The 57671-nt window shown below is 65.4% G+C and carries 45 protein-coding genes and 3 tRNA genes (2 of these 48 cut by a window edge); 23 read left to right on the top strand and 25 right to left on the bottom strand.

Going from position 1 to position 57671, the window contains the following annotated elements; all coding sequences use genetic code 11:
• Window positions 1-142, top strand: the end of a protein-coding gene (locus FAZ69_RS18010) for an APC family permease (RefSeq protein WP_136896436.1). Its footprint begins 1826 nt before the window's first position; the window shows 142 of its 1968 coding nt (coding positions 1827-1968); the start codon falls outside the window, past its left edge; the stop codon is at window positions 140-142.
• 30 nt (window positions 143-172) lie between these two features.
• Here FAZ69_RS18010 and FAZ69_RS18005 read toward each other — a convergent pair whose 3' ends face one another.
• The 5 genes from FAZ69_RS18005 to FAZ69_RS17985 all read right to left on the bottom strand — a co-directional run bounded on the left by FAZ69_RS18005 (window position 173) and on the right by FAZ69_RS17985 (window position 7330).
• Entirely contained in the window at window positions 173-1276 is a 1104-nt protein-coding gene (locus FAZ69_RS18005; protein WP_136896435.1) for an RAD23 family protein, read from the bottom strand.
• 322 nt (window positions 1277-1598) lie between these two features.
• Entirely contained in the window at window positions 1599-2777 is a 1179-nt protein-coding gene (locus tag FAZ69_RS18000; RefSeq protein WP_136896434.1) for an acetyl-CoA C-acyltransferase, read from the bottom strand.
• 42 nt (window positions 2778-2819) lie between these two features.
• Window positions 2820-3446: a bifunctional nicotinamidase/pyrazinamidase gene (pncA, locus tag FAZ69_RS17995; RefSeq protein ID WP_136896433.1), complete on the bottom strand. Its 627-nt coding sequence runs from the start codon at window positions 3444-3446 to the stop codon at window positions 2820-2822.
• Window positions 3447-3489: 43 nt separating this feature from the next.
• Window positions 3490-5580 carry a 3-hydroxyacyl-CoA dehydrogenase NAD-binding domain-containing protein gene (locus tag FAZ69_RS17990; RefSeq protein ID WP_136896432.1) on the bottom strand — a complete coding sequence of 697 codons (2091 nt, stop codon included), beginning with the start codon at window positions 5578-5580 and terminating at the stop codon, window positions 3490-3492.
• A 94-nt stretch (window positions 5581-5674) separates the two neighbouring features.
• The gene (locus FAZ69_RS17985) at window positions 5675-7330 is read right to left on the bottom strand and encodes a 3-(methylthio)propionyl-CoA ligase (protein WP_136896431.1); all 1656 of its coding nucleotides are present in this window, start codon (window positions 7328-7330) and stop codon (window positions 5675-5677) included.
• An 84-nt stretch (window positions 7331-7414) separates the two neighbouring features.
• Between FAZ69_RS17985 and FAZ69_RS17980 the strand changes: the two genes are divergently transcribed.
• From FAZ69_RS17980 to FAZ69_RS17960, 5 genes are all read left to right on the top strand, one after another.
• Entirely contained in the window at window positions 7415-8971 is a 1557-nt protein-coding gene (locus FAZ69_RS17980) for a protein adenylyltransferase SelO (RefSeq protein WP_136896430.1), read from the top strand.
• A gap of 136 nt (window positions 8972-9107) precedes the next feature.
• Window positions 9108-9536, top strand: a complete 429-nt coding sequence (msrB, locus tag FAZ69_RS17975; protein ID WP_136896429.1) for a peptide-methionine (R)-S-oxide reductase MsrB — start codon at window positions 9108-9110, stop codon at window positions 9534-9536.
• Between the two features lie 81 nt (window positions 9537-9617).
• On the top strand, window positions 9618-10148 hold the full coding sequence (locus FAZ69_RS17970; RefSeq protein WP_136896428.1) for a septation protein A: 531 nt from the start codon (window positions 9618-9620) through the stop codon (window positions 10146-10148).
• 3 nt (window positions 10149-10151) lie between these two features.
• Entirely contained in the window at window positions 10152-10466 is a 315-nt protein-coding gene (locus tag FAZ69_RS17965; RefSeq protein ID WP_136896427.1) for a BolA family protein, read from the top strand.
• Between the two features lie 69 nt (window positions 10467-10535).
• A complete protein-coding gene (locus FAZ69_RS17960; RefSeq protein ID WP_136896426.1) occupies window positions 10536-11315 on the top strand; it encodes a peptidylprolyl isomerase in 780 nt (259 codons plus the stop codon).
• An 82-nt stretch (window positions 11316-11397) separates the two neighbouring features.
• Here FAZ69_RS17960 and FAZ69_RS17955 read toward each other — a convergent pair whose 3' ends face one another.
• Together FAZ69_RS17955 and purL are read right to left on the bottom strand one after the other, a co-directional pair.
• Window positions 11398-11955, bottom strand: coding sequence for a GNAT family N-acetyltransferase (locus tag FAZ69_RS17955; RefSeq protein ID WP_136896547.1), 558 nt, complete (start codon window positions 11953-11955; stop codon window positions 11398-11400).
• A complete protein-coding gene (gene purL / locus FAZ69_RS17950) occupies window positions 11952-16043 on the bottom strand; it encodes a phosphoribosylformylglycinamidine synthase (RefSeq protein WP_136896425.1) in 4092 nt (1363 codons plus the stop codon). The genes FAZ69_RS17955 and purL overlap by 4 nt, the downstream gene beginning before the upstream one ends.
• A gap of 377 nt (window positions 16044-16420) precedes the next feature.
• Between purL and FAZ69_RS17945 the strand changes: the two genes are divergently transcribed.
• The 3 genes from FAZ69_RS17945 to pgi all read left to right on the top strand — a co-directional run bounded on the left by FAZ69_RS17945 (window position 16421) and on the right by pgi (window position 21336).
• Window positions 16421-17722, top strand: coding sequence for an FAD-dependent oxidoreductase (locus FAZ69_RS17945; protein WP_136896424.1), 1302 nt, complete (start codon window positions 16421-16423; stop codon window positions 17720-17722).
• Window positions 17723-17863: 141 nt separating this feature from the next.
• Window positions 17864-19456, top strand: coding sequence for an NAD(P)H-hydrate dehydratase (locus tag FAZ69_RS17940; RefSeq protein ID WP_136896423.1), 1593 nt, complete (start codon window positions 17864-17866; stop codon window positions 19454-19456).
• 257 nt (window positions 19457-19713) lie between these two features.
• Window positions 19714-21336, top strand: coding sequence for a glucose-6-phosphate isomerase (gene pgi, locus FAZ69_RS17935; protein WP_136896422.1), 1623 nt, complete (start codon window positions 19714-19716; stop codon window positions 21334-21336).
• Between the two features lie 109 nt (window positions 21337-21445).
• Here pgi and FAZ69_RS17930 read toward each other — a convergent pair whose 3' ends face one another.
• Entirely contained in the window at window positions 21446-22132 is a 687-nt protein-coding gene (locus FAZ69_RS17930; RefSeq protein ID WP_136896421.1) for an ABC transporter ATP-binding protein, read from the bottom strand.
• Window positions 22133-22241: 109 nt separating this feature from the next.
• Here FAZ69_RS17930 and FAZ69_RS17925 point away from each other — a divergent pair, with 109 nt between their 5' ends.
• Together FAZ69_RS17925 and FAZ69_RS17920 are read left to right on the top strand one after the other, a co-directional pair.
• Window positions 22242-22838 (top strand): arylesterase, encoded by a 597-nt coding sequence (locus FAZ69_RS17925; RefSeq protein ID WP_240702321.1) that lies wholly within the window; start codon window positions 22242-22244, stop codon window positions 22836-22838.
• 124 nt (window positions 22839-22962) lie between these two features.
• Entirely contained in the window at window positions 22963-23301 is a 339-nt protein-coding gene (locus tag FAZ69_RS17920) for a hypothetical protein (RefSeq protein WP_136896420.1), read from the top strand.
• A 128-nt stretch (window positions 23302-23429) separates the two neighbouring features.
• Here the strand turns inward: FAZ69_RS17920 and FAZ69_RS17915 are convergent, their stop codons facing one another.
• The 8 genes from FAZ69_RS17915 to tig form a co-directional block, all read right to left on the bottom strand.
• Window positions 23430-25361: a SurA N-terminal domain-containing protein gene (locus FAZ69_RS17915; protein ID WP_136896419.1), complete on the bottom strand. Its 1932-nt coding sequence runs from the start codon at window positions 25359-25361 to the stop codon at window positions 23430-23432.
• A gap of 88 nt (window positions 25362-25449) precedes the next feature.
• Window positions 25450-25526: transfer RNA gene (locus FAZ69_RS17910), tRNA-Asp, on the bottom strand.
• 114 nt (window positions 25527-25640) lie between these two features.
• A tRNA-Val gene (locus FAZ69_RS17905) sits at window positions 25641-25716 on the bottom strand.
• Between the two features lie 104 nt (window positions 25717-25820).
• A complete protein-coding gene (locus FAZ69_RS17900) occupies window positions 25821-26093 on the bottom strand; it encodes an HU family DNA-binding protein (RefSeq protein WP_007585907.1) in 273 nt (90 codons plus the stop codon).
• Window positions 26094-26315: 222 nt separating this feature from the next.
• Window positions 26316-28736, bottom strand: a complete 2421-nt coding sequence (gene lon, locus FAZ69_RS17895) for an endopeptidase La (RefSeq protein ID WP_136896418.1) — start codon at window positions 28734-28736, stop codon at window positions 26316-26318.
• A gap of 184 nt (window positions 28737-28920) precedes the next feature.
• Entirely contained in the window at window positions 28921-30192 is a 1272-nt protein-coding gene (clpX, locus tag FAZ69_RS17890) for an ATP-dependent Clp protease ATP-binding subunit ClpX (RefSeq protein WP_136896417.1), read from the bottom strand.
• Between the two features lie 192 nt (window positions 30193-30384).
• Window positions 30385-31038 (bottom strand): ATP-dependent Clp endopeptidase proteolytic subunit ClpP, encoded by a 654-nt coding sequence (gene clpP / locus FAZ69_RS17885; RefSeq protein ID WP_136896416.1) that lies wholly within the window; start codon window positions 31036-31038, stop codon window positions 30385-30387.
• Between the two features lie 142 nt (window positions 31039-31180).
• Window positions 31181-32533 carry a trigger factor gene (tig, locus tag FAZ69_RS17880; RefSeq protein WP_136896415.1) on the bottom strand — a complete coding sequence of 451 codons (1353 nt, stop codon included), beginning with the start codon at window positions 32531-32533 and terminating at the stop codon, window positions 31181-31183.
• Between the two features lie 558 nt (window positions 32534-33091).
• On the opposite strand from tig, the gene FAZ69_RS17875 reads away from it, so the two are divergent.
• Window positions 33092-34234, top strand: coding sequence for a glycerate kinase (locus tag FAZ69_RS17875; protein ID WP_136896414.1), 1143 nt, complete (start codon window positions 33092-33094; stop codon window positions 34232-34234).
• A gap of 81 nt (window positions 34235-34315) precedes the next feature.
• On the top strand, window positions 34316-34768 hold the full coding sequence (locus FAZ69_RS17870) for a MarR family winged helix-turn-helix transcriptional regulator (protein ID WP_136896545.1): 453 nt from the start codon (window positions 34316-34318) through the stop codon (window positions 34766-34768).
• Between the two features lie 82 nt (window positions 34769-34850).
• Here the strand turns inward: FAZ69_RS17870 and FAZ69_RS17865 are convergent, their stop codons facing one another.
• From FAZ69_RS17865 to FAZ69_RS17855, 3 genes are all read right to left on the bottom strand, one after another.
• Entirely contained in the window at window positions 34851-35822 is a 972-nt protein-coding gene (locus FAZ69_RS17865) for a 2-dehydropantoate 2-reductase (protein WP_136896413.1), read from the bottom strand.
• Window positions 35823-35855: 33 nt separating this feature from the next.
• Entirely contained in the window at window positions 35856-36611 is a 756-nt protein-coding gene (locus FAZ69_RS17860) for a class II aldolase/adducin family protein (RefSeq protein WP_136896412.1), read from the bottom strand.
• Window positions 36612-36865: 254 nt separating this feature from the next.
• A tRNA-Leu gene (locus FAZ69_RS17855) sits at window positions 36866-36952 on the bottom strand.
• A gap of 244 nt (window positions 36953-37196) precedes the next feature.
• On the opposite strand from FAZ69_RS17855, the gene hpnD reads away from it, so the two are divergent.
• Complete coding sequence (hpnD, locus tag FAZ69_RS17850) at window positions 37197-38030, top strand: presqualene diphosphate synthase HpnD (protein ID WP_136896411.1); 834 nt, start codon at window positions 37197-37199, stop codon at window positions 38028-38030.
• A 76-nt stretch (window positions 38031-38106) separates the two neighbouring features.
• Here the strand turns inward: hpnD and FAZ69_RS17845 are convergent, their stop codons facing one another.
• From FAZ69_RS17845 to FAZ69_RS17835, 3 genes are all read right to left on the bottom strand, one after another.
• A complete protein-coding gene (locus tag FAZ69_RS17845) occupies window positions 38107-39333 on the bottom strand; it encodes a DUF1501 domain-containing protein (RefSeq protein ID WP_136896410.1) in 1227 nt (408 codons plus the stop codon).
• A gap of 22 nt (window positions 39334-39355) precedes the next feature.
• A complete protein-coding gene (locus FAZ69_RS17840) occupies window positions 39356-41071 on the bottom strand; it encodes a DUF1800 domain-containing protein (RefSeq protein WP_240702310.1) in 1716 nt (571 codons plus the stop codon).
• Between the two features lie 194 nt (window positions 41072-41265).
• Complete coding sequence (locus tag FAZ69_RS17835; RefSeq protein ID WP_439654777.1) at window positions 41266-41625, bottom strand: hypothetical protein; 360 nt, start codon at window positions 41623-41625, stop codon at window positions 41266-41268.
• A gap of 216 nt (window positions 41626-41841) precedes the next feature.
• Between FAZ69_RS17835 and ompR the strand changes: the two genes are divergently transcribed.
• The 3 genes from ompR (at window position 41842) to FAZ69_RS17820 (ending at window position 44617) form a co-directional block, all read left to right on the top strand.
• Window positions 41842-42576, top strand: a complete 735-nt coding sequence (gene ompR / locus FAZ69_RS17830) for an osmolarity response regulator transcription factor OmpR (protein ID WP_374193471.1) — start codon at window positions 41842-41844, stop codon at window positions 42574-42576.
• Window positions 42577-42613: 37 nt separating this feature from the next.
• Entirely contained in the window at window positions 42614-43963 is a 1350-nt protein-coding gene (locus FAZ69_RS17825; protein ID WP_136896408.1) for an ATP-binding protein, read from the top strand.
• Window positions 43964-44068: 105 nt separating this feature from the next.
• Window positions 44069-44617: a peroxiredoxin gene (locus FAZ69_RS17820; RefSeq protein ID WP_136896407.1), complete on the top strand. Its 549-nt coding sequence runs from the start codon at window positions 44069-44071 to the stop codon at window positions 44615-44617.
• A 9-nt stretch (window positions 44618-44626) separates the two neighbouring features.
• Here FAZ69_RS17820 and ispF read toward each other — a convergent pair whose 3' ends face one another.
• Entirely contained in the window at window positions 44627-45115 is a 489-nt protein-coding gene (gene ispF / locus FAZ69_RS17815) for a 2-C-methyl-D-erythritol 2,4-cyclodiphosphate synthase (protein ID WP_136896406.1), read from the bottom strand.
• A gap of 48 nt (window positions 45116-45163) precedes the next feature.
• On the bottom strand, window positions 45164-45883 hold the full coding sequence (ispD, locus tag FAZ69_RS17810) for a 2-C-methyl-D-erythritol 4-phosphate cytidylyltransferase (RefSeq protein WP_240702308.1): 720 nt from the start codon (window positions 45881-45883) through the stop codon (window positions 45164-45166).
• Between the two features lie 188 nt (window positions 45884-46071).
• Between ispD and mfd the strand changes: the two genes are divergently transcribed.
• From mfd to FAZ69_RS17795, 3 genes are all read left to right on the top strand, one after another.
• Window positions 46072-49557 (top strand): transcription-repair coupling factor, encoded by a 3486-nt coding sequence (gene mfd / locus FAZ69_RS17805; RefSeq protein WP_136896405.1) that lies wholly within the window; start codon window positions 46072-46074, stop codon window positions 49555-49557.
• A gap of 209 nt (window positions 49558-49766) precedes the next feature.
• A complete protein-coding gene (argE, locus tag FAZ69_RS17800; RefSeq protein WP_136896404.1) occupies window positions 49767-51026 on the top strand; it encodes an acetylornithine deacetylase in 1260 nt (419 codons plus the stop codon).
• Between the two features lie 64 nt (window positions 51027-51090).
• On the top strand, window positions 51091-52104 hold the full coding sequence (locus FAZ69_RS17795) for a threonine/serine dehydratase family protein (RefSeq protein WP_136896403.1): 1014 nt from the start codon (window positions 51091-51093) through the stop codon (window positions 52102-52104).
• Between the two features lie 490 nt (window positions 52105-52594).
• On the opposite strand, the gene FAZ69_RS17790 is transcribed toward FAZ69_RS17795, so the two are convergent.
• Window positions 52595-55066 (bottom strand): penicillin-binding protein 1A, encoded by a 2472-nt coding sequence (locus FAZ69_RS17790; RefSeq protein ID WP_136896402.1) that lies wholly within the window; start codon window positions 55064-55066, stop codon window positions 52595-52597.
• A 392-nt stretch (window positions 55067-55458) separates the two neighbouring features.
• Between FAZ69_RS17790 and FAZ69_RS17785 the strand changes: the two genes are divergently transcribed.
• The 3 genes from FAZ69_RS17785 to FAZ69_RS17775 all read left to right on the top strand — a co-directional run.
• Window positions 55459-55986, top strand: coding sequence for a plasmid mobilization protein (locus tag FAZ69_RS17785; protein ID WP_136896401.1), 528 nt, complete (start codon window positions 55459-55461; stop codon window positions 55984-55986).
• 401 nt (window positions 55987-56387) lie between these two features.
• Entirely contained in the window at window positions 56388-57065 is a 678-nt protein-coding gene (locus FAZ69_RS17780; RefSeq protein ID WP_136896400.1) for a PspA/IM30 family protein, read from the top strand.
• A gap of 183 nt (window positions 57066-57248) precedes the next feature.
• On the top strand, window positions 57249-57671 hold the 5' end (the start) of the coding sequence (locus tag FAZ69_RS17775) for a tetratricopeptide repeat protein (RefSeq protein ID WP_136896399.1). It continues 729 nt past the right edge of the window; 423 of the gene's 1152 nt are visible here — the first part of the coding sequence; it begins with the start codon at window positions 57249-57251; its stop codon lies off the right edge, out of view.

Genomic DNA, 57671 nt, shown 5'->3' with positions numbered 1-57671 from the left:
CGTCTGTTTCGCGAGCAAGCTGATTTTCAAGCGGGTCAACTTCCTCACGGCGTGGCTGCACAACCAGACGCCCGTCGAGATTCAGACGCGCCTGCACTTGCAGGGCAAGCAGATGGTGCTGCTGCCGATGAATGTCGGATGAGTCAGGGCTTGTTCACGCGGACGACAGGCCCTAGTGAGCCATGCGCTCGCGCACCCGGGCGAGCGCCGAGGTTGCGTCCGGGTCGGCGTTCCCGGCTTGCTCGTCTACGCGCTGATATCCGGCCAGCGCAGCATCCAGGCGTCCCGCGAACTCGTCGCAGGCGGCCACGTTGAACGCAAGCGCGCGGCTGGCCGGATTCGCCGCAGCAAACGACGACCACAGCGGGCACGCCTTGTCGAAACGCCCGGTGCGGGCAAATGCCAATGCGCGGTCGAACGGCTCGACGGAGCGCGGGTCGAGCCCGTCCTTGCTGTCCTTGTATTTGACGGCGACTTGCACTTCGTAGGGGGCGACGTCCTCGCGCGCCTGCCGGAACGCATCGCTCATCGCTTCGGCGGCCAGCGTTCGATCCGCTGCCTCGTCGCCGGCGTCATCGCACCAGGACGACGTCGCCACACCGATCTTCGTCGCGCCATAGACGACCTTCCCTCGCCTCACATCGGTCAGGCGCGGCGACAGCTCGAAGCGCGCCGTCTTCGTCGTGCAGCGGACCTCCTTGGTGTAGCAGCCGGACGTGTTGCTCGTCGGGCAGAACATGCGTGTAGCCGTCGCGAGCGTCGTGGCGATCGGCAGCGCGTTTGCCGAGCCGGTGTAGACGGCGTCGGCGGGAGTCAAATTGCTGTATGACGAGGCCGGGTCGGGACTTCTTGCCGCCGGCTTCGGAAGCAGGCTGCCTATCGATGCAGAAAGAAGACTCGCGGCGGAGGTCGGGACACTGCCGGCCGGCGAAACCGGAGAAGGGACGTTGCCTGGTACCGGAGGCGAAGCCGGAACGCTGCTTGGCGTCGAAATCGGAGCGAGGCCTGCCAGCGGCTTCGGATCGAGGCCTGCCCATGATTTCGGATCCAGATTCGCCAACGACTTCGGATCGGCATTGGCAAGCGACGCTGGATCGAGGTTCGCCAGCAACTTCGGGTCGAGATTCGGAAGCGCCGCTGGATCGACGTTAGCCGGCAATGTCGAATTGACGTTCGCCACCGATCGCGTCAGCAAGTCCACCGTCGAATCGTCCATCGTGCGCCATTCGTAGACGGTGAAATAGGGCCGCCCTTCGTACCGGGCGGAGCTCAGCATGCGCTCGAAATCGTTCGCCGCCTCGAGGCCTCGGTTGCCGTCGAACGGCAACACAGCGACGCGGCGATATTGGGCCGCGCTGGTCCTGGCGGGAAACTCGGCGGGCGCGACGGCTGGCGGCGGGGTCGCGCATCCGGCGAGGAAGGCCGATGCCAGCCCCGCCGCACAAACGAGCCGCTTCAGGCAATCAAAGGAAAGGAGCGATCCGGCTGGAAACAGAGGCGGCTGGAGTCTCATAACGGGCTGCGATGGCGCGCGAAGTTTCGAACGGGCGCCATCGTAACGTGCCCCAGCCTGAACCGGTCTCTAAATTGCCCGGCGCCTACACGATCTCGAACAGCCCTGCCGCGCCTTGCCCGCCGCCGATGCACATCGTCACGACCGCGTACTTCACGCCGCGCCGGCGCCCTTCGATCAGCGCGTGCCCGGTAAGCCGCGCGCCCGACACGCCATAGGGATGCCCGACCGCGATCGCACCGCCGTTCACGTTGAGGCGTTCGTTCGGTATCCCGAGCGTGTCGCGGCAGTAGAGCACCTGCACCGCGAACGCTTCGTTGAGCTCCCACAGGCCGATGTCGTCGACCTTGAGACCGGCCTGCTTCAAGAGCTTCGGCACCGCGAAGACTGGGCCGATGCCCATTTCGTCCGGCTCGCAGCCCGCCACGGCGAAGCCGCGGAACACGCCGAGCGGCCGCAGGCCTTCGCGCTCGGCCACTGCCGCATTCATCACGACGCACGCCGACGCGCCGTCCGAAAACTGGCTCGCGTTGCCCGCCGTGATGACGCCGCCCGGCAGCGCGGTGCGGATCTTCGCGACGCCCTCGAGCGTCGTATCGGCGCGGATGCCTTCGTCGGCCGCGATCGTCACCTGCCCGGTGTAGAGACGCCCCGTCGCCTTGTCGGCGAGCCCGGCCGTCACCGTCATCGGCGCGATCTCGTCGGCGAACTTGCCGGCGGCCTGCGCGGCCGCCGCACGCTGCTGCGACTGCACGCCGTATTCGTCCTGCCGCTCTTTCGAGATGCCGTAGCGCTTCGCGACGTTCTCGGCGGTCTGCAGCATCGACCAGTAGATCTCGGGCTTGTGCTCCCGCAGCCAGCCCTCGGTCATCATGTGGCGGTTCATCTCGTTCTGCACGCACGAGATCGATTCGACGCCGCCTGCGACATACACGTCCCCTTCACCCGCGATCACGCGCTGCGCGGCAAGCGCGATCGTCTGCAGGCCCGACGAGCAGAAGCGGTTGACCGTCATGCCGGGCACGCCGACCGGCAGCCCGGCGCGCAGCGCGATCTGGCGGGCGATGTTGCCGCCCGTCGCGCCTTCGGGATTCGCACAGCCCATCACGACGTCCTCGACACGCGCGGGATCGATCCCGGCGCGCGCGACCGCGGCTTGCACGACATGGCCGCCCAGGGTCGCGCCATGCGTCATGTTGAACGCGCCGCGCCACGATTTGGCAAGGCCCGTGCGGGCGGTCGATACGATTACTGCGTCGGTCATTTGTCTCTCCGAATTCGAATATTGATCCGCGTTGATTTGTTTTTACGCGAGCACGTCCGCGGCGCTGACCCGCGCAACGCCGGCCGCGCGCATGTCCTGCCACGCTTTGTCGAGCGAGCCGTCGAGATCGATCGCGCGGCACGCGTCGTCGATCACGGCGACTTCGAAACCGGCGCCACGCGCGTCGAGCGCCGTCCAGGCAACGCAATAATCGGTGGCAAGCCCGCAGCAAAACACGCGAGTCACGCCGAGGTCGCGCAGATAGCCCGCGAGCCCCGTGCGCGTCGTGCCGTCGGCTTCGAGAAACGCCGAGTAGCTGTCGATCTCGCGGTGATGCCCCTTGCGGATCACGAGGCGCGCGTGGGGAATGTCGAGGTCGCGATGCAAGGCCGCGCCGGGCGTGCCCTGGACGCAATGCACGGGCCACAGCACCTGCCGCCCGTAGGGCAGCGCGATCGTCTCGAACGGCTGGTGCGGCGGATGATGCGCGGCGAACGAGATGTGATCGGCGGGATGCCAGTCCTGCGTCAGGACCACGTGCTCGAAAGCCTGCGCGAGCCGGTTGATGATCGGCACGACCTGATCGCCGTCGGCCACGGCCAACGCGCCGCCCGGCATGAAATCGTTCTGCACGTCGACGACGAGCAGAACCTCGTCTGCGCTTTTCATCGTGTCACCTCGCTAAACGCCGTGCGCCGGACGGCCGGACCCCTCAACCGTTGAACCCGCGGCCCGCTTTCGCGAGCTCGGTAACGAGCGGCGCGATCTCCCACGCGTCACCGTTCTGCTGCGACGCATAGCGAGCCATCGCGCGCTCGACGTTGTAGAGGCCGACGGTGTCCGCATGGAGCATCGGGCCGCCGCGCCAGAGCGGGAAGCCATAGCCGGTCAGATAGACCATGTCGATGTCCGAGGCCTTCGATGCGATTCCTTCCGCGAGAATCTTCGCGCCTTCGTTGACGAGCGCGAACACGAGCCGCTCGACGATCTCGTCGTCGCCGATCTCGCGGCGCGCGCAGCCGATCTCGCCGGAGTACGCGACGATCATCTCGTCGACGAGCGCCGACGGCCGCGCGGTGCGATCGCCCGGCCGGTAGTCGTACCAGCCGCCACCGGTCTTCTGGCCAAAGCGGCCGGTCTCGCAGAGGCGGTCGGCGATCCTCGAATAGTGCATGCCGGGCTGCTCCGCGTAGCGCCGCTTGCGGATCGCCCAGCCGATGTCGTTGCCCGCGAGATCGCTCATCCGGAATGGCCCCATCGCAAAGCCGAAGCGCTCGATCGCGCCGTCGATCTGCGCGGGCAGCGCGCCCTCTTCGAGCATGAAGAGCGCCTGGCGGATGTATTGCTCGATCATCCGGTTGCCGATGAAGCCGTCGCAGACGCCCGAGACCACCGCCGTCTTCTTGATCCGCTTGGCGACCTGCATGACCGTGGCGAGGACATCCTTCGCGGTGTGCTCGCCGCGCACGACTTCGAGCAGCTTCATCACGTTCGCGGGGCTGAAGAAGTGCATGCCGACGACGTCCCCGGGACGCGTCGTGAACGCCGCGATCTTGTTCAAGTCGAGCGTCGACGTGTTCGACGCCAGGATTGCTCCGGGCTTGGCGATCTCGTCGAGACGGCGGAACACCTGCTCCTTCACGCCAAGTTCCTCGAACACCGCTTCGACGATCAGGTCGGCGCCGGCGAGATCGTCATAGGAGAGCGTCGGCGTGATGAGCGCCATGCGCGTCTCGAGCGCTTCCTGGGTGAGCTTGCCTTTCTTGACGGTCGTCTCGTAGTTCTTGCGGATCGTCGCGAGGCCGCGCTCGAGCGCCTCCGGCTTCGTCTCCAGCAGCATGACCGGCAGGCCCGCGTTGACGAAATTCATCGCGATGCCGCCGCCCATCGTGCCGGCGCCGATCACGGCGACCTGCTTGATCGCGCGCACGGGCGTGTCGGAGGGGACGTCGGGAATCTTGCTCGCGGCCCGCTCTCCGAAGAACGCATGGCGCAGCGCGCGGCTCTCCGGCGTCTGCACGAGCGCGAGGAAGCACTCGCGTTCGAACGCGAGGCCGTGATCGAAGCCCTTGAGCACGCCCGCTTCGATCGCATCGATGCACTTGCCCGGCGCGGGGAAGGGCTTCGCGACGGCCGCGACGCTGTTGCGCGAGAACTGGATGAAGCCGGCGGCGTTTTCATGCTGGATCTTGCGGTCGCGCAAACGAGGGTGCGTGCCGCCCGCATCCTTCTCCGCCACGCGGCGTGCGAACGCCAGCGCGGCTTCGAGCACGTCGCCTTCGGCCATCTCGTCGAAGAGCCCGCTGTCCGTCAGCTTCTCCGACATCACCGTCGCACCCGACACGATCATGTTCAGCGCAGCCTCCAGCCCGATCGCGCGCGGCAGACGCTGCGTGCCGCCCGCGCCGGGCAGCAAGCCGAGCTTCACTTCGGGCAGCGCGATCTGCGCGCCGGGCACGCCGACGCGGTAGTGCGCGCCGAGCGCGAGCTCCAGGCCGCCGCCCATCGCCACGCTGTGGATCGCCGCGACGACCGGCTTCGCGCTCGCTTCGACCGCGCGGATGACGGTAGCGAGCGTCGGCTCCTGAAGCGCTTTCGGCGTGTTGAATTCGGTGATGTCGGCGCCGCCCGAGAACGCTGTGCCGGAGCCCGTCAACACGATGGCGGAAATCGCCGGATCGCGCTCGGCGCGCGCGAGGCCGTCCATGATGCCGATGCGCGTCGAAAGGCCGAGCCCGTTGACGGGGGGATTGTTCAGCGTGATGACGGCAACGCCGTCACGTGTCGTGTAGTCCACTGCCATCTGTCTGCCTCCAGCTTTGCATGAGACCGGATACGCGGATCATTGTCCGCGCACCGGCGAGTGGAAGCTAGGATACACACAATAGAACGATCGTTCAATTTTTCTGGACCGCGCCCGGGATCGCCGTCCGCAGCACGTGCTCGCGGAACATCTCGCGCAGCTTGAGCTTCTGCAGCTTGCCGGTCGCCGTATGCGGCAGTTGCTCGACGAACACGACGTCGTCGGGAATCCACCACTTCGCGACCTTTCCTTCATAGAACGCAAGCAGTTCATCACGCGTGATGTTCTCGCCCGCGCGCGGGACGACGACGAGCAGCGGCCGCTCCGTCCATTTCGGATGCGCGATCGCGATGCATGCCGCCTCCGCCACGGCCGGATGCGCGATCGCGACGTTCTCGATTTCGATCGAGCTGATCCATTCGCCGCCCGACTTGATGACGTCCTTGCTGCGGTCAGTGATGTGGAGGAAGCCATCGCGGTCGATGGTCGCGACATCGCCCGTCGGGAACCAGCCGTCGACGAGCGGCGAGGCGTCGCTGCGGAAATACCGGTCGATGACCCACGGCCCGCGCACGTGCAGGTCGCCGAACGCGACGCCGTCGCGCGGCAGCTCGCGCCCGTCGTCGCCGACGATCTTCATGTCGACGCCGAAAATCACCGCGCCCTGCTTCTCCAGCAAGCGGCGCCGCTCCGCGAGCGGACGCTGCGACTGCTCCCAATTGAGCCGCATCAGCGTGCCGAGCGGCGACATCTCGGTCATCCCCCAGGCGTGGATCACGCGCACGCCATAGACGTCCTCGAATTCGCGCAGCACCGCCGGCGGACACGCGGAGCCGCCGATCACCGTGCGCGCGAGCGACGAGAAGCGCTTGCCGGTCTCGCGCACGTACTGGAGCAGGCCCATCCAGACGGTCGGCACGCCCGCCGAGAACGTAACGCGCTCGGCTTCCATCAGCTCGTAGAGCGACTTGCCGTCGAGATCCTTGCCAGGCAGAACGAGCTTCGCGCCGGCGAGCGGCGCCGCGTGCGGAATGCCCCAGGCATTCACATGGAACATCGGCACGACGGGCAGCACGGCATCGCGCGCCGAGCAGCCCATCGCGTCGGGCAGCGCCGCGCCGTAGGCGTGCAGCACCGTCGAGCGGTGCGAGTACAGCGCGCCCTTCGGGTGGCCCGTGGTGCCCGACGTGTAGCAGAGGTTGGATGCCGAGCGCTCGTCGAGCGCGGGCCAGTCGAAGACGCCGTTTTCAGCGGCGAGCAGCGTTTCGTAACTCAGGGCGGGCGTCGCGAGCGCCGGCATGTGCGCCTCGTCGGCCAGCGCGATCCAGCCCTTCACCTTCGGGCAATGCGGCGCCACCGCATCGACGAGCGCGGCGAACGTCGTGTCGAACAGCACGTAGCTGTCGTCGGCGTGATTGATGATGAACGCGACCTGTTCGGCAAAGAGACGCGGATTGATCGTGTGGCAGACCGCGCCGAACCCGGTGACGCCGTAATACGCCTCGAGGTGGCGATAGCCGTTCCAGGCGAGCGTGCCGATGCGCCCGCCCAGCGCGACGCCGAGCCGGATCAGCGCCTGCGCGAGCTGCTTCGCGCGCTGCTCGCAATCGCGGTACGTGTAGCGGTGGATGTCGCCCTCGATGCGCCGCGACACGATCTCGGTATCGCCCGCGTACCTCGCGGCATGCGCGAGCAGCGACGACACGTTGAGCGGCACGTCCATCATCTGACCCAGCAACGGCGTTGTCATTTCCGTTCGTCTCCTCGTCATGGGTAGGCCCAGCGCGCCTGCGGGCGCGGCCTTACAATATCGGCTAATTCCGAGGCGCTCAACATGTCGTTTTCCCCAAGCAATACCGGGCTGTCGGAGCGGATGTCGTCGGTCGCGGACGCGATCGGCAGCACGCGCGACGGCTCGTTCGCCCAGCTCGGCACCGCCTTCCTGACCCGCCTGCCGGCGGCCCCGCTCACCGAACCCTACGTGGTCGGCTTTTCCGCCGAGGCCGCGCGCATGCTCGGCTTCGATCCGTCGCTCGCGCACGAGCCCGGCTTCGCCGAGTTCTTCTGCGGCAACACCACGCGCGAATGGCCCGCGCAGGCGCTGCCGTATGCGTCGGTCTACTCGGGGCACCAGTTCGGCGTCTGGGCAGGCCAGCTCGGCGACGGGCGCGCGCTCGGGCTCGGCGAAATCGAGCACGGCGGCGAGCGCTACGAGCTGCAGTTGAAAGGCAGCGGACGCACACCCTATTCGCGCATGGGCGACGGACGCGCGGTGCTGCGCTCGTCGATTCGCGAGTTCCTCTGCTCCGAAGCGATGCACCACCTCGGCATTCCGACGACCCGCGCCCTCTGCGTGATCGGCTCGGACCAGTCCGTGCCGCGCGAGGAGATCGAGACGGCAGCCGTCGTCACGCGCGTGTCGCCGAGCTTCGTGCGCTTCGGCCACTTCGAGCATTTCTATTCGAACGACCGCATCGAGGCGCTGCAAGCGCTCGCCGACCATGTGATCGACCGCTTCTTCCCGCACTGCCGCGAGGCCGACGATCCCTACCTCGCGCTCTTGAACGAAAGCGTGCTGCGCACCGCCGACCTCGTCGCGCAATGGCAGGCAGTCGGCTTCTGCCACGGCGTGATGAACACGGACAACATGTCGATCCTCGGCCTCACGATCGACTATGGCCCGTTCGGCTTCGTCGACGGCTTCGACGCCAACCACATCTGCAATCACTCGGACACGTCGGGCCGCTACGCCTACCGGATGCAGCCGCAAATCGCCTACTGGAACTGCTTCTGCCTCGCGCAAGCGCTGCTGCCTTTGTTCGGCGCGCGCTACGAGGAAGCGGTGCGCGGCGAGCGCTCGGTCGAGGACGCACAGCGCGTGCTCGAAGACTTCAAGACGCGCTTTGCGCCGGCGCTCGAAAAGCGCTTGCGCGACAAGCTCGGCCTTGCCGACGAGCGCCCCGGCGACGACGCGCTCGCGAACACGCTGCTCGAGATCATGCACGCGAACCGCGCGGACTTCACGCTGACGTTCCGCAATCTGTCGCGCCTGTCGAAACACGACGCGAGCGGCGATGCGCCGGTGCGCGACCTGTTCCTCGACCGCGCCGCCTTCGATCGGTGGGCGAACGGCTATCGCGCGCGACTGTCCGAAGAAACGCGCGACGACGCCGCGCGGCGCGAAGCGATGAACCGTGTGAATCCGAAGTACGTGCTGCGCAATCACCTCGCCGAAACGGCGATCCGCCGCGCGAAGGAAAAGGACTTTGCGGAACTGGAGCGGCTGGCGGCAGTGCTGCGCCATCCGTTCGACGAGCAGCCTGAGCACGAAGCGTATGCCGCGCTGCCGCCCGACTGGGCGGGCACGCTCGAGGTCAGCTGTTCGTCATGAGCCTTGAACGAAACACTGCATTTGCATCCAAAAGAGGGCCGAGCACGTATCAGACCCGCGATCCCGACTTTGCGCCGACCGGACGCACCCGCTCCACGAGCCTCTCGGCGCACTATTCAATGGAGACACTGCAACCATGAACCGCCCCATCGACGACGATCAGGCCAAACCCACGCATGCCGTGCAGAAAACCGATGCAGACTGGCGCGACCAGCTCTCCGACGTCGAATACATGGTGACCCGCCGCGCCGCGACCGAGCCGCCGTTTACCGGCCGTTACTGGGACCACTGGGAACGCGGCATCTACGACTGCGTCTGCTGCGGCACGCCGCTCTTCGAGTCGGACACCAAGTTCGACGCCGGCTGCGGCTGGCCAAGCTACTTCAAGCCGATCAACGGCGAAGTGATCGAGGAGCTCACCGACCGCTCGCACGGCATGCTGCGCATCGAAGTGCGCTGCAAGCACTGCGGCGCGCACCTGGGCCATGTCTTCGAGGACGGTCCCGCGCCGACCGGCCTGCGCTACTGCATCAATTCGGCTGCGCTACAATTCGACCCCGAGTAACGTAGCGCGCCCGCGCTCCAAGTCATCCGCAGCGCCCGCCCGAGAGCAGGCAGGCGCTGCCCAACGACGTCCCGACAATCAATGAAATTTCTGTTCGATCTGTTCCCGATCATCCTGTTTTTCGTCGCGTTCAAGCTGTGGGGAATCTTCACGGCCACGGCCGTGGCGATCGTCGCGACGCTCCTGCAGGTGGCGTGGGTCGCATTCCGGCACCGCAAGGTCGACACGATGCTCTGGGTGAGCCTCGGCGTCATCGTCGTGTTCGGCGGCGCGACGCTCGTGCTGCACAACCAGAAGTTCATCCAGTGGAAGCCGACCGCGCTCTACTGGCTCTTCGCGATCGGGCTGGTCGTCGCGCGCTACGCGTTCCGGAAGAACCTGATCGAGAAGATGATGGGCAAGCAGCTCACGCTGCCGGGCGAGATCTGGGACAAGCTGAACGCCGCGTGGGCGCTCTTCTTTGTCGCGCTCGGCATCGCGAACCTGTACGTCGTCGCCAACTTCACAGAATCGCAGTGGGTCAACTTCAAGCTGTTCGGCACGACGGGCGCGATGGTCGTGTTCATCGTCGCGCAGAGCCTGTGGCTCGCGAAATACCTGAAGGAAGAATGACCGATGAGCGACTTCCTGAACGCGTCGCCGGCCGAGCGCATCGCGCTGATCGAAACGCGGCTGACGGCTGCCCTGGCGCCGGTTTCGCTCGCCGTGCGCGACGACAGCGCGCAGCACGCGGGCCATGCCGGCGCGGCGGCCGGCGGCCATTATTCGGTGACGATCGTCGCCGCCGCATTTGCCGGCAAAGCCCGCGTGGCGCGGCACCGCTTGGTGTATGATGCGCTGGCCGATGCGATGCAGCGTGGCATCCATGCGCTCGCCATCACGGCCTACACGCCCGAAGAATTTGCAACACCGCCTTCGACGTCGCCGTAATCGCCATTGCGTTTCGATTCGATGTCGTTCGCTCAGTTGCTCCCACAGTTGCCTCAGTAGGAACTTCCGATGACCTTGAAGAAATCCCGTCTTTGGGTACTACTCGCCGCCTGCGCGGCCGCGCCTGCTTTCGCTCAGAACATCGCCGTCGTCAACGGCACGCCGATCCCCAAATCACGCGCCGACGCGCTCGTCAGCCAACTCGTGAAACAAGGCCAGCAAGATTCGCCGCAACTGCAGCAGGCAGTGCGCGAAGAGCTGGTCAACCGCGAAATCCTGATGCAGGAAGCGATTCGCGAAGGCGTTCCGTCGCAACCGGATGTGAAGGCGCAAGTCGCTGTCGCGCAGCAGACGGTCGTGCTGCGCGCGCTGATCGAGAAGTTCGTGAAGGACAACCAGCCGACCGACGCGGAAGTCAAAGCCCGCTATGACGATCTCGCCAAGCAGGCTGGCGGCCGCGAGTACCACCTGCATCACATCCTCGTCGACAACGAGCAGCAGGCGAAGGACCTGATCGCGAAGATCAAGGCTGGCACGAGCTTCGAGGATCTCGCGAAGCAATACTCGAAGGACCCGGGCTCGGGCAAGAACGGCGGCGACCTCGATTGGGCAAATCCGAAGTCGTACGTGCCGGAGTTCGCCGCGGCGGCGGAAAAGCTGCAAAAAGGCCAGATGACCGATGCGCCGGTGCACACGCAATTCGGCTGGCACATTATCCGCGTCGACGACATCCGCGACATCGCCCCGCCGCCGCTCGATACGGTGAAGGCGCAGATCGCCCAGCAGATTCAGCAGGAAAAGCTGCAGGCGTTCGAGGAAAGTTTGCGCAAGCAAGCGAAGGTGCAGTAACGCGCTTCGCCGTGCAGGTCAAAAAAATGCCACCTTCGGGTGGCATTTTTTTATTGGGCGCTCGCAAATCGAGTCAGGAACCTCAATCCGGATAGAACGCCGGATGATAGCGAGCTTCGCCCCCTGGCAGTGAGGCATTGACGCCTTCGCCGCCGATCAGGCTCATCGCCATGAAGTACTCCGCAGGCACGCCGGGAAAGACGATGGCGGACTCGTGGCGAAAGCCGAAGCGCGTGTAGTACGCGGGGTCACCCAGCACAACGCAACCCTCGGCGCCTTGCTCGCGCACCGCCGCGAGACCCGCGGCGATCAGTGCGCCGCCGATGCCCTGCCCCTGATATGCCGGAAGCACCGCGACCGGCGCGAGCCCAACCCATTTGCCGGCATCGTACGAGCCGATCTGCACCGGCGAAAACGCGATGTAGCCGACGATCTCCCCGGCCAATTCGGCCACGAGCGAGACCGTCAGTGCGCCATCGTCGCGCAAGGTGTCGACCAGCAGGTGCTCGCTCTGGTCGCTATGCGGATGGCTTTCGAAGGCGGCGCGCACCACGCCGGAAATCGCCGCGCGCTCCGCGGCGTCCTGGACACGCTCGACGCGTATCCGCAACGCGGCGTCGCGGCGCGGCGCCTCGGTCATCCGATCCACCGGCGCGCGTTCTGGAACACGCGCATCCAGGGGCTCGCCTCGCCCCAGCCTTCGGGGTGCCAGCTCATCTGCAGCGTGCGATGCACGCGCTCCATGTGCGGCATCAGCACGGTGAAGCGGCCATCAGGCGTCGTCACCGACGTGATGCCCGACGGCGACCCGTTCGGATTGAACGGATAGCGCTCCGTGGCCTCCCCGCGGTGGTCGATAAAGCGCATCGCGACATCGACGCGCGCCGCATCGCCCTGCTGCGAAAAGTCTGCAAAGCCTTCGCCATGAGCGATCGCGACCGGAATGCGCGAGCCCTCCATGCCGGCGAAGAAGAGCGACGGCGACTGCTGGACTTCGACGAACGAGAAGCGCGCCTCGAACTGCTCGGACTTGTTGCGCGTGAACTTCGGCCACGCTTCGGCGCCGGGGATGATCGACGCGAGGCTGCTCATCATCTGACAGCCGTTGCAAATACCGAGCGCGAACGTGTCCTTGCGATCGAAGAACGCAGCGAACATGTCGGCGAGCATCGGGTTGAAGCGGATCGTCTTCGCCCAGCCTTCGCCCGCGCCCAGCACGTCGCCGTACGAGAAGCCGCCGCACGCCACGGCGCCCGCGAAATCGGCGAGCGTCGCGCGGCCCGACAGCAGGTCGCTCATGTGGACGTCGTGCGCATCGAAGCCTGCGCGGTCGAACGCGTAGGCGGTCTCGAGATGCGAGTTCACGCCTTGCTCGCGCAGGATCGCGACACGCGGACGCGCCGTGCCTTTGCTGACGCCCCGAAGGAAGTCCCCTTGGGGGACGAAAGGCGCGGCGACATCGTCGTTCAAGTCGAACGTCAGATGCGGAGTTATGCCGGGGTCGGCCGCGTCGAGCAGCGCGTCGTATTCGGCGTCAGCGCAGGCGGGGTTGTCGCGCAGGCGCGCGATACGCCAGCTCACTTCGCCCCACGCGCGGTGCAACTCGGTGCGCGGCACTTCGTAGATTTTCTTCGCGTCGCGGTAGATCTCGATCGCATCGCGCTCGCTCGGCTTGCCGATCACATGCGAGCAGGCGCCAAGGCCATGCTCGCGCAGCACGCCGAGCACGGCGTCGCGATCGGCCGCGCGCACTTGCACCACCGCGCCAAGCTCTTCGGTGAAGAGCGCGCGGATTGTCAGGTCCTCGCGGCGGCCGCTCGTCTGCTTCGCCCAGTCCTTCGCGTCGCCATAGTCGAACTCGTGGTGCGAATCGAGCGTCAGCATGTCGACGTTCAGCGACACGCCGACGCGCCCTGCAAACGCCATTTCGCAGACCGTCGCCCACAGGCCGCCATCCGAGCGATCGTGATAGGCAAGCAGCTTGCCGTCGGCATTGAGCGCCTGGATTGCCGCGAAGAAACGCTTGAGATCTTCCGGATCGTCGACATCGGGCACGCTGTCGCCGACCTGCTGCGTGACCTGCGCGAGAATGCTGCCGCCCAAACGATGCTTGCCGCGGCCGAGGTCGATCGCGACCAGCACGGTGTCGCCCGCCTCGCTCGCTCGCTGCAGTTGCGGCGTCAGATGACGGCGCACGTCCTCGACCGGCGCGAACGCCGAGATGATCAGCGAGACCGGCGCGACAACCTCCTTAGCGACGCCGCGATCATCCCACTTCGTCTTCATCGACAGCGAATCCTTGCCGACCGGAATGCTGATGCCGAGCGCCGGGCACAGCTCCATGCCGATCGCCTTGACGGTGTCGAAGAGCGCGGCGTCCTCGCCCGCGGCGCCGCAGGCGGCCATCCAGTTCGCCGAGAGCTTGAGCTTGTCGAGCGACGCGATCGGCGCCGACGCGATGTTCGTCACCGCCTCGCCGACCGCCATGCGGCCAGACGCCGGCGCGTCGATCACGGCGAGCGGCGTGCGCTCGGCCATCGTCATCGCTTCGCCGCTAAAGCCCGCGTAGTCGGCGGCCGTGATCGCGCAATCGGCGACCGGCACCTGCCACGGGCCGACCATCTGGTCGCGCGCCGTCGTGCCGCCCACCGAGCGGTCGCCGATCGTGATCAGGAACGACTTGCTCGCGACCGTCGGGTGCTTGAGCACCGACACCGCGATCTCCGACAGCGCAACGCCCGTCACGTCCACCGGCATGCGCTCGGCCACGACGCGCTTCACGTCGCGATGCATGCGCGGCGGCTTGCCGAGCAGGACTTCCATCGGCATGTCGACCGGCTCGGTCGTGCCGCCGCCGTCCGCATCGATCAGCTGCAGGTGCTGCGCGTCAGTCGCAACGCCCACGACCGCCACCGGGCAGCGCTCGCGCTCGCAAATCGCTTCGAACATCGGCAGATCGGCTGGCGCGATCGCGAGCACGTAACGCTCTTGCGCCTCGTTCGACCAGATCTCGCGCGGCGACAAGCCGCTCTCCTCGAGCTGAACCTTGCGCAATTCGAAGCGCGCCCCCTTGTTCGCCCCGTCGACGAGCTCCGGGAACGCGTTCGACAGGCCGCCCGCGCCGACGTCGTGAATGCTCAGGATCGGGTTCTTGTCGCCGAGTTGCCAGCAGGAGTTGATCACTTCCTGCGCGCGCCGCTCGATCTCGGGGTTGCCGCGCTGCACGGAATCGAAATCGAGCTCGGCGGTGTTGGCGCCGGTCGCCATCGAACTGGCCGCTCCGCCGCCCATGCCGATCCGCATGCCGGGACCGCCGATCTGGATCAGGAGCGAGCCGGCCGGCAGGTCGTGCTTATGTGTGTGCGCATCGGAGATATTGCCGATGCCGCCCGCGATCATGATCGGCTTGTGGTATCCGCGCACCTGGCCGCCGACGTTCTGTTCGTAGACGCGGAAGTAGCCGCCGAGATTGGGCCGGCCGAATTCGTTGTTGAACGCGGCGCCGCCGAGCGGGCCATCGATCATGATCTGCAGCGGCGAGGCGATGCGGTCGGGACGCCCGTACGGCTCGTGCTGGTCGGCCGGATTGCGCTGCGCGGGCGGGACTGCGGCGTCACGCGCGTTCTCCCACGCCTCGCGCGCTTCGGGCAGCTCGAGGTTCGAGACGGAAAAGCCCGTCAGGCCCGCCTTGGGACGCGCGCCGCGGCCTGTCGCGCCCTCGTCTCGGATCTCGCCGCCCGCGCCCGTCGCAGCGCCCGGGAACGGCGAAATCGCAGTCGGGTGGTTGTGCGTCTCGACCTTCATCAGCGTGTGCGTGAGCTCGACGTGGCGGCCATAGCGCTCGGCAGGCTCACCCTCGGCGGCGCCGTTGCGCGGGAACCAGCGCTCGGCCATGCCGCCCGCCATGATCGCCGAGTTGTCCGAGTAGGCGACGATCGTGCCCTGCGGATTGAGCTTCTCGGTGTTCTTGATCATTTGGAACAGCGAGATGTCCTGCGGCTCGCCGTCGATCGTCCACTGCGCGTTGAAGATCTTGTGGCGGCAGTGCTCGCTGTTGGCCTGCGCGAACATCATCAGCTCGACGTCGGTCGGGTTGCGGCCGAGCTTGCCGAAGGCGTCGACGAGGTAGTCGATCTCGTCGTCGGCGAGCGCGAGGCCGAGTTCCGTGTTCGCCGTCTCGAGCGCGCCGCGGCCGTGCGCGAGGATGTCGACGGTCGCAAGCGGCTTGGCCGGCAGTTCGTCGAACAGGTGCTGCGCATCGTCACGCGAGCGCGCGACGCTGTCGGTCATGCGGTCGTGCAGCGCCGCGGCCACGGCCGCGCGCGCAACGCCTTCGAGCGCCTTCTTGCCGCCGAGCAGCCCGCTTTTCAACGTCACCGTGTATTCGATGCCGCGTTCGATGCGGCGCACGTGCGAAAGGCCACAGTGATGGGCGATGTCGGTCGCCTTGCTCGCCCACGGCGACACGGTGCCGAAGCGCGGCACGACCAGGAAGGTTTCAACCGCGCCGCGCTCGCTGCCCGCCTCGAAAGGCGCGCCGTAGTGCATCAGGGCCTCGATTTTCGCGCTGTCTTCGCTCGCCAGCGCTTCGGACGAATTGACGAAGTGCAGGTACTGGCCGCGAATGCCGACGATGTTGCTGTCGATGCGCGCGAGCGTGTCGAGAAGACGGGTTTGACGGAAGTCGGAAAGGGCCGAAGCGCCGGGGAAACACGAGAAGTGGGCCATGGACTGGACGTGACGTCGATGAGTCGCGCGAGGGCGACGTAGTGAGGCGAAAGGAAGACCGAGATTATACCCGGAAGTGCCCCCCGGAAAGCTGGCCGGATGGGCTAGGACGGGCGTCCCGTGGCGGTCCGGCGAGCCCTTCCGAAGCATTTCCACGGCGTGCGCGAGGCGCTTCCGGCCGCGCGGGCGGTATCGCGGCGGCGCCCCCCGGCGACGCGTGCGCGCCACGCCCGCCTCCCGCCGCGCGACCGGCCGGCCGCGTTTGGCGCTATCATGCACGGCTTCATCCGTCGGCGCGCAACCTCGCACTGCGCCGCACGTCACGCGAATACGGGAATCGGGAAGCCCTCCTCGCGCTTCCTCGCATCGAATCAGTCATGGATGTCATTGTCATAGGCGGCGGGATCGTCGGCGTCACCACCGCATATCAGCTGCGCGCGGCCGGCCACCGCGTGTGCGTCGTCGAGCGCCACGCCACCGTCGCGCAGGGCGCGACCTACGGGCATGGCGGCGCGCTCCTGCCGACGCCGCTCGACGTCTGGTTCGGTCCGACCTTCATGCAGAGCCGGCGCGCACCGAAAAGCGGCATCGTGTTCAAGCCGGGACTCAACTCGGGAGCGCGCCGTTTCGTGCGCCGCCTCGATCAGCTGCAGGAGCCCGAGGCATTTCGCAAGCACTGCCTGCTGCTGAAGCCGCTCGTCGACGCGTCGCGTGAGGCGATCGCCGATATCGAAGGCCGCTTCAAGCTCGAGTTCGAGCAGCAAAGCGGCGTGCTGCACGTGGTGCGCCATCCGCGCGAATGGGAGCAGCTGCAAAGCGCGCTCGACCTGCTGCGCGAGTTCGAGATGCAGCACCACGTGCTGACGCCGGCCGAGTGCGCGGCTGCCGAGCATTCGGTACCCACCGAGCCCGAGTTCGCGGGCGGCGTGCTGTTCGAGACCGAGCGCACGGCGAACTGTCCGCTCTTTGCGAAGCTCGTCAAGCAAGCCCTCGACGAGCATGGCGGCGTCGATTTCAAATTCGGCCGCAGCGTGACGGCGATCCGCCTCGACAACCAGCGCGCGGCCGTCGAGCTCGCGCCAAGCGAAAGCGAGCCGCAGCGTTCGCGCGAGGTCGACGTGATCGCCGCCGATGCGATCGTCGTCGCGGCGGGCGCGGGCAGCTTGCCGCTCGTCGAGCGGCTCGGGCTCGATCTCCCGCTGCATCCGCTGCGCCTGCATGCGCTGACCGCGCCGATCGCCTACGAAGAGCGCGCGCCGCATATCGCCGTTGTCGACGCGATCAAGCGCATCACGATGTCGCGCATGAACCAGCGCATGCGCATCGCCGGCGGCGCCGTGCTGCAAGGCGTGCGCGAAAGCGCGAAGCCGCTCGCGGAGCCGCTCAGGAAAGCCGCGCTGACGCTGCTCGGCCAGGCCACCCACGACTGGATTCCGGGCGCCGCGAAAATCTCGGCGGCGCTCCCGTGGGAGGGCCTGAAGCTGCTGTCGCCCGACGGCCTGCCGGTGGTCGGACAGGCGCTGCATCCGCGGCTCTACGTGAACTTAGGCCATGGCCCGGCCGGATGGGGGCTCGCGTGCGGCTCTGCTAAAGTGGTGGCAGATCTCGTCTCCGGCAACGCGCCCAGCGTGCCGCCCGATACGCTCGCCGCCTTGCGGCCGGATCGCTTCGCAGCTTGATGCGGGAGCTCGGCGCAACCGCTGCGCGCTGACCTCGGCCATGGTGAAGGCCCGCGACAACGCTGGCGCCGGCGGTGCATAAGGCGCGCCGAATGCGCCGAGCCGGAGGCGTTCCTAACGTGCCCTTCTCAGCGCCCCGCCATGATCGCCACCGCCTCGCCGGATCCGTCCTTGCATCAGCCGCTCGTATCACCTCGCGACCGGCCTCTACCGCTCTACACAGTCGCCGAACTGCGGGCCATCGAGATGCACGCCGAAGCCGCGCTTCCCGCCCACACGCTGATGGCGCGCGCCGGCGCGGCTAGCGCGCGCTTTCTCGCCGATCGCATCGGCCACGACGAAAACTTTGCGGCCAACCTCCCCATCTGGATCATCGCCGGTCCGGGCAACAACGGCGGCGATGCGCTCGTCGCCGCGACCGGGCTTCATCGCATGGGAATCGCCGTGGAAGTCTGCATGCCCATCGAAGTCAAGCCGGAAGACGCCCGCTGGGCGCTCGCCGAGGCGCGCGCCGCGGGCGTGACGATCTCGGCGGCGCTACCGGCATCGTTCGACAGCTATGGCTGGCTGGTGGACGGGATGTTCGGCATCGGCCTCGCGCGGCCGCTCGAGGGCGTGTTTGCGGAAGCGGCCGAGCGCCTGAGCCGGCGTGCGCGCGAAGCGTCACGGGTGCTCGCGCTCGATGTGCCGAGCGGCCTCGACAGCGACACCGGCAATGCGGTCGGCCCCGGCGCCGTCGTCAGGGCCAGCGAGACCGTGACCTTCATCGGCGCCAAGCCGGGGCTCTACACCGCATCGGGACGCGATTTGGCCGGCGCCGTGACCATCGCGCCGCTTGGGCTCGGCGTCGACATGAACCTCGCCGCGCCCGCCCCGATACGCCTGAACGCGCCGGCGCTGTTCGCGTCCCGCTTCCCCGCACGCTCGCATGCGACGCACAAAGGCACCTACGGCAGTCTGGCGGTCGTCGGCGGCGACACCGGCATGTGCGGCGCGCCGATCCTCGCCGCGCGAGCCGCGCTCCATGCAGGCGCGGGCAAGGTGCACGTCGCGTTCGTCGGCGCCGGCGGGCCGGCGTACGATCCGCCGCATCCGGAGCTGATGCTCCACGCGCTCGACGATGTGCCGCTCGACACAATGGACGCCCTCGCGATCGGCTGCGGAATGGGCGGAAGCGTTCGCGCGGCCGCCACGCTGCGCCGCGCGCTGAGTCTCGACGTTCCGAAGATCATCGACGCCGACGCGTTGAACCTGCTCGCGCGCGACGCCTCGCTTGCCGACGAAGTCGCGGCGTGCGGCGCGGCGGGCGACGTCTGCGTGCTGACGCCGCATCCGCTCGAAGCCGCGCGCCTCATCGGCAGCAGCGCCGCGACGGTGCAAAAGGACCGGCTCGCCGCCGCGCGCGCGCTCGCGGCGCGCTTCGCGAGCGTCGCCGTGCTCAAAGGCGCGGGCACCGTGATTGCCGCACCGGACGGCCGCGTCGCGATCAACCCCACGGGCAGCGCCGCGCTGGCCACAGGCGGGACGGGCGACGTGCTTGGCGGCATCATCGGAGCATTGCTCGCGCAACGACTGCCGCCCTACGAAGCCGCACTCGCCGGCGTCTATCTCCACGGCCTTGCCGCCGACGCGCTGACCGAGCGCGGTCACGGCCCCGCGGGGCTGACGGCGGGCGAGCTTGCACCAGTCGTGCGCGAACTGCTCAATCGCCTGATCTATCCGCCCCACGCGTGACGAACATGGCGGCCGCGGCCCCTCCGACCGCGGCCCGCCCTTTCCGCCCGCCTCGCAAATCGGCGCTGCGCGCCGACATCCGACGCCGCTATACTGACCGACTGCGCCATCCATCGGCCGCGGCGCGAGCCAGCGCTACCGCCGCCCGATCCACCGAAGCCCGAGCGTGCTCGGCGCAGCGCTCTTCACGACGACTGGCCGCGCGCAAAGCAGCATGCGCGGCCCTCCCTCGAGCCCCTTCGCAAGACGGACAGTTTATGACGCTGAATACGCTACCCTCCTGGTCCGCGCTGCAAGCGCACTACGAACAGATTCGCGACGCGCGCCTGCGCGACTGGTTCGCGGCCGACCAGGATGTCTCCCCGACGCGCGCCGCGCGCTTCACGTTCGAAGGCGCGGGCCTCACCGCCGATTTCTCGAAGAACCGCATCACCGACGAAACCCTGCGCCTGCTCGTTGCACTCGCGCGCGAGGCGGGCGTCGAGGCGCGCCGCGACGCGATGTTCGCCGGCGAGATCGTCAACCCGACTGAAGGCCGCGCCGCGCTCCACACTGCATTGCGCGCAACGAGCGCGAGCGCGCCATTCCACGCTGAAGTCGCCGCCGAGCGCGCGAAAATGGCGGCGTTCGCGAGCCAGGTGCGCGACGGCCGCTGGACCGGCCACACCGGCAAGCGGATTCGCCACGTCGTCAACATCGGCATCGGCGGCTCCGACCTCGGGCCGAAGATGGTCGTGCACGCGCTGCACCACGCCGCCATGCCCGACATCGCCACGCACTTCGTATCGAATGTCGACGGCGCGGATCTCGCGCGCGTGCTCGAGCAGATCGACCCCGAGGAAACGCTCGCGATCATCGTCTCGAAGACCTTCACGACGCTGGAAACGATGACCAACGCGCGCTCGCTGCGCGACTGGTTCATCGCCCGCGGCTGCCCCGAAAGCGCGCTGGCGAAGCACTTCGTCGGCGTGTCGGCCAACCCTGGCGAAGTCGTCAAGTTCGGCATCGCGAAGGACAACGTGTTCGAAATGTGGGACTGGGTCGGCGGGCGCTATTCGCTATGGTCGGCGGTCGGCTTGTCGATCATGATCGCGATCGGCCCCGAAGGCTTCGACGCGCTCCTCGCCGGCGCCAGCGACATGGACGAGCATTTCAAGAGCGCGCCGCTCGAGCGCAACCTGCCGGCGCTGATGGGCCTCGTCGGCATCTGGTACCGGAACTTCTTCGGTTCGCAGAGCTACCTGGTCGCGCCGTACTCCGAAGCGCTGCACTTCCTGCCGTCCTACCTGCAGCAGCTCGAAATGGAGAGCAACGGCAAGTCGGCCCGGCTCGACGGCGCCTTCGTCGACTATCCGACTTCCGCGGTCACCTGGGGCGAGCCGGGCACGAACGGCCAGCACGCGTTCTTCCAGATGCTGCATCAGGGGCCGACGATCGTGCCGATCGATTTCATCGCCGTGCTGACGCCCGAGCATCCGCTCGCGAGCCATCATCCGAAGCTGCTCGCGAACTGCTTCGCGCAGAGCGAGGCGCTGATGCTCGGACGCACGGTCGAGGAAGCGAAAAATGTCGCGGGGCCGGACAAGCCGGAGCTCGTGCCGCACCTTGTGTTCCCCGGCAACCGGCCGACCACGACGCTGCTCGTCGACGCGCTGACGCCCCGCTCGCTCGGCGCGCTGATCGCGCTCTACGAGCACAAGGTGCTGGTGCAGGCGTCGGTCTGGAAAATCAATCCGTTCGACCAATGGGGCGTGGAGCTCGGGAAGATTCTGGGCAAGGTCGTCGAAGCGGACCTGACGGCCGCGACGGTCGACGAGAAGAAGCACGATTCGTCGACCTCGGCGCTGATCGCGCGTGCGAGGGCTGCACTCGAGCACTGATGAGATCGCCCAGGAGTGCGTGACGCCGACACGCGACGCGGGATCTACCCGCGCATTGCTTGTCCGCACTCCCGGCACATCGCTCGCGGCATACGCCGCCGATTGCCGGTCAAACGATGCGCCCCGCGTCGATCGTCACCGTCGTATCGCAACGGCGCGCCAGTTCGACATCGTGCGTGACGAGCACAAGCGTCGCGCCGTTTGCCTGGTTCATCCTGAACATCAAGTCGATCACGGCGTGACCGGTCGCGGCATCGAGACTGCCCGTCGGTTCGTCGGCGAAGAGAATCTGCGGGCGCGTGACGAAGGCGCGCGCGAGCGCGACGCGCTGCTGCTCGCCCCCCGAGAGCAGCTTCGGATAGTGCGATATCCGCTGCCCCAGCCCGACTTGCGCAAGCAGCTCGCGTGCGCGCGATGAGGCATCTCGCGCCGAAATGCCGCTTTGCAATTCGAGTGGCAGCATCACGTTTTCGAGCGCGGTCAGATGCGGCATCAATTGGAAAGACTGGAACACGAAGCCAACCAAGCCGTTTCTCAAGCCCGCCCGCTCGTCTTCCGAAAGCGTCGTCAGCTCGCGGCCGAGCAGCCGAACCGAGCCCGACGTGGCACTGTCCAACCCGGCGAGCAGACCGAGCAAGGTGGACTTCCCCGAGCCCGATGCGCCGACGATCGCCACGCTGCTCCCCGGCATGATCGACAAGTCGATATCATCGAGAATCGTCAGCTCGCCGGCGGCATCCCTGACCCTCTTGGACAACCCCCGCACGTCAATGATCGGATCGGTATTTTTTAGCATGAAGAAGCGTCGATTGGATTGGCGCACCCGCACTTCGAGCAAGCAGCGTTCCGCGCGCCGCGCGCTGTGCGCCGGCATGGCCGTCTGCCTCGCATTCGGCCCGGCTGCCATGCAGCCCGCACTCGCCGCCAACGCCGCACCGGCAAAGCCCGTGATCGTGGTGCTCGGCGACAGCATCTCAGCCGAATACGGACTTCCGCGCGACACCGGCTGGGTGGCGCTGATGCGCCAGCGTCTTGCGGATGAGCGGATCGATTATAGCGTCGCGAATGCCAGCGTCAGCGGCGACACCACGAGCGGCGGACGCGCCCGCCTGCCGGAACTGCTGGAGCGCCTGAAGCCTTCGATCGTGATCGTCGAACTCGGCGCCAACGACGCGCTGCGCGGCGTCCCGCTCTCGACGACCGAAGACAACCTGCGCACGATCATCGAGCAGGCACGGCAAGGTCACGCGAAGGTCGTCCTGATCGGCATGTACGTACCGCCCAATTACGGCCCCGGCTACACGCAAAAGTTCCATGGCATGTACGGCTCGCTCTCGAAGCAAATGCATGTGCCGCTCGTGCCGTTTCTGCTCGCCGGCATCGAAAACAAACCCGAGATGTTTCAGGCTGACCAGATTCATCCGGCACAGCAGGCGCAACCTGCTTTGCTGAATAACGTATGGCCGACGCTCAAGCCGCTACTGCGCGGCCCATCTCACTAAAATTGTTACGGTACGCTAACAACTTGTTTCCAATTCGGAGGAACACCGTATTTCGTTCATGACTCTCACCTTTCGAATCACTTGTTTTTCTGCTCGAACGAGCGTGTTCTAGAAAGGAGAAAGCGTGAAATACTTACCTCTCATTGCACTGGTTGCCGCAGCGTCTGCCTATGCTCAAGCGCCCGCCGGCGTGCAGTCGGTCGGGCAAAGCCAACAGGCCCCGCAAGCCGTCGCCCAATGCATCGCGAAGAAGTGGGCCGACACGTCGCAACAGCAAGTCGTCTCGCAAGCCACGCTCGCCAACGGCATGGCCATGGATGTCTATGTGCCGGGCCAGCAGCCGCCTTCGGGCGCAGCCGCGGTGGTCCGCCCGTCCTATTCCGGCAAGGGCACGTGGGTAGGCTTCCGCTCGAACGGCGCAGCCGGCAGCGAAGCGACGAGCGCCATCAGCGCGTGCCTGTAACGCCTGTTGATCCGATCCGACGCCCTAGTCGACAATAAAAAAGGTTCTTCACGTCAAATCGTGAAGAACCTTTTTTCATACTGCACCGCTATCGCAGGCGCCTCTTGCGAAGCGCCTGACACACAACATCATTCGCCGCTGTTTTGCGCCGAATCGAGGTTGCCGTACAGCTTGACCTTCGAGCGGGCACGCAGCGAATCGATGTACGCCTTCATCTCCAACTGCGCGTCGGACTGCGCAATCTGCCGTTGTGCTGCCGCCAGATGCTGCGCGTCGATCGCCGGTCCCGGCAACACCGTGTTCACGCGGTAGATCGCGTAGCCATCGGCGCCCAGATCGATGCCGACATAGGTCGGCAGCTGTTGCGCATTGGCCTTGTAGACCGCGCTCAACACCGCAGGCGGTACGCCTTGCGCATCATTGCGCGAGACCTTGATCTCCGGGGAGAAGCCGGCCGTCGACTGCGACTTCAGCAGGTCTGCCAGCTTCGCGGCACCGTCCTTGTGAGCCAGCTCGGCCGATTGTTCCGCGACGTACTTCTGGCGAACCGCATCCTTGATGGTACCGAGCGCAGGCACCGCGGCCGGCTTGTAATCGGTTACGCGCGCGGCGATCAGCGTACTGTTACCGATGTCGATCGCTTGCGTGTTGTTCTTGTCCTTCACCGAATCGCTCGCGAACACCGCTGCCAAGAACTTGCCGTTGTTCAACGGGCTATCCGGCGGCAGCGAAGCGATCGGCTTCGGCGTAACGGTTGCCGTCTGGATCGTCAGCTTGTACTTGTCTGCCGCGGGCTGCAGGCTCTTTGCCTGCTCGTAGACGGTCGATGTGAAGCCGTCGGAGCTGTCGGCGAACGCCTTGGCCGCGAGTTGCGCCTTCAAGTCCTTCGCGATGCTGTCCTTGACCTCGTCGAACGGCTTCGTCACGGACGGCTTGACGTCGGTCGCCTTCAGGATCAGATAGCCGACGTCGGTCGTCACGACATCGCTGATCTCATCCTTCTTCAGCTTGAATACGGCATTGTCGAACGCCGCGCCGCCCGCCATCATCTTCGGGCCGAAGTAGCCCAGGTCGCCGCCCTTCGCGGCCGACAGCGGGTCTTGCGAATTCTCCTGGGCGATCTTCGCGAACTGATCGGGATGTGCCTTGACTTCGGCGAGCAACGCATCGGCCTTCTGCTTGGCCTTGGCCTTTTCGTCGGCGCTCGCGTTTTGCGGCGCCGAGACCAGGATCAGGCTCGCGCGCATCTGCGGCTGCGTCTGGTAGTGGGCAATGTTGTCGTCGTAGTACTTCTTGAGGTCGGCATCGGACGGTTGAGCGGATGCCGCAAGCGTCGCCGGCGACAGCACGAGATACTGGATCGTGGCCGTTTCCGGCGTCGCGAAATCGTTGCGGTGGCTGTCGTAGTAGGACGCGAGTTGGGCGTCGGTCGGCTGCACCTTCGACGCATAGTCGCTGGCCTTCAGCATCAGGCCCTGCACGGCGCGCTGCTGCGTCGCGATTTCCGCCAAGTGCTGGGCCAAGCTCTTCGGCGTGAATGCCGTCATTTGAACGCTGTCGGGAATCTGCTCCATCGACAGGCCGTATCGCACACGCTCGTCATATTGCTCGGGCGTCATGCCCTGCATGCCCAGCAATTGCTTGTAGCGGTCGACGTCGATCGAACCGTCCGGCTTACGCAGCGACGAGACGACCGGATCGGCGAGGAGCGCGCGGCGCACGGCGTCGTCGGACGCGGTCAGATGCTCGCGTTGCCCTTCGTCGGCGAGCGCGCGCTGCTGAATCAGGCTGTCCAGAATATCGCGCCGGCGCTCGGGCGTATCGATCATCTTCATGTCGAACTGGGCGCCGAGAATCTGCCGCGCCTGATCGACTTGCTGACGCAACGCGCCGTCGTACTCGACGCGCGTGATCTTGCGTCCGTTGACACTCGCGACATTCGCGCTTTCGTCGAAGAACCCACGGAAGCCTTGGATGCCCACGAAACCCAGCCCCGGCAAAATGACGAGGATGAGCATGAACATCATCAGGCGCTGGTGATTGCGGAAGAAATCGAGCATGCGTGACGGAGTGCGATTGACAAAAACGCCCGATATTACAACAGCGGGCAGAAAAAAAGGCGAACCGAGGTTCGCCCTTTGATCAGACTGGCGGAGTGGACGGGACTCGAACCCGCGCCCCCCGGCGTGACAGGCCGGTATTCTAACCGACTGAACTACCACTCCTCTTGAACTGGAGCGGCATGCACACCGCCAAAAAGCCCGCAGAGCCGATAGCCGTGCGGGTGACATGACGACAACGCGAAATGTGCCTGCCGAAACGACGCGAACCAACTGGAATGGTGGGTGCTGAGAGGCTCGAACTCCCGACCTACGCCTTGTAAGGGCGCCGCTCTACCAACTGAGCTAAGCACCCATCCCGTGATTCGCGCGGCTCACGCAACAACTCACGCAACAACTCACGCAACAACTCACGCAACAACGAGTAGCAATCTTGCCGCCCGTCATTCAAATAGCCGACTAGTTTAGCGCATCTTTCAGCGCTTTGCCAGGCCTAAATTTCGGAACCTTCGCTGCCTTGATCTTGATCGCTGCGCCGGTGCGGGGATTGCGGCCCGTGCGCGCCGTGCGCTTGCCAACGGCGAACGTACCGAAACCGACGAGTGTGACTGAGCCTCCCTTCTTCAACGTGCCTTTGACTCCTCCGATCACAGCATCGAGCGCACGTCCCGCTGCCGCTTTCGAAATGTCGGCTTGTTGCGCGATGTGGTCGATTAATTCCGTCTTATTCATTCCAAGCCCCCGAGAATGGTTGTTGGGCAATCATGAAAAAGCGCCCTAAGGCGCGGGAGAATTTGCAGCACAGCGGACGCTGGGCTCGCCCATTAGAAGTGGCCGAAACACCTGTGTCAACAAGGGTTGCGCCGGATTTGAAAAGCCTTTTCTAGAGTTGTTTGACGAATAAAAAAACCCGTGGCCAGGCCACGGGTTTTTGATGCAGATTGATGCCGATGATCAGTGCTTCACGACTTCAGTCGCAGTGCCGGCGTCCGCAGTTGCTTCCGCAACCGGAGTCGCCTTCGGCTCCTCTTCGGGCAGCGGTTCGGGCACTCGCTCGAGTGCGAGTTCGAGCACCTTGTCGATCCACCGGACCGGCACGATTTCGATCGCGTTCTTCACGTTGTCCGGAATCTCTGTCAAATCCTTGACGTTTTCTTCCGGAATCAGCACGAGCTTGATGCCGCCACGGTGCGCAGCAAGCAGCTTCTCCTTCAACCCGCCGATCGGCAACACCTCGCCACGCAGCGTGATTTCGCCCGTCATTGCGACATCGGCGCGCACCGGGATGCCGGTCAACACCGATACCAGCGCGGTCGTCATCGCGATACCGGCTGAAGGACCGTCCTTTGGCGTCGCACCTTCCGGCACGTGGATGTGGATGTCCTGCTTCTCGAACGCCTCGTCCTTCACGCCGAGACGGCGGGAACGCGAGCGCACGACCGAGCGCGCAGCCTCGACCGACTCCTTCATCACGTCGCCAAGCGAACCGGTGCGAATCACATTGCCCTTGCCCGGCATCACTGCAGCTTCAATCGTTAGCAGATCGCCGCCGACTTCCGTCCACGCGAGGCCTGTGACCTGGCCGATCTGGTTTTCCTTCGCAGCGAGACCGAAGTCGTACTTGCGCACGCCGAGGAAGGTGTCGAGATTGCCGCTATCGACCTTCACCGCGCCTTCCGCTTTCTTCAGCAGAAGCATCTTGACGACCTTGCGGCAGATCTTCGAAACCTCACGCTCGAGCGAACGCACGCCCGCTTCGCGCGTGTAGTAGCGAATGATGTCGCGAATCGCCTGTTCCGCGACTTCGATCTCGCCTTCCTTGAGGCCGTTGTTCTTCTTCTGCTTCGGCAGCAGATAGCGCTGCGCGATGCTCACCTTCTCGTCTTCCGTGTAGCCGGACAGGCGAATGACCTCCATCCGGTCGAGCAGCGGAGGCGGAATGTTCAACGAATTCGACGTCGCCACGAACATCACATCCGACAGATCGAAATCGACTTCGACGTAGTGATCGGCAAACGTATGGTTTTGCTCCGGATCGAGCACCTCGAGCAGCGCCGACGACGGATCGCCGCGGAAGTCCATGCCCATCTTGTCGACTTCGTCGAGCAGGAAGAGCGGATTCCGCACGCCGACCTTGGTCAGGCTCTGCAGGATCTTGCCGGGCATCGAACCGATATACGTGCGACGATGGCCGCGAATCTCGGCTTCGTCGCGCACGCCGCCCAGCGCCATGCGCACGAACTTGCGATTGGTTGCGCGCGCAATGGATTGGCCGAGCGACGTCTTGCCGACGCCGGGAGGCCCGACGAGGCACAGGATCGGCGCCTTCACCTTGTCGACACGCTGTTGCACCGCGAGGTACTCGAGAATCCGCTCCTTCACCTTCTCGAGACCGAAGTGATCTTCGTCGAGAACACGCTCTGCATTCGAGAGGTCGTTGTTGACCTTGCTCTTCTTGCGCCACGGCAAGCCGATCAGCGTATCGATGTAGTTGCGAACGACCGTCGCCTCCGCCGACATCGGCGACATCAGCTTGAGCTTCTTCAGCTCGGCATCGGCCTTCTTCTTGGCTTCCTTCGGCATGCGCGCGGCGCTGATGCGCTTCTCGAGCTCTTCGAGATCCGCACCTTCTTCGCCTTCGCCCAGTTCCTTCTGGATCGCCTTGACCTGCTCGTTCAGGTAGTACTCGCGCTGGCTCTTCTCCATCTGGCGCTTAACGCGTCCACGGATGCGCTTTTCCACCTGGAGGATGTCGATCTCGGCTTCGAGTTGCGCGAGCAGGTGCTCGAGACGCTCGATGACCGGAAACATCTCGAGGATGTGCTGCTTCTGGTCGAGCTTGAGCGGCAAATGAGCGGCGATCGTATCGGCCAGGCGACCCGCTTCGTCGATACCCGACAGCGACGTGAGGATCTCCGGCGGGATCTTCTTGTTCAACTTCACGTACTGATCGAACTGCGACACGATCGCGCGGCGCAACGCCTCGGTCTCGGCGCTGTCGGCGTGATCGGGTTCGAGCGGCATCACTTCGCAGGAGAACTGCGTTTCCTGCTCTTCGATCGACAGCGTCTTCGCACGCTGCAGACCTTCGACGAGCACCTTCACCGTGCCGTCGGGCAGCTTCAGCATTTGCAAGATGTTCGCGACACATCCCACTTCATACATGTCTTTTTCGGTCGGCTCATCCTTGGCCGCCGTCTTTTGCGCGACAAGCATGATGTGCTTGCCGCCCTCCATCGCCACCTCGAGCGCCTTGATCGACTTCGGGCGGCCGACGAACAGCGGGATCACCATGTGCGGGAAAACGACGACATCGCGCAGCGGCAGCAGCGGGAGCGTGGTGCGCTCCGGAGGAAGGAGTTGGGTTCCTGACATTTCATTTCCCCATGAGTGGAATCAGTTCTTTCAGTAATTGAGGCCAGCGCTACGTATTGCAAGCCTACGCGAGTGGGAAAAGTTGAGTGCAGTCAAACTACGGTCAGTGTTACCCACAAGATAAACGAAAAAAGCCGCCCACGTTGCCATGAACGGCTTTTTTATGAGACGCACCGAAAGCCGATCAGTTGGAACCCGCCACTTTCGGCGCGTCCTCATAGATCAATAACGGTTTGCCGTCGCCGTCGATGACATTGTCATCGATGATTACCTTGCTGACTCCTTTCATTGCCGGTAATTCATACATCACGTCGAGCAATGCCTGTTCCAGAATCGAGCGCAACCCGCGCGCACCGGTCTTGCGGCGAATCGCCTTGCGCGCCACGGCCTGCAGCGCGGCCGGACGGATTTCGAGCTCGACGCGCTCCATCGCGAACAGCTTGTGATATTGCTTGACGAGCGCGTTCTTCGGCTCGACCAGGATTTTCATCAGCGCGGCTTCGTCGAGCTTCCCGAGCGTCGCCACGACGGGCAGACGGCCGATCAATTCGGGAATCAAACCGAATTTGATCAAGTCTTCCGGCTCGACTTCACGAAGCACTTCTCCGGCGTCCCGGTCCTGCTTGCTCTTCACCGTTGCGCCAAAGCCGATGCCGGTCTTTTCCGTGCGGTCGGTAATGACTTTTTCCAGACCATCGAACGCGCCGCCGCAGACGAACAAAATGTTGGTCGTATCGACCTGGATGAAATCCTGGTTCGGGTGCTTGCGGCCGCCCTGCGGCGGCACCGACGCCATCGTGCCCTCGACGAGCTTGAGAAGCGCCTGCTGCACGCCCTCGCCCGACACGTCGCGGGTGATCGACGGGTTATCGGACTTGCGGCTGATCTTGTCGATCTCGTCAATGTAGACGATGCCGCGCTGCGCCTTATCCACTTCGTAATTGCAATTCTGGAGCAGCTTCTGAATGATGTTCTCGACGTCCTCGCCGACATAGCCGGCTTCGGTCAGCGTCGTCGCATCCGCAATCACGAACGGCACGTTCAGGAGGCGAGCGAGCGTCTGCGCGAGCAGAGTCTTGCCCGAGCCGGTCGGACCGATCAGGAGAATGTTGCTCTTCGACAGTTCGATGTCGTCTTTCTTGTCGAGGTGCTTGAGCCGTTTGTAGTGGTTGTACACCGCCACGGCGAGAATCTTTTTCGCGCGTTCCTGCCCGATCACGTATTGATCGAGGATGTCGCGAATTTCCTGTGGACTCGGCAAGTCCGATTTGGACAGGCCCGTGTCGGCGCCCGCGCCCGCTGCTTCGTCACGAATGATCTCGTTGCACAGATCGATGCATTCATCGCAGATGAAGACCGACGGGCCCGCAATCAGCTTTTTCACCTCATGCTGGCTCTTGCCGCAAAACGAGCAATACAACAGCTTCTCGCTGTTCGAACTTTTCTTGTCCGCCATGGATATATGAGCCTCCGGACACTCGAATGACATACTACGCCGTTTCCCGACCTTACCAAACCGGGGTCGGAACAAATTGGCGAAACGTGCGGATGACGGCGTCTTGCCGCCGGCGCTCAGACCTATTATCGACTATTTCAAGGCGCCGCTTGAGTCGGCATTCGCCCTATTTAGGGACGAATCCCGACTGAATCAAGGACGCTTGTGCATCACTTGGTCGACGAGGCCGTACGCCTGCGCATCGTCGCCCGACATGAAGTTGTCGCGGTCGGTGTCGCGCGCAATGCGCTCCACCGGCTGGCCAGTATGGTGCGCCAGCAACTGGTTGAGCCGTTCCTTCAAATAGAGGATTTCGCGCGCCTGGATTTCGATGTCGGACGCTTGGCCGCGCGCGCCGCCGAGCGGCTGGTGGATCATCACGCGCGCATTCGGCAGCGCGAAACGCTTGCCCTTCGCGCCCGCTGCCAGCAGGAACGCGCCCATGCTCGCGGCGAGGCCCATGCACAGCGTCGACACGTCCGGCTTGATGAACTGCATCGTGTCGTAGATCGCCATCCCGGCCGACACCGAGCCGCCCGGGCTGTTGATGTAGAGATTGATGTCCTTGTCCGGATTTTCGCTCTCGAGGAACAGCAGCTGCGCGACCACGAGGTTCGCCGTCTGGTCATTCACTTCGCCGACCATGAAAACGATGCGCTCCTTGAGCAGCCGCGAATAGATATCGTACGAACGCTCGCCCCGGCCGCTCGTTTCAACGACGATCGGAACGAGCCCGAGCGCCTGCGCTTCCAGATCCCGCGGCGCGTGGGAGGCCAACGTGTCCAGCAATTGAGCGCGTGAGGTCATGCAATGGGTCCTTGTTCGGAATTAGTCTCGACGGTCAAGCGAAGCAGCGGGCGACGGCGTAATGCCAGTTGCGCAACGCCATGGCAAAAAAAATGGCGTGCGGGCCGTCGCTCCGACAGCCGGCACGCCGTTGCACCGACGCTTAAGCCTGCGCTTGCGCCGTTGCGCTTGCCAGCGCTTCGAAGCTTACTTCCTTATCCGTCACCTTGGCCTTGCCGAGCACGAACTCGACGACGTTGCTCTCAACGACGTACGCTTCCATTTCGGCCAGACGCTGCTGGTTCGAATAATACCAGCGGACGACTTCCTTCGGGTCTTCGTAGCTCTTCGCGAACTCGTCGACTTCGGCGCGGATCTGCTCGGGCTTCGCTTCGAGCTGGTTGGCCTTCACGAGCTCGGCCAGCACGAGGCCGAGCTTCACGCGGCGCTCGGCCTGCTCCTTGAACATCTCAGCCGGGATCGGCGCGCTCGCTGCGTTCGGCACGCCGCGCTGCGCAAGATCCTGACGCGCCATTTCGACCAGGCGCTCCTGGTCCTGCTCGATCAGCGCGTTCGGCACGTCGAGCTCGGCAAGCTTCAGGAGCGCATCCATCACTTGATTCTTGACGATGGCCTGAGTGCGGCGCTTCGCCTCGCGCTCGAGGTTCTCCTTGATCTCGCCGCGCATCTTCGTCAGGTCGCCGTCGGCGATGCCGAGCGACTTCGCAAACTCTTCATTGATTTCCGGCAAATGCGGCCATTCGACCTTCTTCATCGTGATCGTGAATTGCGCCGTCTTACCTGCCACTTCCTTGCCGTGATAGTCCTCGGGGAACGTCAGGTCGAATTCGCGCGCTTCGCCCACCTTGAGGCCGGTCGCGGCCTTCTCGAACTCCGGCAGCATGCGGCCTTCGCCGAGCACGAAACCGAAGTCTTCGGCGCTGCCGCCCTGGAAGGCGACGCCGTCGATCTTGCCGACGAAGTCGACTGTCACGCGGTCACCTTCTTTCACCGCCGCGTCCGCGCCGCCGTCACCGTGCTCGCCGGCTTCGCCGCGAGCGTGGAAGTGCACGCGCTGCTTGCGCAGGATGTCCAGCGTACGGTCAACTTCGGCTTCCGTGATCGTGGTCACGGTGCGCTCGATTTCAGCGCTCGCCACGTCGCCCAGACTCACTTCCGGATAGACCTCGAAGGTGGCGTCGAAGGCGTAGGCCTCCTCGCCCGAACCCTCTTTCGGGCTGAAGCTCGGCTGGCCCGCCACGCGCAGGTTTTCGGTGCGGCTGATGTCGAAGAACTGCTTGCCCACCTTGTCGCTCAACACTTCGGCCTCGACCTGGCCCGAATACTGTTGCGTCACCATCTTGAGGGGCACCTTGCCAGGGCGGAAACCCGGCATGCGAACGTTCTTCGCGAGTTGGCGGATACGCGAATCGACCTCTTTTTGCACCGTTTCTTTCGGCAGGGAAATCGTTACGCGGCGTTCGAGCTTGCCGAGGTTTTCAACTACGTTAGCCATGGCTTCAATCGTCCTAATTTATTCAAGCGAATCAGTTATCTAACCGCACCGTGCCGAGGCCACCGCGGCCGCTGTCGCGCCGCTGCGACGCGTCGCGCTGCGCGAGTTTCGCGCCGCATGTGCCTGCCGGTTATACGGACCGTCATTGCCAGCTTCGTCGGCGGCTTCTTTGCAACTCGACGACGCTCGCTGCTTGGCAATTAGGCGGCCTTTTCACCCGTTTCCCTTACCTGTCGGCAGCACGGCTTGGATCGGAAGAATCAAGCATTCTAGCAAACTATTCGCCGCGTCAGCCCTGATTCAGAGTTTTCGCGCGCTGTTCGGGGCGATTCGAGCTTCGCGCGAGCGGTATTCGAGTTACCCGTCCAAATCCGCGCAGGCCGCGAGCCAATCGTCCACGGTCGATATCGCGCCAATCTCCGTTATGCCGTCCGGCGTATTCGACAATGCACGTCGGGCTGATAAGCTAACGCCCACGGTTGCAGCCGTGCCCGGTGTCGCGCCGGGCCGCGCAGCCGGCTGCGCCCTCGCAATGACACCAATTACTTCAGAGACACCATGCCGAATCCTTCGCCCTCGCCCGTCGTCGTCATCGCTCCTGATTCGTTCAAAGGATCGCTCAGCGCCGAACAAGTCGCGCAAGCCATTGCCGACGGCATCCGGCGCGCGCGGCCGGATGCCGTCGTGCGCCTGTGTCCGATGGCCGACGGCGGCGAAGGCACGCTCGACGCCATGCTCGCGCAAGGCGGCGAGCGCCGCATGCTGCGCGTGCGCGGCGCGACGGACGCCGTCCGCGATGCGGCTGCCGGGCTCTTGCCCAACGGCAGCGCGATCGTCGAGACGGCCGAGATCGTCGGCATCACCGATGCGGTAGGCATGAGCGTGCCGGTCGAGGCGCGCGATACCCGCGGCATGGGCGAGGCGATTCGCGCCTTGCTCGACGCCGGCGTGCGCAAATTCTTCGTCGCGCTCGGCGGCAGCAGCACCAACGACGGCGGCGCGGGTCTCTTGGCCGGCCTCGGCGTGAAGTTCTTCGATGCGAACGGCCACGAGCTCGCGCCATCGCCCGAGCAGCTTGCGGGCCTCGCGCGCGTCGACGTGTCGCAGCTCGACCCGCGGCTCGCGCAGGCGTCGTTCGTGGGCATGTCCGACGTCGACAATCCGCTGACCGGCGAGCATGGCGCAACCTCGGTGTTCGGTCCGCAAAAAGGCGTCAAGCCCGAGCAAGTGTCGATCCTCGACAATACCCTCGCACGCTTTGCCGATCTGATCGAGCCCGCGCTCGGCCGTGCCGTACGCAATCAGCCCGGCGCGGGTGCGGCGGGCGGACTTGGCTTCGCCCTCCACCTGCTTGGCGCGCACTTCGAGCCGGGCGCGGAAGTCGTCGCGACGCAAATCGGGCTCGATGGCGCCCTCGAAGGCGCGAACTGGCTGATCACTGGCGAAGGCCGTTCAGATGTGCAGACGCTGCACGGCAAGGCGCCCTTCATCGCCTGCCATCATGCGCATGCGGCGGGTGTGCCGGCAACGCTGCTATCGGGCGCCGTCGATGCGGCCGCGCTGCCACGGCTGTCCGAGCACTTCACCGGCTGCTTCTCGCCGGCTCCCGGCCCAATCACGCTCGATGTCGCGATTCGCGACGCCGCCCGTCTGCTGGCGAACGAAGCCGAGCAGCTTGCGCGCGTGAAGTACGGCAGGTGAAATAGTGCGTTGACCGGCTCAACGGATGCAGCAACAATGCCTCCGCTAGCCGCATCCACCACGACGACCAACGGGAGCGCTATGAAGGCCGCCGCCAAAGCCGGACTCGATCAGTTCTTGACCTATCGCATGCATGTGCTGAACAAGTTGTCCGACCGCGGAATCAGTGAGCTCTATCAAACCAAGCTCGACATCACGCTTCCGGAGGCACGCGTGATCGCGTCGGTCGGCTCGTTCGGTCCGTTCTCGATCATGGATCTCGCCAAGCACGCGAATCTCGACAAAAGCCAGGCGAGCCGGGCCGCCGAGTCGCTGATCAGGCGAGGCCTCGTGGAGCGGGAAACGAGCGCCGAAGATGGCCGGGTCGTGCTGATCTCGCTGACGGAAGAAGGCCGCGCGCTCTTTCGCAAAGTCATGCCGATCGCGCGCAAGTGGAATGCCGAGCTGTTCGACTGCCTCGACGAGAAAGAACGCGAGGCGTTCGGGAACGCCCTCAACAAGGTGATTGCGCACGCGTTGTCGAGCGCGGGATAAGGCTCGGGTTCATACAAAGATGCAAACAAAAAAACGCGCCGCGGCGCGTTTTTTCTTTGGCTGATTACGCAACGCGCCGCTGCTATAAGCCGCTATTCGCCGCGCGTTGCCGCAGCAGTCCGAGCACGGCGTCGCAGTATGGCGTCGGCACGTCGAGCTTGCGCCCGAGTTCCGGAAACACACCGAGAATCGGATCGATTTCGAGCGGCCTGCCCGCCTCCATATCCTGCAACATCGATGTCTTGAACGCGCCGAGCTTGCGCGTCACGGCAACCCGCTCCGGCGCGCTCATGCCCGTCGACAACCCCAGCCGCCGGCCGATCGCATCCGCTTCCTCCATCATCCTGAGCGCGAGCTGATGCGTGAGCGGGTCGCCGAGCAGACGATCGGCCGTCGAACCCGTCAGCGCCGAGAGCGGGTTCATGTTCATGTTGCCCCAGAGCTTCGCCCAGATCTCAGTGCGGATATCGTCCGACGCGACCGCCTCGAAGCCGCCGGCCGCGAGCGCCGCTGCCAGTGCTTGCGCACGCCCGGCAAGCGGCTTGCGCGCCGCGCCGAGGATCAGCCGGTTGCCGCGCCCGCGCCGGATCACGCCCGGCGCATCCGTCGACGAGGACAGATGCACGACACAGCCGATCGACTGCGCGCCGGGCAAGGCCGCCGACACCACGCCACCCGGGTCGACGGCATCGATCGTCTGCCCGGCAAGCGGCCCGTCGGCGCCGTCGAGAAACCACCAGGGCAGCCCATTCATCGCCGCGACGATCAGCGTATCGGGCCCCACGAGCGGGCGCAGGCTCGCCGCGATGCCGGGCAGCACCTGCGCCTTGAGTGCGATCACCACGCAATCCTGCACGCCGAGCGCGGCGGCATCGCCGCTCGCGTTGACGGCGGCGCTCGTCTCCTTGTCGCCGTCGACGATGCGAATGCCGTGCGCGCGAATCGCCGCAAGCGTCTTGCCGCGCGCGAGCACGCCGACCTCGTGGCCCGCGCGGGCGAGCGCAGCGGCAATCAGCCCGCCGATCGCGCCCGCCCCGACCACGGCCGTTCGCATTGCTCGTCCTTGACCTGCTGCCGTCATGATCTGTCACTCCCTGTAAGACGGGTCGATGCGCTCGACCTGGCGCAACAGCGCATCCAGCACATCCTGCCCCGCGCCGTATTTCGGATCGAATTGCAACGAATCGCGCGTGCAGCGCTCGGCCACCTCGGGCGTGATGCGCCGCGCGGGCCCGAGCGCGGCCGTGGCGAGCTGGATCTCGCACGCGCGATTGAGCGTCCATAGGCGCGCAAACGCCTGGGCGATCGTCGTGCCGATTGCCAGCAAACCGTGGTTGCGAAGAACCAAGAGACGCTTGTCGCCCAGGTTGGCGACGAGCCGCGGACCTTCGTCGGCGCGTACCGTGATGCCTTCGAAATCGTGATACGCGACCATGCCCTGTAGCTGCGCGGAATAAAAGTTCGAGTTCTCGAGCCCCGCCTGCGAACAGGCGACGGCGAGCCCCGCGGTGGTATGCGTGTGCATGACGCAATGTGCGTCCGGCAAGGCGCGATGGATCGCTGCGTGCACGACGAAGCCCGCGGGATTCACGCGATGCTTCGACTCGCCGACGATGTGTCCGTCGAGATCGATCTTGACGAGATTCGACGCATTGACTTCCGTGTAGTGCAAGCCGAACGGATTGATCAGGAAATGCGTGTCTGGCCCCGGCACGCGCAAGGTGATGTGGTTGTAGATGAGCTCGGTCCAGCCGAGCATCGCGAAGATGCGGTAGGTGCCGGCCAATCGCACGCGCAATGCGTGCTCGGCGGCGGCCGGGGTTGCTGATTCGGCGGCGTTCATCTCGATCTCCTCGCACGCTGGGCGTGCCGCACACGTGGAACGGGCTTCGATCGAAGCAGAATAGGTCAAATTAGTTGTGCGAGCAACCAATTTGACGCGCATCGGCGGCAACGTGCAGCGCTGGATTGACTAACAACGACCCGCACCGCGCGTGAAAACTGCAGACGGCACAAAGCCGTCTGCGCATGAAGCGCGCGGGCCGTGGCGGGCCGTGCAAAGGGAATCGAGCGGAAAATATCGACCGATGAAAGTCGTGGTGCGAGGAGCGGGACTCGAACCCGCACACCCTTGCGGGCGTCAGGACCTAAACCTGGTGCGTCTACCAATTTCGCCATCCTCGCAGCCGGATATTGCGCATTGCACGCAAAGTCCGCTGTATGGCGCGCTTTTCGCTGCTGAATCGCTCGAGCCGAGCATACCGGGCGGCCAGCGTTCGCATCGAAAAGTGCAAGCGCGAGATTCTAACTGATTCACATCACGTTGTCTGCAACTCTCGACACGACGCGATGCTAGAATTTCCGTTTGCCCGCTTGGCGCCAAGGTGCGCCTTGTCGCGCCCTCCGCACTCTCCACGTCCCCGCCCAAGTGAATTTCGACGACTATTGCCAGCAAAAGGCGGCCCCGCCCGGCTCGAGCGCGTACTACGCGCTGCGTCAAGCCCCGCTGGCGCGCCAGCCGCTTCTCACCGCGCTCTTCGCGCTGCGCCGCGAACTCGAGGAAACGGTCAAGGAAACGAGCGACCCGACCGTCGGCCGCACGAAGCTCGCCTGGTGGCAAAAAGAAACGGCGGCGCTCGCCGCGGGACAGCCCTCGCATCCGGTGTCGCTCGCGATTGCCGCGCATTGCCGCGACGTGCAGGCGGAGCAAGGCGCGCTGCAGGTGCTTGTCGCCGGCTACGAGATGGATCTCGATCAGGCGCGCTACCTCGATTTTCCGAATCTGCGGCGCTATATCGAGCAAGTCGGCGGGACGTTCGCCGGCGCCGTCGCGAGAGCCACGGCACGCGACCCGCAAAACGCCGCCGAATGGGCCAAGCCGGTCGGCAACGCGCTGATGCTCGCGCAATTCGTGCAGGAACTGGGGAATGATGCCCGCCATGGCCGCATCTATATTCCGATCGACGAGTTGCAGCGTCATCAGGTGACCGCGGCCGACCTGATCAACCGTCGATACAGCCCCGCGTTCACGGAACTGATGCGCTTTCAGACGAGCCGCGCGCGCGACGCGCTGAAGACAGCGCTGGCCGGCATTCCGATCGGCGAACGCGGCACTCAGCGCACGCTGCGCGCGCAAGCCGCGCTCGCACTAAGCTTGCTCGACGAAATCGAGCGCGACGGGTATCAAGTGCTGCATCAGCGCATCGCGCTGACGCCGATCCGCAAGCTGTGGATCGCGTGGCGCGCGGCGCGCAAGGGCTGATCGACCGACGTCGGCTCCGCCGGCCCGCTGTCGACCGGAGTCAATGCTTCAGCACTGACTCCGGTCCCATGCAAAGCTAGACGCGCAGCAACGGCAGCGGCTCGAAGCGCTGATGCAGGATGCTTCCCGTGTCGAGCCCCCACCACGGCCCGAGCACCGTCGCATAGAGCTGACGGAAATCGACACCCACCGGCAGGTTGCCGTTGCCGTCGAGCCGCGCGAGCTCGGGCGCCGCGCCGTACAACCCGCCGCGCACCCGTCCGCCCATCACGAAGTGCGGCGCCACCGTCCCGTGATCGGTGCCGTTGCTCTCGTTCTCGCGAGGGCGTCTGCCGAATTCCGCGTACGTCATCACGAGCGTGCTGTCCCAGCGGCCGAGCTCGATCAGCGCCGAGCGCATCGACGCGAAACCGTCGGCAAGCTGCTTGAGCAGCGCGGCCTGCTGGCCCGGCTGGTTCTGGTGCGTGTCGAAGCCGTTCAGCGTGAGCCGGATCACCGCGATGCCCTGCCCCGCCTTCGGCTGCCCGTCACGCGTATCGCAGGCGGCGAGCACCTGCATCGCGGTCTTGATCGACGCGCCGAACGCGCCGGGCGCAAACGCCGTCTTCAATTGAAACTGACCGCCGCGCGCCGCGCCGTTGACAGCCGGACGCAGCTTGTCGGCCGCCTTCACGATGTCGTTCTCGACGTCGAGAATGTGCTCGAGCTCGGGGTTGCGTTCGTGCAGCGAGACCGGCGTCGCGAGGCGCGAGGCGCTCACGAACTGTGTCGGATTCACGAGCGCGATCGCCCGCGCGCCGTTCGCGAGCGGGCCCATTTCCGCGCTGCCGATCACCACGCCGTCGGCCGCGAACGTCGCGGGCACCGGCGCCTTTTCGAATGCGCGGGTGAGCCAGCCTTCGCGCAGATATTCGTCCGAGCGCGACGCCGTATCCCAGATCTCGATCGAGCGGAAGTGCGACAGGTTCGGCTGCGGATAGCTGACGCCCTGGACGATCGCCAGCTGCTTGTCCTGCCAGAGCGGCATCAGCGTCTGCAGCGACGGGTGCAGCGCCGTCCGATCGTCGAGCTGGATCATCTGCTCGCGCTTGATGCCGATGTTCTTGCGCAAGGTCCGGTACGCCGGATCGGCGTACGGAATGACGGTGTTCAGCCCGTCGTTGCCGCCCTTCAGCTCGACGAGGATCAGCAGGTTGCGATAGGTTCGCGGCGATGCGCCCGGCGGCGCTTGCGCAAAGGATTTCGGCAACCAAAGCGAAGCGCCGGTGGCGGCTGCCGTCGCAAGAAAATCGCGTCTTTTCATGCTGCACCTCGTTCAGCGGCACTCATTTGAGCTGGTACGCCGGGTCCATCAACAGCGCCTCCAGATAGGCGCTGCCGGTCGAATCGGTAGCGATCGCATCGACAGGCGGAATCGGCAAGACCGCGTGCTGCAACTGCAGCTCGACCGATAGCCCCGGCTTGCCGCTCGGCGCCGCGCCGAATTGGGCGAGCCAGCCATCGAGGTCGAAGCGCATGCTGCCTTGTCCAGCGCGCGCCATCGCTTTCTGCGCCTGAACGCCGGCCGCGGCGGTCTTGCTTGCTGCGGCCATGCCGGTTGCAGGAGCCATCATGCCTGGCGCACTCATGCCGACAGCGCCCAAGCCGGCCGCACCTGAGCCAGCCGCGCCTAAACCGGCCGTGCCTAAACCGGCCGTGCCAATCTTCATCGGCCGCGGCTTGCCCGCCTCGGTCGCACGGAACAATTGCTCGACGAACTGCTTGCGTGCGAGCAGCGTCGAGCTGTTGATCCATGTCTGTCCGCCTGGCCATCCCTTTACGTTCGGCGGATAGAACAGGTTTTCGCCGAGATTGCGCACGGTTCCCGCAAAGGGCTCAGTGCCGTCATAGCCAACGTCGAACTCGCGCAGCGCGCCGACGACGAACTCGACGGGCGACTTCACCAGCACACCGCGGTTGTCGTCGTTCCAGAACGCGTCGGAGAGGAACAGCCCGCGCAGCGCCACCTTGATGTCGTAATGGCTCGCCCGGAAACGGTCCGCAATCGGCTCGACCTGCGCGGGGTCGGGCGTCTCGGAGACGAACTCGCGCCACAGTTCGCTGGTCACGAGCGTCGCCGCTTCAGGCTGGGCAAGCAGAATATCGAGTACCTGGTCGCCGTCGAAAGGGCCGGTTTGGCCGAGCACGGTCTTCACGCCGTCGTCGTGCTGCTGCGGCCGGAACACGAACGCCTGAGTATCGGGATCGACGCCCCAGCCCGTGTACGCGCGTGCCGCCTCGGACACATCCCGCTGCGAGTAATGCCCCTCGCCGAGCGTGAAAAGCTCCATCACCTCGCGCGCGAAGTTCTCGTTCGGCCGGCCTTTGCGATTGCTTGCGCCATCGAGATAGAGCAGCATCGCCGGATCTTTCGCGACGTCGTGCAGCATCACGCCGAAGTTGCCGAGCGCTTCGCGCCGCAGCAGTTCGTCTTGGGCGAGCATCAGCTGCGGGTAGCCAACCTTGTCCTGGCTCGAGGTGAAGTGGTTGTGCCAGAAGAGCGTCATGCGCTCGGTGAGCGGCGACGGCGTGACCACCATCTCGCGCATCCACCACGCACGCAATTCTTCGTAGCGCTGGCTGCGCGTCGCCTGCTCGGCACGGCGCTCGTCGGGCGTCCACTCGCGCTGCTCGGCGCGTGTCGGAACCGGCTCGCCGGACCAGACCGGCAGCGGCGCGGCGGCTTGCGTGCGCGCCCCCGCGAGCACCTTGTCGACAGCCTGCTCGCGCGTGAGGCCGACGTATTGCGCAACCTCGCCGGAGTCGGGAGCAAAGCCCACGCGCGTCAGGAAGAAGCGTGCGTCGTTGGCGTCGAGGAGCGTTTGATCGGGGCCGTCCGGCGCGACCACGCGCGCCTTGTGATGCTTAGCCTTGAGCGCATGCGCCGCGCTCGCCGGAGCCGCCTGCGCGTCGCTCACGCCCGCGGCCCACATGCCGGCCGCGAGCGCCCCTGCGCACAGCATCACCGACAGCTCGATCTTCAAAGCGGATGGGATTTTCATCGTCTGTCGCCTGGAACATCGGATTGGAAGTCCGGCCCGGCCGAATAAATCGCTACCGGGATTGTGCTACTCAACGGCGCGTTCCGCGGCGGAGTTGACGGTGAAATTGCTACGAAATTTTTCTGTGGTAAATCAGAGGAGCCAAACGTTTGCGAATCGCAATTGCGCATTTGAAATGCGCAATACAAGGCGAATCAACGTTTGTAAAGTTCGCGCACGGCGTCTTCAATGTGCTGGCGCAGCAGGCGCCGCTCTTCCGGCGTCATGTGGCCATCGCGGCGGCGCTGATCGAGGTCGGGTGGGACGGCGGCGCGCACAATCGCTTCGGACGCGGGGCGATCGGCTGGATTGAGGTGATCCGCGCGGACAGGCTGAGCCACCTTGCGGCGAAATGCCTGGTGCCATTCGGATGGATGTTCGTTGAACGACTCGGCGTGAACGCAAACCGGACCGGCCGCGCTGGCGAGCCCGCCGGCCAACGCGAGCGCGACCACCTTGATGCGCGCATTCGGCCAAACCCCTCCGGTCATCTTGTTCCCTTCGTCGTGCGGCAACCGGCTACCTCGAATTACTTGTGCGAACCCGGTGAGAAAGTCGGGTGTATCGGATGTGAATAGATGATGATGATTGAAGTATCTACCGAATGGCCGGCTTCCGTAAAGGAGTGTACGCAAGCATGCTTTACGCGGTGCCACTTGCCGGGTAAATTTTGTAACTGACTGTAACCCCAGAAATCCCGCGCCCGCGCTCAACTTTCTAATCGCGCTAAGATGCCGACCATGGAAACCAAAAACCCCTCGAAAATTCTTGTAGTCGACGACGATCCGCGCCTGCGCGACCTCCTGCGGCGCTATCTCGGCGAGCAAGGCTTCAATGTGTACGTCGCCGAAAACGCGCCGTCGATGAACAAGCTGTGGGTCCGCGAGCGCTTCGACCTCCTGGTGCTCGACCTGATGCTGCCCGGCGAAGACGGGCTCTCCATCTGCCGGCGCCTGCGCGGCAGCAACGACCGCACGCCGATCATCATGCTCACGGCCAAAGGCGAGGACGTCGACCGCATCGTCGGCCTCGAGATGGGCGCGGACGACTACCTCCCGAAACCTTTCAATCCGCGCGAGCTCGTCGCGCGGATTCACGCGGTGCTGCGCCGGCAATCGCCGTCGGAATTGCCTGGTGCGCCGTCGGAAACGACTGAGGTCTTCGAGTTCGGCGAGTTCGCGCTGAATCTCGCCACGCGCACGCTGACGAAGTCGGGCCAGGAGATTCCGCTCACCACCGGCGAGTTCTCGGTGCTCAAGGTGTTCGCCCGCCATCCGCGCCAGCCGCTGTCGCGCGAAAAGCTGATGGAACTCGCGCGCGGGCGCGAATACGAAGTGTTCGACCGCAGTCTCGACGTGCAGATCTCCCGTCTGCGCAAGCTGATCGAGCCCGACCCGGGCAGCCCGCGCTTCATCCAGACCGTCTGGGGCCTCGGCTACGTCTTCATCCCGGACGGCGCGGCTTGACGCCCCGCTTGTCGTTTTCACTTCATACGAAGGGCCCATGCGCATCGACCGGCGCCTCCTGACGCACGCGTTCGGCGGGCTCTTCTGGCGCACCTTCCTGCTGATCGCGCTGCTCATCGCGGTGAGCCTCGCCGCCTGGTTCCAGAGTTTTCGCGTGATCGAGCGCGAGCCGCGCGCGCAGCGTGTGGCCTTGCAGCTCGTCGCGGTCGTCAAGCTCACACGCACCGCGCTGCTTTATTCCGATCCAGATCTGCGGCGTGCGCTGCTGCAAGACCTGGAGAGCAACGAGGGCGTGCGCGTCTATCCGCGCGAGGCAACCGACAAGTACAAGCTCCAGCCCGACGAGTCGCTCAACCGGCTGATCGAGCACGACATTCGCGGGCGCCTCGGCGACGACACCATCATCGCGCAGTCGGTCAACGACATCCCGGGCGTCTGGATCAGCTTCAAGATCGACGACGACGACTACTGGGTTGCTCTCGACCGCGATCAGCTCGACAACGTGACCGGCCTGCAATGGGCTGGCTGGGGCGTGTTCGCGCTGGCGCTGTCACTGTTCGGCGCGGCGTTCATCACGAGCCTCGTGAACCGGCCGTTCGCGCGGCTTGCGCTGGCGGCGCGCAAAGTGGGCTCGGGGCAGTCGCCGGAGCTGCTGCCCGAGAAAGGCATGGGCGTGGCGGCGGAAACCAACCGCAGCTTCAACCAGATGGTGCGCGACCTCGAGCAGCTCGAGGCCGACCGCGCGCTGATGCTGGCGGGCATCTCGCACGACCTGCGCACCCCGCTCGCGCGCCTGCGTCTCGAGACCGAAATGAGCCCGTCCGACCAGGCGACCAAGGACGCGATGATCGACGACATCGAGCAGATGGACATGATCATCGGCCGCTTCCTCGATTACGCGCGGCCGGTGCAGCACATGCCGGAACCGGTCGACCTGTCGCTGATCGCGGGAGAAATGGCCTCGCGGCTCGCGACCGAGGATGGTGTGCGGCTGATCACCCGGCTCGCGCCGTCGGCGGTGATCGAAGCCGATGCGACCGACGTGCGGCGGGTGGTCGGCAACTTGCTGGAAAACGCCCGCAAGTACGGCCACAGCGAAACGGACGGCATCCCGCACATCATGCTCGAGACCCGCGTGTCGCATTCCCGCGTGGAGCTCTCGGTGCTCGACGAGGGGCCTGGCATCCCCGAGGATCAGCTGCCGCTCGTCACCCGCCCGTTCTATCGCGTCGACACGGCCCGCACGCAGGCAAGCGGCACCGGTCTTGGCATGGCGATCGTCCAGCGGCTCGTGGGGCGCCATCGCGGCGCGCTGCGGCTGCGCAACCGGTCCCCTGGACCCGGCCTCGAAGTCACGATCGAGTTCCCGCTCGCGAGAGGCGGCTGACGCTCGATCCCCCGGCGAAACCCGCCGACCTCGGTAGGTCTGATCTATTGCCGGGTAAACCCAATAGACCTATAGTTTTCCCAACACTCACTCGGGAGTCACGGCATGAAAACTGTGGGCGACAAACTCGAGGCATTCACCGTTACCGCTGCCCGGCCCGGCTTCAATCATTACGAAGAAAACGGCCAATCGGCGTTCGAAGACATCACCGAAACGTCGTTCCCGGGCAAGTGGAAAGTCATCTATTTCTATCCAAAGGATTTCACCTTCGTCTGCCCGACGGAAATCATCGCGTTCGCCAAACTGCAGAAGGAGTTCGCCGAGCGCGAAGCGGTCCTGCTCGGCGGCAGTTGCGACAACGAATTCGTGAAGCTCGCCTGGCGCCGCGAGAACAAGGACCTCGACAAGCTGAACCACTACGCGTTCGGCGACGTGAAGGGCGAACTGATCGACCAATTGGGCGTGCGCGACAAGGAAACCGGCGTGGCCCTGCGCGCGACCTTCATCGTCGATCCCGACAACACGATCCAGCACGTTTCAGTGAACAACCTGAACGTCGGCCGGAATCCGCAGGAAATCCTGCGCGTCCTCGACGGCCTGCAAACGGACGAGATGTGCCCGTGCAACCGCGAGGTCGGCGGCGACACGCTGTAGGCGCGGCGCTCAGCCTTGCACGGCGCGCGCAAGCAGCACCGCTGCCTGCGCCTCGATCCCCTCGCCTCGCCCGAGGTAGCCGAGCTTCTCGTTGGTCTTCGCCTTCACGTTCACGCGATCGAGCGGCAAGCCGAGGTCTTCGGCGATGTTCGCGCGCATCGCGTCGATGTGCGGCGCGAGCTTGGGCGCCTGGGCGATCACGGTGCTGTCGACGTTCTGGATCGCAAAGCCCGCGCGGGCGATGCGCGCCGCGCACTCGCGCAGCAGCACGCGGCTGTTCGCGCCGGCGAAGTGCGGATCGGTATCGGGAAAGTGGCGGCCGATGTCGCCGAGCGCAGCCGCGCCGAACAGCGCATCGGTGATCGCATGCAGCAGCACGTCCGCGTCCGAGTGGCCGAGCAGCCCGCGGTCGTACGGCACCGTCACGCCGCCGATGATGAGCGGGCGCCCCGGTACCAGTGCGTGCACGTCGTAGCCTTGTCCGATTCTGAAATCCATCCGTAAGTCCGATTTGTTCGAGTGAAGGTTGTGTTGCAGGAAAGCGGGTCAGTGCGCGCTAGGCCGGCTGAGAATCGCGTCCGCGAGATCGAAGTCTTCCGGATACGTGACCTTGAAGTTGCGCAGGCTCCCCTGCACGAGACGCGGCGCATGGCCGAGCCATTCGATCGCGCTCGCTTCGTCGGTCAGGTCGTGGCCGTCCTGCTGCGCGCGCAGGATCGCCTCGCGCAGCATGCCGACGCGGAACATCTGCGGCGTCTGCGCCTGCCACAGGCCATTGCGCGACTCCGTGCGGGCGATGTGCCCGCCCGTGCCGGCGTCGACGCGCTTCAACGTATCGGCGACCGGCAGCGCCATGATTCCGCCTATGGGATCGTCCTTGAGCGCGGCGATCAGCGAGCGGATCAGCGCCGGCGTGATGCCGGGGCGCGCCGCGTCGTGCACGAGCACCCAGTCGGTGCCGGCCGCGCCGAAGTCGGTGAGCGCCGTGAGCCCGTTGAGCACCGACGCCTGCCGCGAAGCCCCGCCGCAGCGGCGCACCGCAAAGCGCAGGCCGGCGAAGCGGCGGGCGTCGAAGTGCTGGTCGTCGGGCGCGATGACGACGAGCGTCTGCGCGAACTCGCTGCACGCGTCGAACGCCGCGAGCGTGTAGTGCAGCAGGTCGCGGCCGGCGACGGTCCGGTATTGCTTGGGCATCGGCGCGCCGGAACGGCTGCCGGTGCCCGCGCAGGGAATCAGGGCGAAAAGGCGCGGGGTCTGGGAAGTCACTGAAGTCACGCGGAAGCGGCGCCGCGAAGTCAAAAATAAAGGACGGATTTTATAATAGGTCCTTCGCTTCCATACCAAGACCCGCGTAGACTTGCGGATTGCGCGCGGGGCTTGGCGGCGCCTGAGTCGCCGCGCCCGGATCGCCCGCGCGGGCATCGCTCGTATCAACGGCCGCACCCTCTTCTTCTATGTCCTCGAACGCCGCACCGTCTTCGCCGTTTTCATCGCCAGTCGCGCTCGTCAAGGCTGGCCAGCGCTTCGTCTTCGACGGCGTGCATGGCTCCTCCGACGCCCTCCTGATCGCCCGCTATCACCTCGCGTGGCGCGAGCAGGCGCCGCTTATCGCGGTGGTTTGCGCGAGCGCCGTCGACGCCCAGCGGCTCGCGCAGGAGCTCGCCTACTTCGCGCCGAACGCGCGCATCCGCGTGCTGCCGGACTGGGAGACGCTGCCCTACGACACCTTCTCGCCGCACCAGGACCTCGTTTCCGAACGGCTCGCGACGCTGCACGATCTCGGCGAGGGCCGCTGCGACATCCTGCTCGTGCCGGCCACGACGGCGCTCTACCGGATGCCGCCCGCGGCGTTCCTTGCGGCCTATACGTTCTCGTTCAAGCAGGGCGAGCGGCTCGACGAGGCGAAGCTCAAGGCGCAGCTGACGCTTGCGGGCTACGAGCACGTGAGCCAGGTCGTGCGCCCCGGCGAATACTGCGTGCGCGGCTCGCTGATCGACCTCTATCCGATGGGCTCGCCGCTGCCTTACCGGATCGACCTGTTCGATGACCAGGTCGACTCGATCCGCGCTTTCGATCCCGACACGCAGCGCAGCCTCTATCCGGTCGGCGAGGTGCGCCTGCTGCCGGGCCGCGAGTTCCCGTTCGACGAAGCGGCGCGCACGGCATTCCGCAGCCGCTGGCGCGAGGAGTTCGAAGGCGACCCGAGCCGCTCGTCGATCTACAAGGACATCGGCAACGGCGTGCCGGCAGCCGGCATCGAGTACTATCTGCCGCTTTTCTTCGACGAAACGGCCACGCTTTTCCACTATCTGCCGGAGAACGCGCAACTGGCGTTCGTCGGCGATCTGGACAGCTCGATCCGGCGCTTCACGGCCGACACGAAGCAGCGCTTCAACTTCCTGTCGCACGACCGCGAGCGGCCGATTCTCGAGCCGCAGCGCCTGTTCCTCTCAGACGAGGATTTCTACGCGCTCGCGAAGCCGTTCGCTCGCCTCGTCCTGCCGGCGAGCGGCGGCGGCGCGTGGGCCGTGCCGCTGCCGAACCTCGCGATCGACCGCCACGCGGACGAACCCGTGCTCGCGCTGCGCGCCTACCTCGACGCCACGCCCAACCGCGTGCTGTTCGCGGCCGAATCGGCGGGCCGCCGCGAAACCATCGCCCAGCTGCTCGCGGAAAACCACCTGCGCCCCACTTCGAGCGACAGCTTCGAAGACTGGCTGACGAGCGGCGAGCGCTTCTCGCTCGGCGTCGCCCCGCTCGCGAACGGCTTCACGCTGCCGGGCGAAGGCCTCGCGATCGTCACCGAGACCGAGCTTTACGGCCCGCTCGCGCGCCGCGCCGGACGCCGCCGCCAGGAGCAGGCGAGCAACGTCGACTCGATGGTGCGCGACCTCTCCGAGCTGAAGGTCGGCGACCCGGTCGTGCATTCGCAGCATGGGATCGGCCGCTACATGGGTCTCGTGACGATGGACCTCGGCGAAGGCGAGACGGAGTTCCTGCACCTCGAATACGCGGGCGACAGCAAGCTCTACGTGCCCGTCGCTCAATTGCACGTGATCTCGCGCTACAGCGGCGCCGATCCGGAAAGCGCGCCGCTGCACTCGCTCGGCTCCGGTCAATGGGAAAAAGCCAAGCGCCGTGCCGCGCAGCAGATCCGCGACACCGCGGCCGAGCTCTTGAACCTGTACGCGCGGCGCGCGGCCCGCGAAGGCCACGCGTTCAAGCTCGATCCGCGCGACTACGTGAAGTTCGCCGAGAGCTTCGGCTTCGAGGAAACGCCCGACCAGGCCGCGGCCATTGCCGCCGTGATCGGCGACATGACGAGCGGCAAGCCGATGGACCGCCTCGTGTGCGGCGACGTCGGCTTCGGCAAGACCGAGGTCGCGCTGCGCGCGGCCTTCATCGCGATGATGGGCGGCAAGCAGGTGGCGCTGCTCTCGCCGACCACGCTGCTCGCTGAGCAGCACACACAGACCTTCACCGACCGCTTCGCCGACTGGCCCGTGCGCGTCGCCGAGCTCTCGCGCTTCAAGTCGGGCAAGGAAGTGAACACGGCGATCTCGCAGATCAACGAAGGCAGCGTCGATATTGTCATCGGCACGCACAAGCTGCTGTCGTCGGAAGTGCAGTTCAAGCGGCTCGGCCTCGTCATCATCGACGAAGAACACCGCTTCGGCGTGCGCCAGAAGGAGGCGCTCAAAGCGCTGCGCGCCGAAGTCGACGTGCTCACGCTCACCGCGACACCGATCCCGCGCACGCTCGGCATGGCGCTCGAAGGCCTGCGCGACTTCTCGGTGATCGCGACCGCGCCGCAGAAGCGCCTCGCGATCAAGACCTTCGTGCGGCGCGAGGAAGAGAGCGTGATCCGCGAGGCGATGCTGCGCGAATTGAAGCGCGGCGGCCAGGTCTACTTCCTGCACAACGAAGTCGAGACGATCGAGAACCGCCGCGCGATGCTCGAAGCGCTCGTGCCCGAGGCGCGCATCGCGGTCGCGCACGGGCAGATGCACGAACGCGAGCTCGAGCGCGTGATGCGCGATTTCGTGGCGCAGCGCGCGAACGTGCTGCTCTGCACGACCATCATCGAGACCGGCATCGACGTGCCGAGCTCGAACACGATCCTCATCCATCGCGCCGACAAGTTCGGCCTCGCGCAATTGCACCAGCTGCGCGGGCGTGTCGGCCGCTCGCACCACCAGGCGTATGCGTACCTGCTCGTGCACGATCCGCAGGCGCTCACCAAGCAGGCGCAGCGCCGGCTGGAGGCGATTCAGCAGATGGAAGAGCTCGGCTCGGGCTTCTATCTGGCGATGCACGACCTCGAGATCCGCGGCACCGGCGAAGTGCTCGGCGACAAGCAATCGGGCGAGATCCAGGAGATCGGCTTCCAGCTCTACACCGACATGCTCAACGACGCGGTGAAGGCGCTCAAGGACGGCCGCGAGCCGGACCTGACCGCGCCGCTCGCCGCCACCACCGAGATCAACCTGCACGCGCCCGCGATCCTGCCCGCCGACTATTGCGGCGACGTGCAGGAGCGCCTGTCGCTCTACAAGCGGCTCGCGAACTGCGAGCACAACGACGCGATCGACAACATCCAGGAGGAGCTGATCGACCGCTTCGGCAAGATGCCGCAGCAGGCGCACGCGCTGATCGAAACCCACCGGCTGCGGCTCGCCGCGAAGCCGCTCGGCATTTCGAAGATCGACGCGGGCGAAAGCGTGATCGGCCTGCAGTTCATCCCGAATCCGCCGATCGACGCGATGCGGATCATCGAGATGGTGCAGAAGCACAAGCACATCAAGCTCGCGGGCCAGGACAAGCTGCGCATCGAGACGCGCAGCCCCGATCTGGCGGTGCGCGTCGCGACGGTCAAGGAAACGTTGCGCGCGCTCGGCGCACCGTCGAAACAGGGCGCGCAGGCGGCCACGGCACGCTGATTCGTGCAGCACGACACCCCTTCCGCGCGGTTCGCGGAAGGGGCGTTTTTTGCGCACTGCCGCAAAAACTCCTCGCTCGATCACGCTCCCCGATCGCCTGAAAATGCCCATGCCCGATCGTTCGGCGCCGCCCGCAAGCGCACGGCGACCGCTTTGGCGCACACTGATTTTTCGGTATGATCGAAAGATTCACGAGCCGGAGTTTTCTCATGTCACAGATCGCTGATCAGGCGCATCGTGCTCCCCACGCCGCCTCTCAGTCCCCCGCAGCGCCCTCCTCCGCTTCCTCCCAGTCCTCGCCCGTCAGCCTGCCTTGGGTCGAGCGTCTCGTATCGATGAATACAACGAGCCGCCTGCCGAACCTCGGCCTCATCGAAACGGTGCGCGACGCCTTGCGCCAGCGCGGCGTCGAAGCGACGCTGACGCACGACGCGCGCGGCCAATGGGCCAACCTGTTCGCGACCGTGCCCGCGCACGACGGCGAAACGAACGGCGGGATCGTGCTGTCGGGGCATACCGATGTCGTGCCTGTCGACGGCCAGCAATGGGACAGCGATCCATTCAAGCCCGAAGCGCGCGACGGCAAGCTGTTCGGGCGCGGCACCTGCGACATGAAGGGCTTCATCGGCGCGGCGCTCGCGCTCCTGCCCGAGATGCAGGCTGCGAAGCTCGCGAAGCCGATTCACTTCGCGCTGTCGTTCGACGAGGAGATCGGCTGCGCCGGCGCGCCGCTCATGATCGCCGACCTGCAAAAGCGCGGCGTGAAGCCGGATGGCTGTATCGTCGGCGAGCCCACGAGCATGCGCCCGATCATCGCGCACAAGGGCATCAACGCCTACCAGTGCTGCGTGCGCGGCCACGCGGCGCATTCGTCGCTGACGCCGAAGGGCCTGAACGCGATCGAATACGCCGCACGCCTCATCTGCTACATCCGCGACATGGCCGACCGCTATCGCGCGGAAGGCCCGTTCGACGAGCTCTACGACGTGCCGTTCACGACTGCGCAGACGAGCACGATCGAAGGCGGCAACGCGATCAACACCGTACCTGCCGAGTGCCGCTTCGCCTTCGAATTCCGTAACCTGCCGACGCTCGATCCCGAGCCGATCTTCAAGCGCATCGAGAATTACGCGACGAGCACGCTCTTGCCGCAGATGCGGCGCGAGCATCCGAATGCCGCGATCGAGTTCTCGAAGATCGCCGCGGCGCCTGGACTCGATGCTTCGGAACAGGCCGCCATCACGCAGCTCGTGCGCGCGCTCACCGCGGACCAGGCCAAGCGCAAGGTCGCCTATGGCACCGAGGCGGGCCTCTTCGCGCTCGCCGGCGTGCCGAGCATCGTCTGCGGACCCGGCAACATCGAGCAGGCGCACAAGCCCAACGAGTATGTCGAGCTCGATCAGCTGATCGCCTGCGAAAGATTCTTGCGCAAGTTCATCCACAGCATGTCGGTGGAAGCGCACACGTAACGCGTGCGGCGGTTCCCCGGCCGAGCGCACAGCAACTCCACATCACAACGACACCCACACGCCCATGTCCACCGCCACGCCGCAGCACACCAATCACACGATTGACGGCGAACCGATCCCCACGCTGGATGCGATCGCCACGCAGCACTTCGCGCTCACGCCGTGGGTCTTGCGCACACCGGTGTTCGAGCGGCAGGACTTTCCGTCGCTCGAGGGGACCCACGTCAACTTCAAGTTCGAGCTGCTGCAGGCGAGCGGCAGCTTCAAGGCGCGCGGCGCGTTCACGAACCTGCTCGGGCTCGATGCCGCGCAACGCAGCGCGGGCGTGACCTGCGTGTCGGGCGGCAATCATGCGGCGGCGGTGGCCTATGCGGCCATGCGTCTTGGCATCGGCGCGAAAGTGGTGACCTTCCGTACCGCCAGCCCCGCGCGCATCGCGCTATGCCGGCAGTACGGCGCCGAAGTCGTGACAGCCGACTCTCCCGCCGAGGCCTTCGAGCTGGTGCGCCGCATCGAAGCCGAGGAAGGCCGCTACTACGTGCATCCGTTCAACGGCTATCGCACCGTGCTCGGCACCGCGACGCTCGGCTACGAGTGGGCCACGCAAACACCCGATCTCGACGCGGTGATTCTGCCGATCGGCGGCGGCGGGCTCGCGGCCGGCGTATCGACGGCGCTGCGCCTCGCGAATCCGCGCGTGCACGTCTATGGTGTCGAGCCGGAAGGCTCCGACGCGATGGGCAAGAGCTTCGCCGCCAATCACACGGTCAAGATGGGACCGATGCACACGATCGCCGATTCGCTGATGGCGCCCTACACCGAGCAGTACAGCTACGAGCTGTGCCGGCGGCATATCGATCGCCTCGTGACGGTGTCGGACGACGAGCTGCGCTCGGCCATGCTCAAGCTCTTCGCGAACCTCAAGCTCGCGGTCGAGCCCGCGTGCGCGGCAGCCACGGCGGCGCTGCTCGGGCCGTTGCGCGAGGCACTGCAGGGCAAACGAGTCGGCGTGCTGTTGTGCGGGACCAATACGGACCCCGCGACTTTCGCCTCGCAGATCGAAGGCGCAAAGCCCTGACGCCCCCTGACGCCGCTACGCTGCGTTATCCCCAGATTGTGTTGAAGAGGCTGTTGAAAAGTCTCTGACAACTGCGCCAGAGCGTTGACGCGATTCGGTTTTTGTCCCGCGACGCCAAATGCATCTTTGCGCGCTTTTCTACGCGTCAAGACCGCACCTTCGCTCCACGGTTATCCCCATCTTTTGTTGAAAGGGCTGTTGATAAGCGCTGGAAAGGGTCGTCAAGTCATTGAACGGCTTGCGTTTGTTGCATGCGGTGCAGAGCGCGGCAGCCTCGATGAGAACGCTCGAAGCCCCTCTTCTTATCCACAGATTTTGTTGACAGGCTTGTTGATAAGCTCTGAGTGAACTTCGTAAGTGGTTGAGCGCACAACGAATTTATCCGCTGACAAACAAAGAACATAAAGGACATGAAAAAAGCCCGCGGTGCGCTCGATCGCGCGTTCCGCGGGCTTGTTCCATGCATCGCCAAACGATGCATGCACTCGGATCAAGGCTTGTTGCTCTCGAACATATCCATGATCTGCTGCTTTTCGCCTTGCGAGACAGACGGCGTCTGCAGCCCCGCCGGCCCGATGGTGCCCACCGCATCGCTCGCCGCAGCCAGCGCATTGCCGGAATCCAGCCCAATGCTCGCGACGAAGCCGTTGCCCGGCACCATGTCCGCGTAGTAGAGCTCGCCGTCGACGGTCGTCACGCCATCGGGCATCGCCATTTGCTGCTGCGGGATGCCGCGCAGCGCGCGTCCCATGTACTCGACCCAGATCGGCAGCGCGAGCTGCGCGCCGAATTCGCGGCTGCCGAGGCTCTTCGGCTGGTCGTAGCCCATCCAAGCGACCGCCACGAGCGACGGCTGATAGCCGGCGAACCAGCCGTCCTTCGCATCGTTGGTCGTCCCCGTCTTGCCCGAGAGGTCCGAACGCTTCAGCACGTTGGTGCCCGCGCCCGTGCCAGAGGTCGCCACCGAATGCAGCAGGCTGTTCATGATGTACGCGTTCTGAGGGCTGATCGCGCGCGGCGCGTTCTGGCCCGCGACGATCGGCTGCGCCTTCGAGACCGGCTGGCCGCGCGCGTCGTCGACTTCGGCGATCAAATACGGATTGATCCGGTAGCCGCCGTTCGCGAACACCGAATACGCGCCGGCCGACTGCAGCGGCGTGACGAGCCCCGCACCGAGCGCCATGGGCAGGTACGGCGGCGTCTTGTCGGCGTCGAAGCCGAATTTCTGCGTGACGTAGTCCTGCGCGTACTTCGTGCCGATGTACGAGAGGATGCGGATCGACACGAGGTTCTTCGACTTCTCGAGCGCAATGCGCATCGGCATCGGGCCGTCAGGCTGGTCGTCGTCCTTCGGCTCCCACGCATCGCCGCCCGGCGAGCTCGGCGGGAAGTACAGCGGCGCGTCGTTGATGATCGTCGCCGGTCCCAGGCCCTTGTCGAGCGCCGCCGAATAGATGAACGGCTTGAAGCTCGAACCCGGCTGACGCCAGGCCTGCGTGACGTGGTTGAACTTGTTCTTGTTGAAGTCGAAGCCGCCGACGAGCGCGCGGATCGCGCCGTCCTGCGGCGTCAGCGAGACGAGCGCGCCCTCCACTTGCGGCAGCTGCGTGATCTGCCACGTGTCGTCCTTCGCGCCCGGCATCACGCGCACGATCGAGCCGGGACGGACGCGCTGCGCCTGGTTCGCGCGCGGGCTCAACGCCGCTGCCGCGAACTTGAGGCCGTCGCCCTTCACCGTCACCGTGCTGCCGTCGACGAACTGCGCCGTCACCGACGACGGGCTCGCCTCGGTCACGACAGCCGCGACGATCTCGCCGTCGTCGGGGTGATCGGCGAGCGCGTCGTCGATGGCCTGGTCGCGGTCGTCGGCGTTGCCGGGCAGTTGGACGAAACCCTCCGGCCCGCGGTAGCCGTGGCGCCGCTCATAGTCCATCACGCCCTTGCGCACCGCGCGATAGGCGGCGTCCTGGTCGGCCGAATCGATCGTCGTGACGACGCTAAGTCCGCGCGTGTAGGTCTCGTCCTTGTATTGCGCGTACATGAGCTGGCGCACCATTTCAGCGATGTACTCGGCGTGCACGCTGTACTCGTTGCCCGACGCCTTGGTGTGAAGCTCTTCCTTCACCGCCTGGTCGTACTGCGCCTGCGTGATGTAGTTCAGATCGAGCATGCGCTTGAGGATGTACTCCTGACGGATCTTCGCGCGCTTCGGATTGACGATCGGGTTGTACGCCGACGGCGCCTTCGGCAGGCCCGCCAGCATCGCCGCCTCGGCGAGCGTGATGTTCTTCAAGTCCTTGCCGAAGTAGACGCGCGCCGCGGCCGCGAAGCCGTAGGCGCGCTCGCCCAGGTAGATCTGGTTCATGTACAACTCGAGAATCTGATCCTTGGTCAGCGCGCTCTCGATCTTGTACGCAAGCATCATTTCGTAGATCTTGCGCGTATAGGTCTTCTCGCTCGACAGGAAGAAATTGCGCGCGACCTGCATCGTGATCGTGCTCGCGCCCTGCGAAGCGCCGCCGTGCATGAAGTCGGTCATGCCCGCGCGCAGGATGCCGATGAAGTCGACGCCACCGTGCTCGTAGAAGCGGTAGTCCTCGATCGCGAGCACCGCTTTCTTCTGGATGTCGGGGATGTCCTGGAAGCGCACGAGGCTGCGGCGCTCGTCGCCGAATTCGCCGATCAGCACGTGGTCGGCCGTGTAGACGCGCAGCGGCACCTTCGGCCGGTAATCGGTCAAGGCGTCGAGCGACGGCAGCTGCGGCCCCATCACGACGAGCGCATAGCCGACGATCAGCGCGCCGACCACGGCCAGCGTCGCGAACAGGCCGGCGAATGTGAGCGCGATGCGCGTGCCGATCGAGCGGCCGCGGGGGGCAGATTGGCCTTCGGAGTTGCGTCGGTTGGAGTCTCGGTCGTCTGCCGATTCGTGCGAGGATTGCGGTCGTTTAATGATAGGCATGACAGGAAAGGTGGGCGCGGCTCTTAAGCGCCTGTAGCGTGCCGCAGCGCGCGTGTGGATCGTCTATGTGTGCGACGCAACAGCGCATTTTAATAAAACCGTACCGCTGTCAACGAACTTTTTTTGTAAGAATTCCCGCGCGATCACGCCCCGCAGGGTAATTCGGCGCGCTGCCGCACATACTCGGGCGATGAGCCCGGGTTATCAACAGAATATGTTGAAAGGCCTGTGGAAAAAAGCCAGAAAACCTCACCAACTCGTTGATACGACAGCCATTTGACAGGCTGCTCGTTTCGCGGCGGCGGAACTCGTCATATGATGGAAACCGTTGCACGCCGCCCGACCCCAGGCGCACCACGTTGAATCGAGTGCGCCGAGCCCGCGAGCCAACCATGAACAAGTCCAGCGAACGCATCGTCATCTTCGTCACGCCTGCCCAGAAGCTCGCGATCTCGACCACGGCGCAGCGGCTTGGCATCAGCGTCAGCGAACTGATGCGGCGGGCGGTGCTCGAGTTCGATGCGACGGGCGAACAGGTCAAGGCCGCGAGCATCGTCGATCGGCTCCGCGCGCCGAAAGCGCCGGATGCGCTGAACGAAACGCTGCGGCGCGTGGCGAAAGCGGCGCCGCGTGCGGCGCCCGCGCCCGCGCCCGCGACCTCGGCCGAGACCGGGCGCGACGGCGCGCAGGCGCGCGCGTCTGTCGGCGCAGCGGTTGGGCGCGCGCTCGCCGAGTCCGATGACGAGCACCGCGAGAGCCGGCTGACACTTGAGGCCGTCGAACGGGTCACGTCGAAACGAGCGGCTCAGCAGCCCCGTCCTCGCTCGAAAGCGGCCGCGTTGAAAGCTCGCGCCGACGCCGATTCCGAAGACTGCGGCAACGCGCCCGGCCCTGCCGAAGAAGGTGGCCAGTTCGCCTGACATTTCCCTTTCAAAATCGAAAGCATTGCCAACCAAGCGGCTCCGGAACGGTCTAAGACATTCTCGCTCCATGCTCGATTGGTTTGTGCACGCTTTGCCGTTATCTTCGCGAACGTTTGAAATCGCCCCGCAACCTATGTTTAAGCATTCTTTAAGCGATCCCATGCTGTAATATCCGCCGCGTAAAGCTCGAATGGCGTAATTGGCGCGAGCGGCGATGCGCCGCGATACACCGTGCACAGGCGCTTGTCAGGCCATATTCATGAAATGCCCGCACGGCTATTGCAATTCGCACGCCCGCCCCGACATCCGCGTCGCGCGCATTCATGCGGCCGGCGTAAAGTATCAAAGGCAAGCGCGCTATTCGGCTTTGTCGCCGATTTCAATCTACGGAGGAATTCATGTCGCTTTTCGATAGCATTTCGCGCACGGTCAAGGGTCTTTTGAACGACGCTGCCGACTCCATGCAGGACCCGTCGCGCGACGCCCGCCAGATCGTGCGGGAGCTCGACGACAGCATTGCGAAGGCGGAAAACTCGTTGATCGAGATCGAAGCGCAGGTCGCCACGCAGCAGAGCAAGCGCGACGTCGCCGCGGAAAAGGCGAAGAAGTACGAAGACGGCGCGAAGCGCGCGCTGCAATCGGGCGACGAAAACCTCGCTCGTGAAGCGCTCTCCGCGCAGGCGAACGCCGAGGCCGAGCGCAATGCGCTGGCGAACGAATTGGCCAAGCTCGAGCCGTCGGTCGAGCAGTTGAAGAGCCAGATCAATGACATGCGTCAGCGCCGCAACGACCTGAACGCGCGCTCGAACATCCTGCAGGCGAAACAGGAAATCGCCCAGGCAAAGGACGTGGCGGCAACGGCGCTCGGCGGGATCGGCGGCAAGAACCTGTCCGAGGATTTCCAGAAGCTCGAGGACAAGGTCGAGCTGTCGAACGCGCGCTCGGACGCGCGCCTGAACTCCGCCGACACCTCGAGCGGCAAGGCGCTCGACGACAAGCTCGCCGCGCTCGACCACGGTCCGTCGGTCGAAGACCGTCTCGAAGCACTGAAGAAGCAGATGAACACGCCGCAGTAACACGCATATTCCGATCGATATGAAACAGCCCCCGCGCTCTCTGCTTGCTGTGCATGGGGCCGGAGTAAGCGCTGAAGCACTAACTCCGGCCGACACGCTGCCCCCCGAGGGGGCGGTCAGTACGCTGGGGGCGGCCCGGCGCGCACTGACATGGAGACGGGCGCACGCCGCCCGGTCCGCATCATGAAAAAATTTCTCGCAGCCGCTGGAATGTCGCTGATGCTGGTGTCGGCCGCGGCGTTTGCCGTGCCGAGCGCCCAGCAGGTCGAGCGCGCGATGGCGCAAGGCAACTGGCAGCAGGCCGACACGGAGCTGAGCCAAGTGCTCGAAGCGCACCCGAACAGCGCGCACGCTCACTATCTCTACGGCCAAGTGCTCGACCGCGAGGGACGGTACGCGGAAGCGCTCTCGCAAATCGAGCAGGCCAAGTCGCTCGATCCGCAAGTCCGCTTCACGAATCCGGCGAACTTCGCGCAAGTCGAGGCTCGCATTCGCTCCCATGCGAGCCAAGGCGGCGCCGTGCCGCAGCCGCGCACGACGTCGAGCACGTCGAATCCGTTCGCGCAAACGCAGGCCATCGCGCCGCAGACGAGCCAGCGGCATGGG

The organism is Trinickia terrae, assembly GCF_005144415.1.
Classification (GTDB): domain Bacteria; phylum Pseudomonadota; class Gammaproteobacteria; order Burkholderiales; family Burkholderiaceae; genus Trinickia_A; species Trinickia_A terrae.
This window is presented reverse-complemented; position numbering and strand designations above follow the sequence as displayed.

What these genes read in the sequence shown, in the direction of transcription:
- FAZ69_RS18005 (WP_136896435.1), bottom strand. Translation starts at nt 1,276, where the DNA reads ATGCTGAGCTCCGCCCGGTACGAAGGGCGGCCCTATTTCACCGTCTAC.
- FAZ69_RS18000 (WP_136896434.1), bottom strand. Translation starts at nt 2,777, where the DNA reads ATGACCGACGCAGTAATCGTATCGACCGCCCGCACGGGCCTTGCCAAA.
- pncA (WP_136896433.1), bottom strand. Translation starts at nt 3,446, where the DNA reads ATGAAAAGCGCAGACGAGGTTCTGCTCGTCGTCGACGTGCAGAACGAT.
- FAZ69_RS17990 (WP_136896432.1), bottom strand. Translation starts at nt 5,580, where the DNA reads ATGGCAGTGGACTACACGACACGTGACGGCGTTGCCGTCATCACGCTG.
- FAZ69_RS17985 (WP_136896431.1), bottom strand. Translation starts at nt 7,330, where the DNA reads ATGACAACGCCGTTGCTGGGTCAGATGATGGACGTGCCGCTCAACGTG.
- FAZ69_RS17980 (WP_136896430.1), top strand. Translation starts at nt 7,415, where the DNA reads ATGTCGTTTTCCCCAAGCAATACCGGGCTGTCGGAGCGGATGTCGTCG.
- msrB (WP_136896429.1), top strand. Translation starts at nt 9,108, where the DNA reads ATGAACCGCCCCATCGACGACGATCAGGCCAAACCCACGCATGCCGTG.
- FAZ69_RS17970 (WP_136896428.1), top strand. Translation starts at nt 9,618, where the DNA reads ATGAAATTTCTGTTCGATCTGTTCCCGATCATCCTGTTTTTCGTCGCG.
- FAZ69_RS17965 (WP_136896427.1), top strand. Translation starts at nt 10,152, where the DNA reads ATGAGCGACTTCCTGAACGCGTCGCCGGCCGAGCGCATCGCGCTGATC.
- FAZ69_RS17960 (WP_136896426.1), top strand. Translation starts at nt 10,536, where the DNA reads ATGACCTTGAAGAAATCCCGTCTTTGGGTACTACTCGCCGCCTGCGCG.
- FAZ69_RS17955 (WP_136896547.1), bottom strand. Translation starts at nt 11,955, where the DNA reads ATGACCGAGGCGCCGCGCCGCGACGCCGCGTTGCGGATACGCGTCGAG.
- purL (WP_136896425.1), bottom strand. Translation starts at nt 16,043, where the DNA reads ATGGCCCACTTCTCGTGTTTCCCCGGCGCTTCGGCCCTTTCCGACTTC.
- FAZ69_RS17945 (WP_136896424.1), top strand. Translation starts at nt 16,421, where the DNA reads ATGGATGTCATTGTCATAGGCGGCGGGATCGTCGGCGTCACCACCGCA.
- FAZ69_RS17940 (WP_136896423.1), top strand. Translation starts at nt 17,864, where the DNA reads ATGATCGCCACCGCCTCGCCGGATCCGTCCTTGCATCAGCCGCTCGTA.
- pgi (WP_136896422.1), top strand. Translation starts at nt 19,714, where the DNA reads ATGACGCTGAATACGCTACCCTCCTGGTCCGCGCTGCAAGCGCACTAC.
- FAZ69_RS17930 (WP_136896421.1), bottom strand. Translation starts at nt 22,132, where the DNA reads ATGCTAAAAAATACCGATCCGATCATTGACGTGCGGGGGTTGTCCAAG.
- FAZ69_RS17925 (WP_240702321.1), top strand. Translation starts at nt 22,242, where the DNA reads ATGCAGCCCGCACTCGCCGCCAACGCCGCACCGGCAAAGCCCGTGATC.
- FAZ69_RS17915 (WP_136896419.1), bottom strand. Translation starts at nt 25,361, where the DNA reads ATGCTCGATTTCTTCCGCAATCACCAGCGCCTGATGATGTTCATGCTC.
- FAZ69_RS17900 (WP_007585907.1), bottom strand. Translation starts at nt 26,093, where the DNA reads ATGAATAAGACGGAATTAATCGACCACATCGCGCAACAAGCCGACATT.
- lon (WP_136896418.1), bottom strand. Translation starts at nt 28,736, where the DNA reads ATGTCAGGAACCCAACTCCTTCCTCCGGAGCGCACCACGCTCCCGCTG.
- clpX (WP_136896417.1), bottom strand. Translation starts at nt 30,192, where the DNA reads ATGGCGGACAAGAAAAGTTCGAACAGCGAGAAGCTGTTGTATTGCTCG.
- clpP (WP_136896416.1), bottom strand. Translation starts at nt 31,038, where the DNA reads ATGACCTCACGCGCTCAATTGCTGGACACGTTGGCCTCCCACGCGCCG.
- tig (WP_136896415.1), bottom strand. Translation starts at nt 32,533, where the DNA reads ATGGCTAACGTAGTTGAAAACCTCGGCAAGCTCGAACGCCGCGTAACG.
- FAZ69_RS17875 (WP_136896414.1), top strand. Translation starts at nt 33,092, where the DNA reads ATGCCGAATCCTTCGCCCTCGCCCGTCGTCGTCATCGCTCCTGATTCG.
- FAZ69_RS17870 (WP_136896545.1), top strand. Translation starts at nt 34,316, where the DNA reads ATGAAGGCCGCCGCCAAAGCCGGACTCGATCAGTTCTTGACCTATCGC.
- FAZ69_RS17865 (WP_136896413.1), bottom strand. Translation starts at nt 35,822, where the DNA reads ATGCGAACGGCCGTGGTCGGGGCGGGCGCGATCGGCGGGCTGATTGCC.
- FAZ69_RS17860 (WP_136896412.1), bottom strand. Translation starts at nt 36,611, where the DNA reads ATGAACGCCGCCGAATCAGCAACCCCGGCCGCCGCCGAGCACGCATTG.
- FAZ69_RS17845 (WP_136896410.1), bottom strand. Translation starts at nt 39,333, where the DNA reads ATGAAAAGACGCGATTTTCTTGCGACGGCAGCCGCCACCGGCGCTTCG.
- FAZ69_RS17840 (WP_240702310.1), bottom strand. Translation starts at nt 41,071, where the DNA reads ATGAAAATCCCATCCGCTTTGAAGATCGAGCTGTCGGTGATGCTGTGC.
- ompR (WP_374193471.1), top strand. Translation starts at nt 41,842, where the DNA reads ATGCCGACCATGGAAACCAAAAACCCCTCGAAAATTCTTGTAGTCGAC.
- FAZ69_RS17825 (WP_136896408.1), top strand. Translation starts at nt 42,614, where the DNA reads ATGCGCATCGACCGGCGCCTCCTGACGCACGCGTTCGGCGGGCTCTTC.
- FAZ69_RS17820 (WP_136896407.1), top strand. Translation starts at nt 44,069, where the DNA reads ATGAAAACTGTGGGCGACAAACTCGAGGCATTCACCGTTACCGCTGCC.
- ispF (WP_136896406.1), bottom strand. Translation starts at nt 45,115, where the DNA reads ATGGATTTCAGAATCGGACAAGGCTACGACGTGCACGCACTGGTACCG.
- mfd (WP_136896405.1), top strand. Translation starts at nt 46,072, where the DNA reads ATGTCCTCGAACGCCGCACCGTCTTCGCCGTTTTCATCGCCAGTCGCG.
- argE (WP_136896404.1), top strand. Translation starts at nt 49,767, where the DNA reads ATGTCACAGATCGCTGATCAGGCGCATCGTGCTCCCCACGCCGCCTCT.
- FAZ69_RS17795 (WP_136896403.1), top strand. Translation starts at nt 51,091, where the DNA reads ATGTCCACCGCCACGCCGCAGCACACCAATCACACGATTGACGGCGAA.
- FAZ69_RS17790 (WP_136896402.1), bottom strand. Translation starts at nt 55,066, where the DNA reads ATGCCTATCATTAAACGACCGCAATCCTCGCACGAATCGGCAGACGAC.
- FAZ69_RS17785 (WP_136896401.1), top strand. Translation starts at nt 55,459, where the DNA reads ATGAACAAGTCCAGCGAACGCATCGTCATCTTCGTCACGCCTGCCCAG.
- FAZ69_RS17780 (WP_136896400.1), top strand. Translation starts at nt 56,388, where the DNA reads ATGTCGCTTTTCGATAGCATTTCGCGCACGGTCAAGGGTCTTTTGAAC.